The organism is Listeria farberi (genome assembly GCF_014229245.1).
Lineage (GTDB): Bacteria > Bacillota > Bacilli > Lactobacillales > Listeriaceae > Listeria > Listeria farberi.
The window spans coordinates 1-57,671 of record NZ_JAARZJ010000015.1; the positions used below are offsets into that span (position 1 = coordinate 1).

56 protein-coding genes, 1 rRNA gene and 2 other annotated features (1 of these 59 running past the window's edge) are annotated in these 57,671 nt (G+C 38.0%); of the genes, 46 read left to right on the plus strand and 11 right to left on the minus strand.

The window, feature by feature from the left end:
• The 41 genes from rrf to HCB45_RS12835 form a co-directional block, all read left to right on the plus strand.
• Positions 1-88: ribosomal RNA gene (gene rrf / locus HCB45_RS12635) — 5S ribosomal RNA — on the plus strand; the annotation flags it as partial.
• A gap of 145 nt (positions 89-233) precedes the next feature.
• Positions 234-692 carry a CtsR family transcriptional regulator gene (locus tag HCB45_RS12640; protein ID WP_185317796.1) on the plus strand — a complete coding sequence of 153 codons (459 nt, stop codon included), beginning with the start codon at positions 234-236 and terminating at the stop codon, positions 690-692.
• Positions 693-704: 12 nt separating this feature from the next.
• The gene (locus tag HCB45_RS12645; RefSeq protein ID WP_185317797.1) at positions 705-1,223 is read left to right on the plus strand and encodes a UvrB/UvrC motif-containing protein; all 519 of its coding nucleotides are present in this window, start codon (positions 705-707) and stop codon (positions 1,221-1,223) included.
• Positions 1,220-2,242 (plus strand): protein arginine kinase, encoded by a 1,023-nt coding sequence (locus tag HCB45_RS12650; RefSeq protein WP_185317798.1) that lies wholly within the window; start codon positions 1,220-1,222, stop codon positions 2,240-2,242. Before HCB45_RS12645 ends, HCB45_RS12650 begins: the two co-directional genes overlap by 4 nt.
• Positions 2,243-2,270: 28 nt before the next feature.
• Positions 2,271-4,733, plus strand: a complete 2,463-nt coding sequence (locus HCB45_RS12655) for an ATP-dependent Clp protease ATP-binding subunit (protein WP_185317799.1) — start codon at positions 2,271-2,273, stop codon at positions 4,731-4,733.
• A 153-nt stretch (positions 4,734-4,886) separates the two neighbouring features.
• Complete coding sequence (gene radA, locus HCB45_RS12660) at positions 4,887-6,260, plus strand: DNA repair protein RadA (protein WP_185620138.1); 1,374 nt, start codon at positions 4,887-4,889, stop codon at positions 6,258-6,260.
• A gap of 133 nt (positions 6,261-6,393) precedes the next feature.
• Positions 6,394-7,467, plus strand: a complete 1,074-nt coding sequence (locus tag HCB45_RS12665; RefSeq protein WP_185317801.1) for a PIN/TRAM domain-containing protein — start codon at positions 6,394-6,396, stop codon at positions 7,465-7,467.
• 19 nt (positions 7,468-7,486) lie between these two features.
• The gene (ispD, locus tag HCB45_RS12670; RefSeq protein WP_185620140.1) at positions 7,487-8,185 is read left to right on the plus strand and encodes a 2-C-methyl-D-erythritol 4-phosphate cytidylyltransferase; all 699 of its coding nucleotides are present in this window, start codon (positions 7,487-7,489) and stop codon (positions 8,183-8,185) included.
• Positions 8,178-8,651, plus strand: a complete 474-nt coding sequence (gene ispF, locus HCB45_RS12675; RefSeq protein ID WP_185317803.1) for a 2-C-methyl-D-erythritol 2,4-cyclodiphosphate synthase — start codon at positions 8,178-8,180, stop codon at positions 8,649-8,651. The genes ispD and ispF overlap by 8 nt, the downstream gene beginning before the upstream one ends.
• An 18-nt stretch (positions 8,652-8,669) precedes the next feature.
• The gene (gene gltX, locus HCB45_RS12680) at positions 8,670-10,145 is read left to right on the plus strand and encodes a glutamate--tRNA ligase (protein WP_185620142.1); all 1,476 of its coding nucleotides are present in this window, start codon (positions 8,670-8,672) and stop codon (positions 10,143-10,145) included.
• 102 nt (positions 10,146-10,247) lie between these two features.
• Positions 10,248-10,473 (plus strand) — a binding site (T-box leader).
• 71 nt (positions 10,474-10,544) lie between these two features.
• Positions 10,545-11,159, plus strand: coding sequence for a serine O-acetyltransferase EpsC (gene epsC, locus HCB45_RS12685; RefSeq protein WP_003760085.1), 615 nt, complete (start codon positions 10,545-10,547; stop codon positions 11,157-11,159).
• Positions 11,160-11,165: 6 nt separating this feature from the next.
• Positions 11,166-12,581 carry a cysteine--tRNA ligase gene (gene cysS, locus HCB45_RS12690; protein ID WP_185317805.1) on the plus strand — a complete coding sequence of 472 codons (1,416 nt, stop codon included), beginning with the start codon at positions 11,166-11,168 and terminating at the stop codon, positions 12,579-12,581.
• 3 nt (positions 12,582-12,584) lie between these two features.
• Positions 12,585-12,995, plus strand: a complete 411-nt coding sequence (locus HCB45_RS12695) for a Mini-ribonuclease 3 (RefSeq protein ID WP_185317806.1) — start codon at positions 12,585-12,587, stop codon at positions 12,993-12,995.
• Entirely contained in the window at positions 12,995-13,750 is a 756-nt protein-coding gene (gene rlmB / locus HCB45_RS12700; RefSeq protein ID WP_185608006.1) for a 23S rRNA (guanosine(2251)-2'-O)-methyltransferase RlmB, read from the plus strand. The genes HCB45_RS12695 and rlmB overlap by 1 nt, the downstream gene beginning before the upstream one ends.
• A 2-nt stretch (positions 13,751-13,752) precedes the next feature.
• Positions 13,753-14,265: an NYN domain-containing protein gene (locus HCB45_RS12705; RefSeq protein WP_185317808.1), complete on the plus strand. Its 513-nt coding sequence runs from the start codon at positions 13,753-13,755 to the stop codon at positions 14,263-14,265.
• A gap of 80 nt (positions 14,266-14,345) precedes the next feature.
• Positions 14,346-14,951 (plus strand): RNA polymerase factor sigma-70, encoded by a 606-nt coding sequence (locus tag HCB45_RS12710; protein WP_185317809.1) that lies wholly within the window; start codon positions 14,346-14,348, stop codon positions 14,949-14,951.
• 102 nt (positions 14,952-15,053) lie between these two features.
• Entirely contained in the window at positions 15,054-15,203 is a 150-nt protein-coding gene (gene rpmG, locus HCB45_RS12715) for a 50S ribosomal protein L33 (RefSeq protein WP_003728079.1), read from the plus strand.
• Positions 15,204-15,222: 19 nt separating this feature from the next.
• The gene (gene secE / locus HCB45_RS12720) at positions 15,223-15,402 is read left to right on the plus strand and encodes a preprotein translocase subunit SecE (RefSeq protein WP_003765079.1); all 180 of its coding nucleotides are present in this window, start codon (positions 15,223-15,225) and stop codon (positions 15,400-15,402) included.
• Between the two features lie 129 nt (positions 15,403-15,531).
• On the plus strand, positions 15,532-16,065 hold the full coding sequence (nusG, locus tag HCB45_RS12725) for a transcription termination/antitermination protein NusG (RefSeq protein WP_003760101.1): 534 nt from the start codon (positions 15,532-15,534) through the stop codon (positions 16,063-16,065).
• A 54-nt stretch (positions 16,066-16,119) separates the two neighbouring features.
• Entirely contained in the window at positions 16,120-16,590 is a 471-nt protein-coding gene (locus tag HCB45_RS12730; protein ID WP_185317810.1) for an Imm63 family immunity protein, read from the plus strand.
• A gap of 126 nt (positions 16,591-16,716) precedes the next feature.
• A complete protein-coding gene (rplK, locus tag HCB45_RS12735) occupies positions 16,717-17,142 on the plus strand; it encodes a 50S ribosomal protein L11 (protein WP_003718336.1) in 426 nt (141 codons plus the stop codon).
• A 39-nt stretch (positions 17,143-17,181) separates the two neighbouring features.
• Entirely contained in the window at positions 17,182-17,871 is a 690-nt protein-coding gene (gene rplA / locus HCB45_RS12740) for a 50S ribosomal protein L1 (RefSeq protein ID WP_003726838.1), read from the plus strand.
• A 48-nt stretch (positions 17,872-17,919) separates the two neighbouring features.
• Positions 17,920-18,063 (plus strand) — a sequence feature (ribosomal protein L10 leader region).
• Positions 18,064-18,118: 55 nt separating this feature from the next.
• The gene (rplJ, locus tag HCB45_RS12745; RefSeq protein ID WP_003723030.1) at positions 18,119-18,619 is read left to right on the plus strand and encodes a 50S ribosomal protein L10; all 501 of its coding nucleotides are present in this window, start codon (positions 18,119-18,121) and stop codon (positions 18,617-18,619) included.
• 79 nt (positions 18,620-18,698) lie between these two features.
• Positions 18,699-19,061: a 50S ribosomal protein L7/L12 gene (gene rplL, locus HCB45_RS12750; RefSeq protein WP_003765087.1), complete on the plus strand. Its 363-nt coding sequence runs from the start codon at positions 18,699-18,701 to the stop codon at positions 19,059-19,061.
• 165 nt (positions 19,062-19,226) lie between these two features.
• The gene (locus HCB45_RS12755; RefSeq protein ID WP_185317811.1) at positions 19,227-19,613 is read left to right on the plus strand and encodes a BlaI/MecI/CopY family transcriptional regulator; all 387 of its coding nucleotides are present in this window, start codon (positions 19,227-19,229) and stop codon (positions 19,611-19,613) included.
• Positions 19,606-20,646: a M56 family metallopeptidase gene (locus tag HCB45_RS12760; protein WP_185608007.1), complete on the plus strand. Its 1,041-nt coding sequence runs from the start codon at positions 19,606-19,608 to the stop codon at positions 20,644-20,646. The genes HCB45_RS12755 and HCB45_RS12760 overlap by 8 nt, the downstream gene beginning before the upstream one ends.
• A 116-nt stretch (positions 20,647-20,762) precedes the next feature.
• Positions 20,763-21,422, plus strand: a complete 660-nt coding sequence (locus tag HCB45_RS12765) for a DUF1266 domain-containing protein (protein ID WP_185608008.1) — start codon at positions 20,763-20,765, stop codon at positions 21,420-21,422.
• 25 nt (positions 21,423-21,447) lie between these two features.
• Positions 21,448-21,927, plus strand: coding sequence for a DUF1307 domain-containing protein (locus HCB45_RS12770; RefSeq protein ID WP_185317814.1), 480 nt, complete (start codon positions 21,448-21,450; stop codon positions 21,925-21,927).
• A 119-nt stretch (positions 21,928-22,046) separates the two neighbouring features.
• Complete coding sequence (locus tag HCB45_RS12775; protein ID WP_185317815.1) at positions 22,047-22,652, plus strand: class I SAM-dependent methyltransferase; 606 nt, start codon at positions 22,047-22,049, stop codon at positions 22,650-22,652.
• 346 nt (positions 22,653-22,998) lie between these two features.
• Entirely contained in the window at positions 22,999-24,177 is a 1,179-nt protein-coding gene (locus tag HCB45_RS12780) for an RtcB family protein (RefSeq protein WP_185317816.1), read from the plus strand.
• Between the two features lie 53 nt (positions 24,178-24,230).
• Positions 24,231-24,761, plus strand: coding sequence for a DUF2947 family protein (locus HCB45_RS12785; protein ID WP_221771111.1), 531 nt, complete (start codon positions 24,231-24,233; stop codon positions 24,759-24,761).
• Between the two features lie 538 nt (positions 24,762-25,299).
• Positions 25,300-28,854, plus strand: a complete 3,555-nt coding sequence (rpoB, locus tag HCB45_RS12790; protein WP_011701086.1) for a DNA-directed RNA polymerase subunit beta — start codon at positions 25,300-25,302, stop codon at positions 28,852-28,854.
• A gap of 169 nt (positions 28,855-29,023) precedes the next feature.
• Complete coding sequence (gene rpoC, locus HCB45_RS12795) at positions 29,024-32,629, plus strand: DNA-directed RNA polymerase subunit beta' (protein WP_185620144.1); 3,606 nt, start codon at positions 29,024-29,026, stop codon at positions 32,627-32,629.
• A 75-nt stretch (positions 32,630-32,704) separates the two neighbouring features.
• The gene (locus HCB45_RS12800; RefSeq protein ID WP_185620146.1) at positions 32,705-33,250 is read left to right on the plus strand and encodes an HAD family hydrolase; all 546 of its coding nucleotides are present in this window, start codon (positions 32,705-32,707) and stop codon (positions 33,248-33,250) included.
• A gap of 65 nt (positions 33,251-33,315) precedes the next feature.
• Positions 33,316-34,776, plus strand: a complete 1,461-nt coding sequence (locus HCB45_RS12805; protein ID WP_185620148.1) for a glycoside hydrolase family 1 protein — start codon at positions 33,316-33,318, stop codon at positions 34,774-34,776.
• A 167-nt stretch (positions 34,777-34,943) separates the two neighbouring features.
• Entirely contained in the window at positions 34,944-36,080 is a 1,137-nt protein-coding gene (locus HCB45_RS12810; protein ID WP_185317828.1) for an ArgE/DapE family deacylase, read from the plus strand.
• A 232-nt stretch (positions 36,081-36,312) separates the two neighbouring features.
• Positions 36,313-38,088, plus strand: coding sequence for a leucine-rich repeat domain-containing protein (locus HCB45_RS12815; protein ID WP_185620151.1), 1,776 nt, complete (start codon positions 36,313-36,315; stop codon positions 38,086-38,088).
• Positions 38,089-38,187: 99 nt separating this feature from the next.
• Positions 38,188-38,604 carry a MarR family winged helix-turn-helix transcriptional regulator gene (locus HCB45_RS12820; protein WP_010990313.1) on the plus strand — a complete coding sequence of 139 codons (417 nt, stop codon included), beginning with the start codon at positions 38,188-38,190 and terminating at the stop codon, positions 38,602-38,604.
• Positions 38,605-38,610: 6 nt separating this feature from the next.
• The gene (locus HCB45_RS12825) at positions 38,611-39,570 is read left to right on the plus strand and encodes a ring-cleaving dioxygenase (RefSeq protein ID WP_185620153.1); all 960 of its coding nucleotides are present in this window, start codon (positions 38,611-38,613) and stop codon (positions 39,568-39,570) included.
• 70 nt (positions 39,571-39,640) lie between these two features.
• Positions 39,641-40,276, plus strand: coding sequence for a histidine phosphatase family protein (locus tag HCB45_RS12830; protein ID WP_185620155.1), 636 nt, complete (start codon positions 39,641-39,643; stop codon positions 40,274-40,276).
• Positions 40,277-40,358: 82 nt separating this feature from the next.
• Positions 40,359-42,245: an ABC transporter permease subunit gene (locus HCB45_RS12835; protein ID WP_185620157.1), complete on the plus strand. Its 1,887-nt coding sequence runs from the start codon at positions 40,359-40,361 to the stop codon at positions 42,243-42,245.
• A gap of 13 nt (positions 42,246-42,258) precedes the next feature.
• Here the strand turns inward: HCB45_RS12835 and HCB45_RS12840 are convergent, their stop codons facing one another.
• The 3 genes from HCB45_RS12840 to yidA all read right to left on the minus strand — a co-directional run bounded on the left by HCB45_RS12840 (position 42,259) and on the right by yidA (position 45,261).
• Positions 42,259-42,891 (minus strand): SMI1/KNR4 family protein, encoded by a 633-nt coding sequence (locus HCB45_RS12840; protein ID WP_376740641.1) that lies wholly within the window; start codon positions 42,889-42,891, stop codon positions 42,259-42,261.
• The gene (locus HCB45_RS12845) at positions 42,892-44,328 is read right to left on the minus strand and encodes a glycoside hydrolase family 1 protein (protein WP_003729166.1); all 1,437 of its coding nucleotides are present in this window, start codon (positions 44,326-44,328) and stop codon (positions 42,892-42,894) included.
• A gap of 120 nt (positions 44,329-44,448) precedes the next feature.
• Positions 44,449-45,261 (minus strand): sugar-phosphatase, encoded by an 813-nt coding sequence (gene yidA, locus HCB45_RS12850; RefSeq protein ID WP_185608021.1) that lies wholly within the window; start codon positions 45,259-45,261, stop codon positions 44,449-44,451.
• Between the two features lie 136 nt (positions 45,262-45,397).
• Between yidA and HCB45_RS12855 the strand changes: the two genes are divergently transcribed.
• Entirely contained in the window at positions 45,398-45,898 is a 501-nt protein-coding gene (locus HCB45_RS12855; protein ID WP_185620159.1) for a GNAT family N-acetyltransferase, read from the plus strand.
• A gap of 39 nt (positions 45,899-45,937) precedes the next feature.
• Here the strand turns inward: HCB45_RS12855 and HCB45_RS12860 are convergent, their stop codons facing one another.
• The 3 genes from HCB45_RS12860 to HCB45_RS12870 all read right to left on the minus strand — a co-directional run bounded on the left by HCB45_RS12860 (position 45,938) and on the right by HCB45_RS12870 (position 48,529).
• A complete protein-coding gene (locus tag HCB45_RS12860) occupies positions 45,938-46,600 on the minus strand; it encodes a cyclic nucleotide-binding domain-containing protein (RefSeq protein WP_185620162.1) in 663 nt (220 codons plus the stop codon).
• A gap of 248 nt (positions 46,601-46,848) precedes the next feature.
• Positions 46,849-47,691, minus strand: a complete 843-nt coding sequence (locus HCB45_RS12865) for a ComEC/Rec2 family competence protein (RefSeq protein ID WP_185317837.1) — start codon at positions 47,689-47,691, stop codon at positions 46,849-46,851.
• Between the two features lie 16 nt (positions 47,692-47,707).
• Positions 47,708-48,529, minus strand: a complete 822-nt coding sequence (locus HCB45_RS12870) for an HAD family hydrolase (protein WP_185620164.1) — start codon at positions 48,527-48,529, stop codon at positions 47,708-47,710.
• Positions 48,530-48,645: 116 nt separating this feature from the next.
• On the opposite strand from HCB45_RS12870, the gene HCB45_RS12875 reads away from it, so the two are divergent.
• The gene (locus HCB45_RS12875; RefSeq protein WP_185620190.1) at positions 48,646-49,617 is read left to right on the plus strand and encodes a Gfo/Idh/MocA family protein; all 972 of its coding nucleotides are present in this window, start codon (positions 48,646-48,648) and stop codon (positions 49,615-49,617) included.
• A gap of 39 nt (positions 49,618-49,656) precedes the next feature.
• Here HCB45_RS12875 and msmX read toward each other — a convergent pair whose 3' ends face one another.
• On the minus strand, positions 49,657-50,757 hold the full coding sequence (gene msmX, locus HCB45_RS12880; protein WP_185317839.1) for an oligosaccharide ABC transporter ATP-binding protein MsmX: 1,101 nt from the start codon (positions 50,755-50,757) through the stop codon (positions 49,657-49,659).
• Between the two features lie 290 nt (positions 50,758-51,047).
• Here msmX and nrdD point away from each other — a divergent pair, with 290 nt between their 5' ends.
• From nrdD to HCB45_RS12895, 3 genes are all read left to right on the plus strand, one after another.
• Positions 51,048-53,198 carry an anaerobic ribonucleoside-triphosphate reductase gene (gene nrdD, locus HCB45_RS12885; protein ID WP_185620166.1) on the plus strand — a complete coding sequence of 717 codons (2,151 nt, stop codon included), beginning with the start codon at positions 51,048-51,050 and terminating at the stop codon, positions 53,196-53,198.
• Entirely contained in the window at positions 53,191-53,742 is a 552-nt protein-coding gene (gene nrdG, locus HCB45_RS12890) for an anaerobic ribonucleoside-triphosphate reductase activating protein (RefSeq protein WP_003770189.1), read from the plus strand. The genes nrdD and nrdG overlap by 8 nt, the downstream gene beginning before the upstream one ends.
• Before the next feature lie 141 nt (positions 53,743-53,883).
• Complete coding sequence (locus HCB45_RS12895) at positions 53,884-54,861, plus strand: acyltransferase family protein (protein WP_185620168.1); 978 nt, start codon at positions 53,884-53,886, stop codon at positions 54,859-54,861.
• A gap of 58 nt (positions 54,862-54,919) precedes the next feature.
• Here the strand turns inward: HCB45_RS12895 and HCB45_RS12900 are convergent, their stop codons facing one another.
• The 4 genes from HCB45_RS12900 to HCB45_RS12915 all read right to left on the minus strand — a co-directional run.
• The gene (locus tag HCB45_RS12900; protein WP_185620170.1) at positions 54,920-55,588 is read right to left on the minus strand and encodes a Crp/Fnr family transcriptional regulator; all 669 of its coding nucleotides are present in this window, start codon (positions 55,586-55,588) and stop codon (positions 54,920-54,922) included.
• 153 nt (positions 55,589-55,741) lie between these two features.
• A complete protein-coding gene (locus HCB45_RS12905) occupies positions 55,742-56,521 on the minus strand; it encodes a carbon-nitrogen family hydrolase (protein WP_185620173.1) in 780 nt (259 codons plus the stop codon).
• A 90-nt stretch (positions 56,522-56,611) separates the two neighbouring features.
• The gene (locus HCB45_RS12910) at positions 56,612-57,274 is read right to left on the minus strand and encodes a methionine ABC transporter permease (RefSeq protein WP_185317844.1); all 663 of its coding nucleotides are present in this window, start codon (positions 57,272-57,274) and stop codon (positions 56,612-56,614) included.
• On the minus strand, positions 57,271-57,671 hold the final stretch of the coding sequence (locus HCB45_RS12915; protein WP_185317845.1) for a methionine ABC transporter ATP-binding protein. The gene runs 616 nt beyond the window's last position; the window shows 401 of its 1,017 coding nt (coding positions 617-1,017); its start codon lies beyond the right edge, outside the window — the gene reads right to left on this strand; the stop codon is at positions 57,271-57,273. Before HCB45_RS12915 ends, HCB45_RS12910 begins: the two co-directional genes overlap by 4 nt.

Consider the following 57,671-nt stretch of genomic DNA (forward strand, 5'->3'; position numbering starts at 1 on the left):
CCGTTCCCATCCCGAACACGGTAGTTAAGCTTCTCTGCGCCAATGGTAGTTGGGGGCTTCCCCCTGCGAGAGTAGGTCGCTGCCGGGCAATCTAACAAAGTCCTAATTATTTAGGACTTTTTTTGTTTGTAAAAGATAAATAAATTGCTAAAAGGTAGCGATATCTAGTATAATTAAAGTCAAAAATAGTCAAAGTCAGTGATTTGAAAAGTATGGAAAGGAGATTCCTTAAAATGAAAAACATTTCTGATATTATAGAAGCTTATTTGAAACAAGTCTTGGAGTCTAGTGAAGCAGTTGAAATTAAGCGGAGTGAAATTGCGGATAAGTTTGAATGTGTGCCTTCTCAAATAAATTATGTAATCAATACTAGGTTTACAATGGAACGAGGGTATATTGTTGAAAGTAAACGCGGTGGCGGTGGATATATTCGCATTATTAAAGTTAAAATGAATGATAAACTTCAACTGTTAGAAGCGATTATTTCAATGGTTCATGATAAAAAGGTCTCCCAATCATTTTCTGAAGATGTTATTTTGAGGTTACTTGAAGAAGAGGTAATAACAAAGAAAGAAGCTAGGTTGATGGTTTCGGCCTTGGACCGGGAAGTTTTAATTTTACCTTTACCAGATAGAGATATTTTAAGAAGTAGGATTTTAGAGGCGATGTTGGTTGCTTTGAAATATGATTAAGGTGTGATAACGATGATTTGTCAAAGATGTGGAGAAAATAAAGCGGTTATTGCTTTGCAACAATTAAATGAAGCTGGGAAAGTAGAATCGTTATATCTATGCGAGAATTGTGCGGCTAACGAAGCTCTTTCTTCAGAAAAAGACTTAGTCAAAGCTATGGATACTTTTAGTGAAGTTGCTCTTGATTTCTTGACGCTTTTGCAAAAAGAAGAAAATGCGCAAAAAGAGCTTGCCTGTGGGAATTGCCAACTTAGTTTTGAGGAGTTTTTACAGACTAATCGAGTTGGATGTTCGGAGTGTTATTCAGCTTTTGAAGAGCAATTGGTACCGATTATTGGTCGAGTGCAAAATGGTTATAAAAAACATGTTGGTAAGGTTCCAGTAGAAGTTGAGCGTGCGGAAGGTTTTCAAAATGAAATCAGTCGCTTACAAGAAAAGTTAGCACAACTAGTTAAAAATGAAGCGTTTGAGGAAGCCGCAATTATTAGGGATGAAATCAAAGCTTTGAAGGCTGGGGGTGAGGAAAAATGAATGTATTTGAGCCTCGGCTTAGTTCTTGGTTAGAAAATGCTGGTGATGATGATGATGTCGTTTTAAGTTCACGTATTAGGCTTGCTAGGAATTTGAAGGATGAGCAGTTTCCGGTTTATGAGCAAAAGGAAGAGATTGTTAATAATATTGCAGCAGTTTTTGATGATAATTTTACTTTGTTTAAAATGAATCAAATTTCTTTACTGCAAAAAGCTCTTTTGGTGGAAAAACATTTAATTAGTCCCTATATGATGAATAAGAGTGAGTATGGGGCTGTTCTTTTAAATGAAGAAGAAAATGTGAGTATTATGTTAAATGAGGAAGATCATTTGCGGATACAGTGCATGACGCCTGGTTTGAGATTATTCGATGCGTTAGAGGCTGCGCTACAAATTGATGGTTATGTGGAAGAGAAGCTTAATTATGCTTTTGATAAAGAGTTTGGATATTTGACGAGTTGTGTAACGAATGTCGGGACTGGGATGCGTGCTTCTGTGATGGTTCACTTACCGGGGCTTGTGACAACTAAAAGAATTAAAAATGTGATTGAAGCGATTAGGAGCCTTGGTTTTGTGGTAAGAGGTATATACGGAGAAGGTAGCATGCCTGCAAGTAGTATTTTTCAGGTCTCCAATCAAGTGACTCTGGGTAAAACGGAAGCAGAAATTGTGGAAGATTTAACGCAAGTCATGGAACAAATTATTATGCAAGAACGTGTAGCTCGAACTACTTTGAAGCAAAAGTTCCATATTGCACTTGAAGATAGAGTTTTTCGGGCATATGGTTTACTGACAAATTGTCGTATTATTTCTATGAAAGAAGCAGCAGATGCTATTTCTGATATTAGACTTGGTGTAGAGTTAGGCTTTTTCGAGCATATTTCTCGCCAAAAAATGAATGAATTGGTACTATTTTCGCAACCAGCTTTTTTGAGAAGAGAAGCAGGGAGAGATATGGATGAATTGGAAGAGAAAGTAATACGGGCCAAAGTGATTCGCGAGATTTTAGGCGATAAATAATGCGGCTTACGATAAGGAGGAAACAACAATGATGTTTGGACGATTTACGCAAAGAGCTCAGAAAGTACTCGCGTTGTCACAAGAAGAGGCGATGCGTTTGAATCATAGTAATTTAGGAACAGAACATATACTTTTAGGTCTTGTAAGAGAAGGCGAAGGAATTGCGGCGAAAGCTCTTTATGAACTTGGAGTTAGTTCTGAAAAAGTGCAGCAAGAGGTGGAAGGTTTAATTGGACATGGAGAAAAAGCTGTGACCACGATTCAATATACTCCTCGGGCTAAAAAAGTAATTGAACTTTCAATGGATGAGGCTCGTAAATTAGGTCATACTTATGTGGGAACAGAACATATCTTACTTGGGCTTATTCGTGAAGGTGAAGGAGTTGCGGCACGAGTTTTAAGTAATCTTGGTATTAGTTTAAACAAAGCGCGTCAGCAAGTCTTACAGCTTCTAGGTGGTGGAGATGCTACGGGAGCTGGTCGTCAAACTAATACGCAAGCTACACCAACTTTAGATAGTTTGGCACGTGATTTAACGGTTATTGCTCGGGAAGATAATCTGGACCCAGTTATTGGTCGTTCTAAAGAAATCCAACGTGTGATTGAAGTACTTAGTCGCCGGACGAAAAATAACCCGGTACTCATTGGAGAACCGGGTGTTGGTAAAACAGCGATTGCAGAAGGGTTAGCGCAACAAATTGTTCGTAATGAAGTGCCTGAGACCTTACGTGGAAAACGTGTAATGACGCTTGACATGGGGACTGTTGTAGCAGGTACAAAATATCGTGGTGAATTCGAAGACCGTTTGAAAAAAGTAATGGATGAAATTCGTCAAGCTGGCAATGTTATTCTCTTTATTGACGAACTCCATACTTTAATTGGCGCTGGTGGGGCGGAAGGTGCGATTGATGCATCTAATATCTTGAAGCCACCTCTAGCTCGTGGCGAATTACAATGTATTGGTGCAACAACACTTGATGAATATCGTAAATATATTGAAAAAGATGCGGCACTTGAAAGACGCTTCCAACCAATTAAAGTTGATGAACCAACTGTCGAAGAGTCTATCCAAATTTTACATGGGTTGCGTGATCGTTATGAAGCGCATCACCGTGTTGCAATTACGGATGCGGCTCTTGAGGCTGCTGTTCGTTTATCTGATCGCTACATCTCAGATCGTTTCTTACCGGATAAAGCGATTGATGTTATTGATGAGTCTGGTTCAAAAGTTCGTTTGAAATCTTTTACAACTCCCAAAAATGTTAAAGAAATGGAAAACAATTTATCTGATTTGAAAAAAGAAAAAGATGCCGCTGTACAAGGGCAAGAATTTGAAAAAGCAGCATCATTACGAGATAAAGAACAAAAACTCAAAAAATCATTAGAAGAAACAAAAGCTAATTGGCAAGAAAAACAAGGACTTGACCATAGTGAAGTAACAGAAGATATTGTCGCTGAAGTAGTTGCTAGTTGGACTGGAATTCCGGTAGCTAAACTGGCTGAAACGGAAACAAATAAACTTCTTAATATGGAAAAACTTATACATGAACGTGTTATTGGCCAAGATGCAGCGGTAAAAGCCGTATCACTTGCTGTTCGCCGAGCTCGTGCAGGGCTTAAAGATCCGAAACGTCCGATTGGCTCCTTTATTTTCCTTGGCCCTACTGGAGTTGGGAAAACAGAACTTGCACGTGCGCTTGCTGAGTCTATGTTTGGTGATGAGGATTCGATGATTCGAATCGATATGTCTGAGTACATGGAGAAATTCTCAACTGCTCGTTTAGTTGGTGCTCCTCCAGGTTATGTAGGATATGAAGAAGGCGGGCAACTGACTGAAAAAGTTCGTCAAAAACCTTATTCAGTAGTCCTTTTAGATGAAATTGAAAAAGCGCATCCAGATGTATTTAATATGTTGCTACAAGTACTGGATGATGGTCGTTTGACTGATTCTAAAGGGCGAGTAGTTGATTTTAGAAATACAGTTATCATTATGACTTCTAATATTGGCGCCCAAGAAATGAAACAAGATAAATCAATGGGCTTTAATGTGATTGATCCACTTAAAGATCATAAAGCAATGGAGCACCGCGTTTTACAAGATCTAAAACAGGCGTTCCGACCAGAATTTATCAATCGGATTGACGAAACAATTGTATTCCATTCTCTACAAGAAAAAGAATTGAAACAAATTGTTACACTTCTTACTGCTCAATTAACTAGCCGCCTAGCTGAACGTGATATTCATGTGAAATTAACAGAAGGCGCAAAAGCTAAAATTGCCAAAGATGGTTATGATCCAGAATACGGGGCGCGCCCTTTGAAACGAGCAATTCAAAAAGAAGTAGAAGATATGCTTTCTGAAGAATTACTTCGTGGCAATATCAAAGTAGGCGATAACGTTGAAATTGGTGTGAAAGATGGAAAATTAGAAGTTAGAAAAAAAGCAGCGACTAAGAAGAAAGCTACTCCCAAAAAAGTAAAATCGAAATAAATGATGAACCTTCCTTAAACATTTAAGGAAGGTTTTTTCTAAATAAGGGCTAAAAAGATAGAATGAAGGTTGAAAATACGAATTTGGCTAAAAGGCTTAACGCGAACAGATGATCTGTGGTAAAATGAAGCATATGTATGGAGGGATGTAGAAATGGCTAAGGCAAAAAGGACGACCAAATTTGTGTGTCAGTCATGTGGGTATGAATCGGCAAAATGGATGGGTAAATGTCCGAATTGCAATGAGTGGAATCAGATGGTGGAGGCATTAGAGCCATCGAAAAAATCACGCTCAGCTTTTAATCATACAGGGGAACCATCGAAGGCGACTCCGATAACTCAAATTGCAAGTGAAGAAGAAGCTCGGGTAGAAACTAATATGCCTGAATTAAATAGAGTACTTGGGGGCGGAGTTGTTCCGGGATCTATGGTACTTGTTGGCGGCGATCCTGGGATTGGTAAATCAACCCTTTTACTACAAGTGTCAGCACAACTTACACTTACTAATAAGAAAGTATTATATATTTCCGGAGAAGAATCAATTAAGCAAACAAAACTTCGTGCAGAGCGGCTGCAAGTTTCCGGTGATAACTTGTATGTTTATGCAGAAACTAATTTAGAAGCGGTTCAAGAAACAATCGACTTTGTAAAACCAGATTTTGTCGTCATTGACTCTATTCAAACTGTTTATCATCCAGATGTCACGAGTGCTGCGGGAAGTGTATCTCAGGTTAGAGAATGTACCGCTGCTTTAATGCGAATTGCTAAAATGCAAAATATCGCCATTTTCATCGTTGGTCATGTGACGAAAGAAGGCGCAATAGCTGGACCGCGTTTACTTGAACATATGGTGGATACAGTACTTTATTTTGAAGGAGAACGTCACCATGCTTACCGAATTTTGCGCGCAGTGAAAAACCGTTTTGGTTCGACAAATGAGATGGGGATTTTTGAAATGCGTGATATTGGTCTTGTGGAAGTTGCCAATCCATCTGAGGTTTTCTTAGAGGAACGCTTAGAGGGTGCTTCAGGATCAACAGTTGTAGCTTCGATGGAAGGAACGCGTCCTGTGCTTGTAGAAATTCAAGCGCTTGTATCACCGACAATGTTTGGAAACGCAAAACGGATGGCAACAGGAATTGATTATAATAAAGTTTCTTTGATTATGGCTGTTTTAGAAAAAAGAGTAGGTTTAATGTTACAAAATCAAGATGCTTATTTGAAAGCAGCTGGTGGGGTTAAATTAGATGAGCCAGCAGTTGATTTAGCGGTAGCAGTTAGTGTGGCTTCTAGTTATCGTGATAAACCGACAAGGAGTACGGATTGTTTTATCGGAGAACTTGGACTTACAGGTGAGATTCGTCGTGTAGCAAGAATTGAGCAGCGCGTACAAGAAGCCGCCAAACTAGGCTTTAAACGGATTTTTATTCCCAAAAATAATGAAGGTGCTTGGAAAATACCAAAAGACGTCCAAGTGGTTGGCGTGGAAACGATTGGCGAAGCATTGAAGAAGGCTTTACCAGACTGAAAATAAATACTTGAGTGATTCTAGGAGTACTATTTGCGGTATAGTCTTTTAATAGTGTAAAATAGTGCTATATGTATGTTTGGTAATAGCCCAATTATATGTATAAATATAAAAATGGAAAGGGGGAAACTAAATGCTTACATGGGTAATTCGAGTGTGTTTTCTTATCCTTGGTGGGACTACGGGAGTCTTTTCACTACCAGCACTATGGGTGAAACTTGGAATAGGACACATTTTGCTAATTAATAATCCTTATACTGATGCTTTGATTGGTGCACTTATATTTTATCTTATTACTTTCTGGGCGGTGAAATATGTAGAAGCCGCACTTAATTGGTTAGAGGAAAAATTAGCTAAAATTGCTATTGCAACGCTTATTTACGGGGGATTAGGTTTATTTGTTGGTTTAGTTATTGCGTTTTTCGCAAGCAATGCTTTAAGCCAAACGAATATTCCGCTTTTAAATTCAGTAGTGCCAGTTATTTTGACATTAGTGCTAGGTTATTTAGGGTTCCGTATTGGAATTAGTCGCCGTAATGAATTGGGGAATTTTGTTAATAATAGAAATGCGAAAAAGAAAACTCCTGAAGAAGAGCGGACTGAAGAAAAATCTAAGAAAACCTATAAAATTTTGGATACAAGTGTTATTATTGATGGCCGTATTGCGGATATTTTAGCTACTGGATTTTTAGATGGAACGGTTGTTATACCACTCTTTGTGCTAGCGGAGCTCCAACATATCGCGGATTCTTCTGATACGTTAAAACGGACAAGGGGTCGACGTGGATTAGATATTTTAAATCGAATTCAAAAAGAAGACTCTATCCAAGTAGAAATGTATGAAGGTGATTTTGAGGACACGCCAGAAGTGGATAGTAAACTTGTAAAACTTGCAAAAGTAATGGGCGGGATTGTCGTAACAAATGATTATAATTTGAACAAGGTATGTGAATTTCAAAATGTACCAGTCTTAAATATAAATGATTTGGCAAATGCAGTAAAACCTGTTGTATTACCAGGTGAGAAAATGACTGTTCTTATGGTGAAAGATGGTAAAGAGCATAATCAAGGCGTGGCATATTTAGATGATGGAACGATGATTGTTGTAGAAGATGGGCGTAAATTTATTAATGAAACAATTCAAGTTGAAGTTACAAGTGTGCTTCAAACATCAGCAGGAAGAATGATTTTTGCTAAACCATCCTGATTGGAAGGAGTTAATAAGCATGAATTATGAGCTGATTTTTTTAGCTGCAGGACAGGGTAAACGTATGAATGCGAAAAAAAATAAAATGTGGCTTGACTTAGTTGGCGAACCAATTTTCATTCATGCCTTACGTCCTTTTATAGCCGATAATCGTTGTTCGAAAGTGATTGTTGTGTGCCAAGAATCGGAAAGAAAACATGTGAGAAAATTGATGCGGCAACTTGACGTTTCGGAGGATAGAGTTGAGGTCGTAAAAGGTGGAAGCGAACGTCAGTATAGTGTAGCGGCTGGGCTGGAACATTGTGGCTTAGAAAGAGTAGTGCTTGTGCATGATGGGGCTAGACCTTTTGTAACTTTAGATGTTATTGATCGTCTGTTATTAGGTGTGAAACAAAATAAAGCTGCTATTTGTGCTGTGCAAGTGAAAGATACAGTAAAGCGAGTTTTCGACAAAGTTGTCATAGAGACGGTTGATCGTGAAAACCTCTGGCAAATTCAAACGCCTCAAGCTTTTGAGCTAGATATTTTACAAAAGGCACACCGTCTCGCAAAAAAAGACCAATTTCTAGGAACGGATGAAGCTAGTTTGGTCGAGCGGATTCCATACCCTGTTGCTATTGTCCAAGGAAGCTATTATAATATAAAGCTGACAACTCCAGAAGATATGCCACTTGCTAAGGCGATTTTAGGAGAACTTGGAGGGAAATTAAATGATTAGAATTGGCCAAGGATATGATGTACATAAACTTGATTATGACCGTGAACTGGTGATTGGTGGAGTTAAGATTCCTTACGAAAAAGGTTTGCTAGGTCATAGTGATGCGGACGTACTACTCCATGCTATTACAGATGCTATCATTGGTGCAATTGGCGCTTTGGATATAGGTCACTTTTTCCCGGATACGGATATGGCTTATAAAGACGCGGATTCAGCAGAGCTTCTTGCGGAAATTTGGCGACAGGTGGAAGCAGAGGGGTTCAAGCTTGGGAATTTGGACGCGACTATTATTGCTGAAAAACCGAAAATGGCACCTTATGTGAAATTGATGAAACTTCGGATTGCTGAGTTACTCCACGCAGAACCATCCCAAATAAATGTAAAAGCAACCACGACGGAGAAATTAGGCTTTACTGGTAGAGAAGAAGGTATTGCTAGTTTAGCAGTAGTCTTACTTGAAAAATAATTAAAGGAGTGAATAATTGTGAGTGAAACAAAACGAGTACGTGTACGTTATGCGCCGAGTCCAACTGGATTTTTGCATATTGGAAATGCACGTACTGCCTTATTTAACTATTTATTTGCAAGACATAACGATGGAGACTTTATCATTCGAATTGAAGATACGGATGCTAAGCGTAACGTAGCTGACGGTGAAGAAAGCCAAATGAAAAATCTGAAATGGCTAGGTATGGACTGGGATGAAGGCGTTGATGTTCCAGGGAAATATGGCCCTTACCGTCAATCTGAACGTCAATCGATTTACGAACCACTGATTCAACAACTTTTAGATAAAGGTTTGGCTTATAAATGTTATTGTACGGAAGAAGAATTAGATGCTGAACGCGAAAAACAAAAAGCAAATGGTGAAATGCCTCGTTATAGCGGAAAATGTCGTCATTTAACAAAAGAACAACAAGCGGAAAAAGAAGCACAAGGTTTCAAACCAAGCATTCGCTTCAAAGTACCAGCTAATGAAACAATTACTTTCAATGATATGGTTAAAGATGATGTTTCTTTTGAATCGAATGGGATTGGAGATTTTGTTATTGCGAAAAAAGACGGGATTCCGACTTATAATTTTGCGGTAGCAGTGGATGATCATTTAATGGAAATCTCGCATGTTCTTCGTGGTGATGACCATATTTCGAATACACCAAAACAAATTTTAATATATAATGCTTTTGGCTGGGAACCTCCAATTTTTGGACATATGACACTTATTGTGAATGAAAGCAGACGTAAATTAAGTAAACGTGATGGCTCAATTATTCAATTTATTGAGCAGTATCGTGACCTAGGGTATTTACCAGAAGCCTTATTTAACTTTATTGCTATGCTTGGTTGGTCTCCAGAAGGGGAAGAAGAAATTTTCTCCAAAGAAGAATTTATTAAAATGTTTGATCCGAAGCGTTTATCTAAATCGCCAGCATTATTCGATAACGTTAAATTAACTTGGGTGAATAACCAATATGTGAAAAAATTACCGCTTAATGATGTTGTGGAACTTTCGTTGCCTCATTTACAAAAAGCTGGGGTTGTATCTGCTGATTTAGATCAAGCAGAACTTGACTGGGTGCATAAATTAGTTTCGCTTTATCACGAGCAAATGAGTTATGGTGCTGAAATTGTGCCACTTTCAGAAATGTTTTTCGCTGATGCTGAATCGATTACTTTTGACGAAGAAGAAACAGCGGTGCTTGCAGAAGAAACAGTACCAACAGTTATTTCGACATTCAAAAAAGAATTAGAAGCGCTAGAAGTTCTTGAAGCGTCGGAAGTAAAAGCTGCTATCAAACGTGTTCAAAAAGAAACAGGCGTAAAAGGTAAAGGTTTATTTATGCCGATTCGTATTGTCACTACTGGCGAAATGCATGGTCCTGAACTACCACTTGCAATCGAAGTGCTTGGTCGTGAGAAAGTGCTTCATCGTTTGGATACATGGTTGAAAAACAATTAATTTTAAGGGAGAGCATCTCGACTATGTGCGAGGTGCTTTTTTATTTTGATATATTTCAGTTGCAAGGAATTTTATTGCTGTTATAATAGAACTAAATATACGGAAAAAGTGATGATGGGAAGAAGTACGGAATTCTAAGCTTATAGAGAGAGTCGCCATGGCTGGAAGCGACTTAGCTGAACACTCCTGAAATGCCTCCCTGAATTCTGATGGGAAATTTAGTATCGTCAGACGAAATGTGGGTCGTTACCCCCACCCCTAGAGTTGGAGTATCTGCTGAAATTAGTAGTACTCAAGTCAGAGTGGAACCGCGCGGAGCGTCTCTGTATTAGAGGGGCTTTTTTTGTTGGCGTAGGTTCCAAGGAAAAAATGTACGAACTTGAATAAGGAGGCAACAAAATGCCAACTCGCTTAAAAGAAGATATTGCAACAATTATAAAGAATGACCCTGCGACAAAGACTTTTTTTGATGCTTTTTTAACGAATCCTGGATTACATGCACTTTGGTGGCACCGTGTGGCAAACTTTTTTTATCGCCACAAAATGGTTTTGTTTGGAAAAGTATTATCGCAGACTGCTCGTTTCTGGACTAATATAGAAATTCATCCCGGCGCAACAATTGGTAGAAGGCTTTTTATAGATCATGGTGCAGGGATTGTCATTGGAGAAACTGCGGAAATTGGTGATGATGTTACGATTTTTCATGGAGTTACGCTTGGTGGGACCGGGAAGGACTGCGGGAAACGCCATCCAACAGTCGGTGACAGAGCACTTGTTTCAGCAGGAGCAAAAGTACTTGGTCCTGTTGATATTGGAGCAGATGCCCGGATTGGCGCGGGTGCGGTTGTTTTAAAAGACGTACCTCCTGGCGCAACAGTAGTAGGTATTCCTGCTAAAGTTGTTCGGCTTAACGGTCGTACGGTTGGACACGCGGTCCCTAAGATGGATGAACTGACGTTGCGAATTGCGGAATTAGAAAATATAGTAGAAAAACTTTTGAAGGAAAAGGAGTAGATCTGATTGTCGATACAAATTTTTAACACATTAAAGCGAGAGAAAGAGCCTTTTAAACCACTCAAAGATGGTGAAGTGAAAATGTACGTTTGCGGACCGACTGTTTATAATTATATTCATATCGGAAACGCGCGGCCAATTATTGTTTTTGATACGGTTCGTCGTTATTTTACGTATCGTGGTTATGATGTGAAATTCGTGTCTAATTTTACGGATGTGGATGATAAATTGATTCGTGCGGCAAATGAACTGAAATTGACAGTTCCAGAAGTGGCGGACCGTTTTATTGGAGCTTATTTTGATGATGTGGATCAATTGAATGTGGCGAAAGCTAGCGTGAATCCACGTGTAACGGAAAATATGGATGAAATTATCCAATTGATAGGTACATTAATTGAAAAAGATTATGCTTATGAGTCAGCTGGCGATGTGTATTTCCGTACAAAAAAATTCAAAGATTACGGAAAACTATCTGGTCAAGAATTATCGGAACTGCAACACGGCGCACGAGTTGAATATAATGAGCGTAAGCAAGATGAACTTGATTTCACGCTTTGGAAAGCTGCTAAACCGGGTGAAATTTTTTGGGAAAGTCCATTTGGAAATGGGCGTCCGGGTTGGCATATTGAATGCTCAGCGCTTGCGAAAAAATATCTTGGCGATACGATTGATATTCATGCGGGGGGGCAAGATTTAGTATTCCCTCACCATGAAGATGAAATAGCTCAATCCGAAGCGGCGACCGGGAAAACTTTCGCAAATTACTGGATGCATAATGCCTTTTTAAATATTGACGGGGAGAAAATGTCTAAATCTCTCGGGAATTTTATTACACTCCATGATGTACTAAAAGACAATGACCCAAATGTGATTCGCTTCTTTATGTTGTCCGTGCATTACCGGAAACCTATTACGCTGAATGATGCCATTTTAGATGATGCAAAAAATGGGTTGGAACGATTAATGATTGCGTATCAAAATATCGATCACCGTATTCAAACTGATGACGGCGAATATGTAGAAGAAACGCATGAGGATGAATGGTTAGAACAACTGACTGAATTAAAACAAGCATTTGAAGATGATATGGATGATGATTTTAATACTGCCAATGCGATTACTACTTTCCACGAACTCGCGAAACGTGCGAATATTTATCTTTCAAAAGAAACAGTTTCTATTAATGTTTTGCGTGAATTTTTAAGTATGATGCGTTTATTTGCAGAAGTACTAGGTTTGAAATTGGAAAACGCGCAAACTGATTCGTTGGATGATAGCGAAGTAGAAGCGCTAATTGAAGAACGTCTGCAAGCAAGAAATGAACGTAATTTTGCGCGAGCTGATGAAATTCGAGATATTTTAAAAGAAAAAGATATTATTTTGGAAGATACTGCGCAAGGCACGCGGTTTAGACGGGGGTAAATCATGGTAGAAGTGAAAGACTACAAACAACTTAATGGCCTTGCGCTTGCCTATATGGGCGATGCAGTGTATGAGAAATTTATTCGCGAATACTTACTTGCTGCTGGAAAGACAAAACCGAATCAACTGCATAAAACTGCGACAAAATTCGTTTCTGCAAAAGGGCAGGCTGTGGCGCTTAAAGCTATGATTGCAGAAGGTTTTTTAACAGACGAAGAAGATCGGATTGCAAAGCGGGGGCGAAATGCTAAGTCATATACAGTCCCTAAAAACACAGATCCTGGGACATATAGTATGTCTACTTCCTTTGAAGCAGTACTTGGCTATCTTTATTTAGCAGGTGACATGGAACGACTACAGGAATGGATGGAAAAAGCGCTTGAAATAGTCGGAAAAGGAGTGGAAAACAACTAATGGAACAAGAAAATGAGCAAGAGTGGATTGGTGGGAGAAATCCTGTCCTTGAAGTATTACGATCAGATAGAGATATCCATAAAATATACGTACAAGAAGGCTCGCAAAAAGGTGTTTTAAAACAAGTATTAACTTTAGCAAAGGAACGTAAAATTCAAGTTCAATTTGTACCAAAACAAAAGATTGAAAAAGTAGTAAGTGGTGCGCATCAAGGTGTTGCTGCTCAAGTTGCAGCTTATCAATATGCGGAGTTAGATGACTTATTTGTGGCAGCTGAAGCAAAAGATGAAATGCCATTTTTCATTATTTTAGACGAGTTAGAAGACCCCCATAATTTAGGCTCAATTATGCGTACAGCAGATTCTGTTGGAGCACATGGGATTATCATTCCAAAACGCCGATCAGTAGGCTTAACCCAAACTGTAGCCAAAGCAAGTACTGGAGCAATGGAATATGTGCCAGTAGTTCGCGTGACAAATATGGTACGGACAATGGAAGAACTGCAAAAACGTGGACTGTGGATTTTTGGAACAGATGCGAAAGGAAGTAGTGATTACCGGACGATGGATACCGACATGCCACTTGCCATTGTAATTGGAAGTGAAGGTTTTGGAATGAGTCGTTTAGTTCGTGAAAAATGTGATTTCCTTGTTCATTTACCAATGCGTGGAAAAGTGACATCACTTAATGCCTCTGTTGCTGCAAGTTTGTTACTTTATGAAGTTTATCGGAAACGTTTCCCACTGGAGAAATAATGATGGAACAAATTCTGCTTGTTGACGGGTATAATGTGATTGGAGCTTGGCCAGAATTGAGTTTCTTAAAAGATCGTGATTTGGAAGCGGCGAGAGATAAGCTAATTGAGTGGATGGCGGAGTACCAAAGCTATACGGGATACCGTGTTGTAGTTGTATTTGATGCGCAATTCGTTCGTGGTGTGAAGCGAAAAAGCAAGAAGCATCAAGTCGAAGTAGTTTTCACACATGAAGATGAAACAGCAGATGAATATATTGAACAAAAAGCGATTGAATGGAAAAATGCACGGACCCAAATTATTGTAGCAACCTCTGATTACACAGAGCAGTGGGCTATTTTTGGACAAGGAGCGCTTCGAATTTCTTCGCGTGAATTACTTTTTGAAATTCAAGAAATGAGTAAACAGATTGGACAGAAAATCAAACGAATTCAGGAAAAAATGCCAAAGTCAAACCTCAATTTAGATTCTGACGTTATTTCCCAACTTGAAAAGTGGAGAAGAGGCGAAGAGTAAGGGATTGACGGGCTGTTTCTGACTATGTATAATGAAGCAACCAAAGAAGAAATCCTGTCGAAAAGGAGCCGATTAGCCTAGTGAAGAATTCAGTAAATCAAGAAGAAATGGCGATGCTTGAACTAGCTAGAAGCGGTGATACGGAAGCGTTAGAGTATTTTTTCAGTAAGTATCAGTCAGTTATTTACTGGAAATCGACGCAATATTTTTTGCAAGGTGCAGAGCGAGATGATTTAATTCAAGAAGCAATGATTGGACTTTTTAAGGCAATTCGTGATTATGATGAGTCAAAAGAAGCCTCTTTTCGTTCTTTTGCGGAAATGTGTATTAATAGGCAACTTCTTTCGGCGGTGAAGCGGGCATCTAGACAGAAGAATATCCCTTTAAATAATTCCGTCTCATTAGATACACCAATGGCTGAAGATGATGTGGATTGGACTTTGCTAGATGTTATTTCCGAAAAAGCTGCTGAAACCCCAGAAGATTTTTTAATTAAAAATGAAGGTTTAACGCATGTGGCGCGTCAATTAGAACAAGTCACAAGTGAATTTGAAAAAGAAGTGTTAAAACAATATTTAGAAGGTAAAAGCTATCAAGAAATGGCTCTTTTTTTCAATAAAAAAGAGAAGGCTATCGATAATGCCTTACAGCGAGTAAAAAAGAAAATGATGAAGCAGTTTGAGTGAAAAAATAATTGACTAGCTAGGAGCCAAGTGTTATATTTATATGGATGAAATGTGCCTACTTTTTGGCATGGCATATTTAATGATTGCGGAGTTGAGGTATTTATGAAGAAGAAAACATCGCTCGCTTGTTCTGAGTGTGGTTCAAGAAACTATACAGTCAATGTTAGCGGGACGCAGAAAGAAACTCGCTTAGAAGTGAAGAAATTCTGTCGACACTGTAATAAACATACATTACATCGAGAAACAAAATAGACGATATGGAGGTTTTGGTATGTCTGCAATAGCAAGATTCTTTCGGAACGTTTCATCCGAAATGCATAAAGTTACATGGCCAACTAGAAAAGAACTTTTAACATACACAGTAACAGTAGTTATTACAGTAATTTTATTTGCATTATTCTTTATGTTGATTGATTTTGGTATCGAACAAATTATTAAACTTATCGTGTAGTGCTAGGAATTTTACAAAGATAATGATATACTATTACTTGAGACAAAACCCGTACAACTTTCGGGTTTTTTATTTTGGATTATACTAAAAGGAGGATGGCGGCAAAATAGGATTGCTGCCAACTAAACAATGGAAAAAAATTGGTATGTAGTTCATACTTACTCCGGTTATGAAAATAAAGTCAAAGCAAACTTAGAAAAACGTGTAGAATCAATGGGCATGTCAGATAAAATCTTCCGCGTTATCGTACCGGAAGAAGAAGAAACAGAAGTGAAAAATGGTAAAACAAAAACAATTAAACGTAAAGTTTTCCCGGGTTATGTATTAGTAGAAATCGTTATGACAGATGATTCTTGGTATGTTGTGCGTAATACTCCAGGAGTTACTGGATTTGTTGGTTCTTCAGGTTCTGGATCGAAACCAACACCATTACTTCCAGAAGAAGCAGATCGTATTCTGAAAAGTATGGGTATGGTCGAAAAACGTGCTGAAGCAGACTTTGAAATTGGTGAAACAGTTATGGTCAAAGAAGGACCATTCGCTGACTTCTCTGGTAAAGTGGACGAAATGGATAATGACAAAGGTAAAGCGAAAGTCATGGTTAACATGTTCGGACGTGAAACTCCAGTCGAAGTGGATTTCAATCAAATCGAAAAACTTTAAAACTTACAACCTCTACATTATTTGTGGAGGTTGTTTTGTTAAGGAGGCAAGCAAATGGACAAGGCTAAGCAGATATATTTGGATTTTAAACGAGAAGCTCTATTTTTAGATCTCGATTTTCCTTTATTCTTAGGTAACGGTCCAGGGTGCGGTGAACTTTGTATGGACTATAGCGAACAAGATGGCTATATGCTTTACGGTTATGAACGCGGCGAACGAAACAGTGAATTCAAAACAACTGATTTTGACGAATTTAAATATGAAGTATTCCTGCATATTTGTTGGTATATGGGGATGGAATTTGAACTTCGCCATCGTAAAGAAGACATCGAACGTGACGATAACATCCTTGAAACGGATACCCGTAAAATCGCTTTTGAAAAAACATTGCAGTTATTAAAAACAGTAAACCCAGCTTGGATTGATAAGGCTGCGCAAGGTTACACAGCGTATTTGAACTTATGGCGGAAAAATCAAAACGTCTATTTCGATAAAACGACCATGGAATTCAAAGTGAATCTCTAAAAAAATCTTGCAACGAAACGTTTAAGATGGTATCATATACAAGTACGTTTTTGACGTATGTTTTAACGTGGGAGGGGAAATATCAGCCCCAGTCAACCACATCACGGACTTAAGGAGGTATGTCTCGTGGCAAAAAAAGTGATTAAAGAAGTTAAACTTCAAATTCCAGCAGGTAAAGCAAATCCTGCACCTCCAGTTGGACCTGCATTAGGTCAAGCTGGCGTAAACATCATGGGATTCTGTAAAGAGTTTAATGCTCGCACAGCCGATCAAGCTGGTCTTATTATTCCTGTTGTGATCACTGTATTTGAAGACCGTTCGTTTACGTTCATCACTAAAACTCCACCAGCAGCTGTATTACTTAAAAAAGCAGCTAAAGTGGAAAAAGGATCCGGTGAACCAAACAAAACAAAAGTTGCATCTGTAACTCGCGCTCAAGTACAGGAAATTGCTGAAACAAAAATGCCAGACCTTAACGCTGCAAATGTTGAATCTGCAATGCTAATGGTTGAAGGTACTGCACGTTCTATGGGTATCACTATCCAAGACTAATCGTGTGTTTCACAATTTGACAATTAAGGAGGAAAAGAAATGGCTAAGAAAGGCAAAAAGTATCAAGATGCTTTAAAACAAATTGATGCAAATAAAGTTTACACTGCAGAAGAAGCAGTTGAACTTGCTAAAAAAATTGACTTCGCTAAATTCGATGCAACTGTTGAAGTAGCATTCCGTCTTGGCGTTGACCCTAAAAAAGCGGACCAACAAATCCGTGGTGCTGTTGTATTACCAAACGGTACTGGTAAAACTCAACGTGTATTAGTATTCGCAAAAGGTGAAAAAGCAAAAGAAGCAGAGGCTGCTGGAGCTGATTACGTTGGTGAATCTGAATTCGTTGAAAAAATCAACCAAGGTTGGTTTGAATTTGACGTTATCGTTGCTACACCTGACATGATGGGTGAAGTTGGTAAATTAGGCCGTGTCCTTGGACCAAAAGGTTTAATGCCAAACCCTAAAACTGGTACAGTAACTATGGACGTAACTAAAGCAGTTAACGAAATTAAAGCTGGTAAAGTAGAATACCGTGTTGATAAAGCTGGGAATGTCCACGCTGCAATCGGTAAAGTATCTTTTGATGCTGCTAAACTAGTAGAAAACTTCCGTACTGTGAATGACGTTCTACAAAAAGCAAAACCTGCTGCTGCGAAAGGTACTTACGTGAAAAATCTTTCCGTAACAACTACTTTCGGACCTGGAATCAAAGTTGACCCAGCAAGCTTATAAAATTTAACTTGACCAGCCCCTTTTCTTTTGATAAGATAGGCTAGTTGAAACAATCAAATATCCTTACCGTAGACAGTTGGTGCGTTTATCGCTTAATTTTGCCACCCGAGGGATTTCTTTTGAAGTGTGCGTCCGCGTGCATTTTACAAAAACCTCTGGCGTCTACGGTGTCAGAGGTTTTTTGTTGCTGATCAAACAGAATTTGTGTCTGTTTAATTAGATTTAATTGTTGGACGGAGGTGGAAAAATGAGTAAAGTTCTTGAAGCTAAACAAAGTGCAGTTGAAGAAATTAAAACTAAATTATCAGCTAGTGCGTCTACAGTAATTGTTGATTACCGCGGCTTAAACGTTGGCGAAATCACTGAATTACGTAAACAATTGCGTGATGCTGGTATTGAATTTAAAGTCTACAAAAACTCACTAACTCGCCGTGCTGTTGAAGCTAACGGTTACGAAGGTTTAGAAGGAGCTCTAACTGGTCCTAACGCAATCGCATTCAGTAATGAAGACGTAGTTGCGCCTGCGAAAATCCTTAACGATTTCGCTAAAGATCATGAAGCACTAGAAATCAAAGCCGGTGTTATTGAAGGTAAAGTTGCTTCTCTTGAAGAAATTAAAGCACTTGCAACACTTCCATCACGCGAAGGATTGCTATCTATGCTTTGCAACGTACTTCAAGCTCCAGTTCGCGGTCTTGCTATCGCTACTAAAGCTGTTGCTGACCAAAAAGAAGGACAAGAAGCATAATCTGTTCTACCAAGGGGAAACCCTACAAACAAATCTCGGTTAAATCCGAAAAAATTATATTAATTGGAGGAATTTCAAAATGGCTTTAAACATTGAAGAAATCATTGCTTCCGTAAAAGAAGCATCTGTATTAGAACTTAACGATTTAGTAAAAGCAATCGAAGAAGAATTTGGCGTAACTGCTGCTGCTCCTGTAGCTGTAGCTGCTGCTGGTGGCGGTGCTGCTGAGCAAACTGAATTCACTGTAGAACTGGCTTCTGCTGGAGATTCTAAAATCAAAGTTATCAAAGTGGTACGTGAAATCACTGGTCTTGGCTTAAAAGAAGCTAAAGAATTAGTTGACAACGCTCCTAAAGCTCTTAAAGAAGGCGTTGCTAAAGAAGAAGCTGAAGAAATCAAAGCTAAACTTGAAGAAGTTGGCGCTAACGTAGAAGTTAAATAATTAACTTAAAGACCTTAGATACTAGCTATCTAAGGTTTTTTTTATTGCTAACTATCTAAGCTTTTGTGGAGGAGTAGAATGACGATTTTTTTCTTTAGAAGGCTTTTTTTTATTACTATTACATGCTAGTATAGGAAAGTAAGTTAGTTTCTTGGGAGGTTGTATATGTCAATTAAATCTATATCAAAATCTGAACTAGAAGTTATGAAAATCATTTGGGAATACGGCAGAGCTGTTCAGTACTCTGATGTTGCTGAGAAACTAAGTGAAAAAGGCGTTTTGTGGAAGAAAAACACCATTCTTACTTTTTTAGCTAGATTAGTTGAGAAAAAGTTACTTCGTGTGAAGAAAATTGGTCGAAAAAATGAATATTATGCACTTGTTAGTGAAAATGAATACTTAGAACTGCAAACCGAAACCTTTTTAGAAGATATTTATGAAGGTGATGTAAAAGGATTAATTACTAATTTAGTGCAAAATGAGTTAATTTCTACAGATGAATTAGATGATTTACAACAATTTTGGAAAAGAGTGAAATCACCTAATGAATGAATTGCTTAAGATGGCTTTATCAATGGCTTTAACATCAGTGATATTAATACTTTTTATCTGGATATTTGATAAAATTTTCAATCGTTATTTAAGTAAGGCGAAAATTTATTATTTATGGCTTGTTGTTTTTTTCTTTTTGACGATACCTTTTTCGTTTTTTTTCTTTATGTCGGCGAAAAATAGTGATTTCATGTGGAGAAATAAAACAGGTTTTGAAGGAGTTTCTTCTATTGAGATCAATCAAAATGGAGTATTTTTAGAACGAGATGTTAAAGTTACTTTTTGGATGACGGTGCTTGATTATTTATGGTTAGTTTGGTTAATAATATTTTTACTTATTTTTATTTATCGGATAGCCTCTTATAGGAATTTTAAAAAATATGTTTTTTCAGGTGCGCGAAAAGTAGATGATTTGGAGCAATTAGAAATATTAGCAGGAATAATAGATGAATTAAATATTAAAAAATCTGTTGAATTAATGATTAATCCGCTTATTTCATCGCCAATTTTCTTAGGATTAAAAAGAAATGTAATAGTTATACCGGATAAAAAATTTTTAGCGGAAGAACTACAATATATTTTTAGGCATGAATTAATCCACTGTAAACGTAAAGATATGTATTATGTATGGGCAACCCAATTTTTCACTTGTCTATATTGGTTTAATCCGTTGATGTATTTTATGAATAGGCAGATACAAAAAGATCGTGAATTAGCTTGTGATGAAGCGGTTTTAGCAGATTTACCCGAAAATAAATATGTGGGCTATGGAGATACGCTTCTTTCTTCGCTTACTAAATCAGGTAGTTACAAAGAATCTTATGTATCAGTTTCACTTCATGAAAATACAAATGCTTTGAAAGAAAGACTCACATTTATCGCCAATTACCAAAAGAAAACAAAGAAGACCAAAATATTTTTTTCATTTTTTCTTATATTGTTGTGTGTTAGTGGTCTTTTCTTTAGTTTATTACAAACAGCATGGTTTACTGTAGAAAAGCAAAATAGTATTACAATTGAACGGAAAAAATAAACTAGTAAAACTTTCTTCATTGATTGAGGGGAGTTTTTTTATTGCAGATTTGACTTTTAAGACTACATATTGTAGAATTAAAAAGCTTAAACAATTACTAAAAAGGCGGGGATTAAATGTTTGGTCGGAAAGAAGTTTCAATACCAGCAGATTATCAACAGTTTAATACTTTTCCAACTGAAAGAGAACGATTGCTTTGTATCGGCGCTTCTACTACGGAGTGTAAGCATAAAATCGAAACCAAGTTAGATGGCTCCAATAAGATGTTAAAGCTTTATTATCCAAAAAACCGTGGCGCTAAGGTTATGAAGTATTGGCTACCAATGTTTGGGATAAATGATTCTAGATCTGCTGTTGAGATTATTTCTACTTGGATTGAAGGAAATGATTATTATGGAGAGGTCCCGCAGAATGTTACAAGCACAGTCATCAATGACATCGCTAAAGCATCTCGAAAAAAAGATTTCAATAAGGACTCTTTAGTAAGCTCTGCTGAAAAAATCAAAACGTTTGGGGCATTTGATCTTGAGAGATTAGGGTATTTAGTACGGGTTTGTTTTTCTTTAGACTTGCTCACTGAAGAACAATCATGGGAGTTTTTGAATAAATTTTGGGAAGATGCAGTCCTGCATTTTGAAAACTGGGATGATTATATAGTTAGTTATCTAAATGGACAAGAAGGTATGGGAACTAATTGGTATAGTGACACACTTGTTTCTTATATCCAATTAAAAAAAGATCCAAATAGTTTATTGAATCAATATCAACTAAGATAATACGAAGAGGAGTTAAAAAGAGAATATGAAGAGAATTTTGAGTGGAGTGGGAATTTTATTAATAGCATTACTTGTAACAGCATGTGGAAATGATAAGGCAAGTAATGAAAAAGTGGAAAAAGATACGTATGTGGCTGATTTACAAGGGGCGCAATTAGAAGCGACTTTTTATCATGTAGATGATAACTTAAGGAAAGTAGATCAAAAGATGGTATATCCATTAGCTTATCTAGGCTTGGAAGAAGGAACTAAAGTAGATGACGCTACGCAAAAGAAACTGGAAGAACAAGTAACATCTCAGTATGCCGGTTATAAGGATAGTAAAGGTGCATCGCTTGAAACCAAATTTACAGATAAGGGAATGGAATTAACAATGTCTGTTGATCTGTATAAAGCAGATAAAAAGTCCGTGAACTCATTACTAGCAGGAACAACGGACCCGAAAAATGTAAGTTATAAAGATACAGTATCTCAATTTGAAGCACAAGGATATACTAAAAAATAATATTTTGAAAATAGGTTCCTTTTATTAGAGGAACCTATTTCCAAAAATTCCTTTTGTAGCTATTATAGAGCAAAGTTTTATGCTAAAATAGCTAGAGATATGAAAGGAAGGTGCAGTTGATGACTAATAATCACTACTACACAAACGACGAAACAATGAAACACAACCGAAAAACATGGCAAATGATGTTAAAAGGTTTTAATATGAACTTTACAAGCGATAATGGCGTATTTTCCAAAAATACGGTTGATTTTGGTTCGAAATTGTTAATTGAATCATTTGACTTGGAAGTGAAATCGGGGAAAATTTTGGATGTTGGTTGTGGTTATGGTCCGATGGGGTTAACTGTAGCGAAAGAATTTCCTGAAAGCCAAATTGAAATGGTAGATGTAAATTTGCGCGCACTGGAACTTGCGAAAGAAAATGCGGAATTAAATAAAATTACGAATACGCATATCTATGAAAGTTCGGTTTATGATAACGTAACTGCAAAGGACTACCAAGCGATTATTAGTAACCCGCCAATCCGTGCAGGAAAAAAGGTTGTTCATGCAATTTTGGAAGGTGCTTATAATCATTTGAAAGAAACCGGAGAACTCTGGATTGTCATTCAAAAGAAACAAGGCGGTCCATCTGCTGAGAAGAAAATGGAAGAAGTTTTCGGTAATGTTGAAACAGTGGCGAAAAATAAAGGTTATTTTATTTTCAAAAGTGTTAAAAATTAAGTTGTATCGAGTGTGGAAACGTGCTAATATAGAAATACATTTTACTAAGAAAGGACTGAGGGACATGCTTAGAATGAGAAATATGCTAGAAAAAAACAACCAATCAAGACAGAAGATAATAGGTATTTCTTTAACGTTCCTTCATGACCCAGTAGTGTCTTTTCAAGGTAGCGTCCGTTAAGAGTTAAGTCCTTCAATCTTTCTTGATTGAGGGACTTTTTTAATACCTAAAAATAAACTTGAAAGAAGTGAGTCAAATGACAGTGGGAGATCTGAGTAATTTAAACAGCTAGGAAGAGAAGTGGAGACATTCATTTCTCTATTAAACAGAAAATGAGGAATAGAAATGCTAACATTAAAAGGAAAGTATAACGAAGCAAAAGTTTTTACAGATAACGTTGATGACAATACAATTGGGCAAATTATTACACTATGCAATCAATCGTTTGCGAAAGATAGTAAGATTCGGATTATGCCTGATACGCATGGCGGTAAAGGCTGTGTGATTGGAACGACAATGACAATTCAAGATAAAATTGTACCGAATTTGGTTGGAGTGGACATCGGTTGTGGGCTATATGTAGTGAAACTAAAACCTGGCAAGTTAAAAATGGATTTTGATAAGCTGGATAAAGTTATTCGCGAACGAGTGCCATCTGGAAGCAAAACACACGATAAACCTGTGGATGAATTTGATTTGGAAGACGTAGTTGCGCCAATTCATCGCGGCTGGGTAGCTAGGAGTGTAGGGACGCTTGGTGGCGGGAACCATTTCATTGAAGTGAATCAAGGTTCTGACGGTATTTACCTTGTAATTCATAGTGGAAGTCGGGTGCTTGGTAAAGAAATCGCGGAATATCACCAAGAAGTAGCTTATAAAGGATTAGACATATTGCGTAAAGAATTGAAATTGGACGCCACTGCTGCGAAAAAACGCGGCAATTTAGAAATGGCCAACAACTTGAATAACGAGCGCGAGCAAGTGAAATTGGATTATGACTTATCCTATGTGACGGGCTCTGATTTGAAAAATTATTTAAATGACATGGAAATTGCACAAAAATTTGCTGCTCGTAATCGTTACGTCATGGCAGAAACTATTTTAAAAGCGATGAAGTGGGATAAAGCAGTTGTTTCAGCGTTTGATTGTGTGCATAATTACATTGATATTGATAACCACATGCTCAGAAAAGGTGCGACATCTGCTCAGCTTGGGGAACAAATTATCGTTCCGCTTAATATGCGCGATGGCAGCATCCTTGCAACTGGAAAAGGAAATGCAGATTGGAATTACTCGGCGCCGCACGGGGCGGGAAGGATGCTAAGTCGCTCCAAAGCAAAAGCACAAATCAGTTTAGAAAGCTATCAGGCAGCAATGAAAAACGTTTGGACTACTTCTGTTTCTAAAAAAACAATTGATGAAGCTCCAAAAGCATATAAATCAGCTAAACAATTACTTGTTGATGTAGAAGATACAATGGAAATTCAAGAAATAATTAAACCGTTATACAATTTCAAAGCATGAAGGGAAAGAAGCGGCAAATATATACTTCAATTAAGTAAGAATTGGAGAGTTATATGAAACTGCAAAATTTAAGGGATGTGTTTTATGTGGAAGATACTTCGGATAGAGATATTAAATATGTAAATATAGAGGAATTCGATTTGTCTTGGTATTTTAATAGTGAAGGGATTAAAATGTCGGATGAGGAAATGAAGTATATAAACCCCCTTGCTAAAGCATATAGTAGCAATATGTGGGAAAAGTATATTAGTCATCGGCATCACCATTTTGAGCAACTTGATTTTGAGGACAAATTACCTTCGTTAGCAAAAATGGATTACAATTGGCTAGATGATTTGGATAATGGTATATATGAGGATTTTAGTAATTATCTGTTAAGAAGTATAAACTACAATCAACAAGACACCGTTTTAGCGTTTTGGCTAAAGGACTATGCTGTAGAAACGGAGTGGCATTTTTTTATAAAACATTGGTCTGAATTCCTTTTTGATCAAGGCGTTATATTAATAAATATTTCAAGGGAACAAATCTTGATGTTTTGTTCAAATGGCACTTTGTTAAGAGGAATAAGTTCTTTTAATTAGGAATTTTCAAGAAACCCTTATATAACTTCAAAACATAATGAAAAAGAAGCGGCAAATATTATAACATGTCGCTTCTTATTTTTCTAGAAAAATATTTGACATAGGTGGAGAGATGTTGTATTATAGTATAATGCCAAAAGAATCTATACCGTTTTTTTGCGTTGCATTTTATTTCAAAATATGACAAAAAATGAAGCGTTTGCGCGGTTTTTGGTGCTATAAATAAACATGGATGTGGTTTTCAGAAATAGTTGATGAAATCCGCTTTCTTTTTGTCTAAAGCAGCAATTTTTTCTTTTTGAAGTTCCACTTGATTTCGACCTAGGTTTTGTCTGATTGCGACTATGCGAATCAGATGTACACAAGGTAGCAGGAAACTTTTGATGAACGATGTTTAAGGCTGATGAAGGAGTATGGAAGTACTTACTTTTGAACGATTTAACTTAAACATCGGGTGCGGGGGGTTCCACTGTTTTTGTGCCTAAAAGAGAAGTCAGTGTGCTTATAAATTTTTTAATTAATTTGAGGGGTGAATAGTTTGTCAGGACATTCAGGACATGATGTAAAATATGGACGGCATCGTACGCGTAGAAGTTTTGCGCGAATCAGTGAAGTACTTGAATTACCAAACTTAATTGAGATTCAAACAGCTTCTTACCAATGGTTCTTAGATGAAGGGCTACGTGAGATGTTCCGCGATATTTCACCAATTGAGGATTTTGCGGGTAATTTATCTTTAGAATTCATTGATTACGATCTTGGAGAACCGAAATACTCGGTAGAAGAATCTAAGAACCGTGATGCAAACTATGCGGCTCCACTACGCGTGAAGTTACGCCTAATCAACAAAGAAACCGGCGAAGTAAAAGACCAAGAAGTATTTATGGGTGATTTCCCACTAATGACTGAAATGGGTACGTTCATTATTAATGGGGCAGAACGTGTTATCGTTTCCCAATTAGTTCGTTCTCCAGGTGTTTATTTCAATGGAAAACTAGACAAAAATGGTAAAAAAGGCTTTGGTTCTACTGTCATCCCTAACCGTGGGGCTTGGCTTGAGTATGAAACAGATGCTAAAGACGTTGTACACGTTCGTATTGACCGTACACGTAAATTACCAGTAACTGTTTTACTTCGTGCACTAGGCTTTGGTTCCGATCAAGAAATTATTGATTTAATTGGGGACAACGACTACTTGCGCAATACACTTGAAAAAGACAACACTGACAATGCTGAAAAAGCACTTCTAGAAATTTACGAAAGATTACGTCCGGGTGAACCCCCAACAGTTGATAACGCTAGAAGCTTACTAGTTTCTCGTTTCTTTGATCCAAAACGCTATGATCTTGCAAGTGTTGGACGTTATAAAATCAACAAAAAATTACATCTGAAAAACCGTCTATTCAACCAAACATTAGCAGAAACTTTAGTGGATCCAGAAACTGGTGAAATTATCGCTTCTAAAGGTGATATTTTGGATCGTCGTAATTTAGATCAAATTATTCCTAATTTAGAAAACGGTGTAGGTTTCCGTACACTTCGCCCAACTGATGGAGTGATGGAAGATAGCGTACTCGTTCAATCTATTAAAATCTACGCACCAAATGATGAAGAAAAAGAAATCAACATCATTGGTAACGCGTATATTGAAGAAAATGTAAAACACATCACGCCTTCTGATATTATTTCATCCATTAGCTACTTCTTTAACTTGCTACATGGTGTTGGCGATACAGATGACATCGATCACCTAGGTAATCGTCGTCTTCGTTCTGTTGGCGAACTTTTACAAAACCAATTCCGTATCGGTTTATCCCGTATGGAACGTGTGGTTCGTGAGCGTATGTCTATTCAAGATATGACTACAATTACGCCACAACAATTGATTAATATTCGCCCAGTAGTTGCATCTATCAAAGAATTCTTTGGTAGCTCACAGTTGTCTCAGTTTATGGATCAAACAAATCCACTTGGCGAACTTACGCATAAACGTCGTCTTTCGGCGCTTGGACCTGGTGGTTTGACGCGTGAACGTGCTGGTTATGAAGTACGTGACGTGCATTACTCTCACTATGGCCGTATGTGTCCGATTGAAACGCCAGAGGGACCAAACATTGGTTTGATCAACTCCCTTTCTTCCTTTGCGAAGGTAAATAAATTCGGCTTTATCGAAACGCCTTACCGCCGCGTAGATCCTGAAACAAACCGTGTTACAGATAAGATTGATTATCTAACTGCGGATGAAGAGGATAACTATGTAGTAGCACAAGCAAACTCGAAATTAGACGAGCAAGGTACTTTCACAGAAGAAGAAGTTATGGCTCGTTTCCGTTCAGAAAACTTAGCGGTAGAAAAAGAACGTATTGACTACATGGATGTATCTCCTAAACAGGTTGTATCTGTTGCGACAGCATGTATTCCGTTCCTTGAAAACGATGATAGTAACCGTGCGCTAATGGGAGCGAACATGCAACGTCAAGCAGTTCCTCTTATGCACCCTGAAGCTCCATTTGTTGGAACAGGTATGGAACACGTATCTGCAAAAGACTCTGGTGCTGCTGTAACTGCTAAACATGACGGTATTGTAGAACACGTTGAAGCTCGCGAAATCTGGGTTCGTCGTGTATCTCTAGTGGATGGCAAAGAAGTAACTGGCGGAATCGATAAATATACTTTACGTAAATTTGTCCGTTCTAACCAAGGTACTTGTTATAACCAACGTCCAAACGTAGCAGAAGGTGACCGGGTTGTTAAAGGAGAAATCCTTGGTAACGGTCCATCAATGGATTCCGGTGAACTTGCTCTTGGTCGTAACGTACTAGTTGCGTTCATGACTTGGGATGGTTATAACTACGAGGATGCGATCATCATGAGTGAACGTCTTGTAAAAGATGACGTTTATACTTCGATTCATATTGAAGAATTCGAATCAGAAGCTCGTGATACAAAACTCGGGCCTGAAGAAATGACTCGTGATATTCCAAATGTTGGGGAAGACGCTTTACGCGACCTTGACGAACGTGGAATTATCCGTGTTGGTGCTGAAGTAAAAGACAACGATCTTCTAGTTGGTAAAGTAACACCAAAAGGAGTTACCGAATTAACTGCAGAAGAACGTTTATTACACGCTATCTTTGGTGAAAAAGCACGGGAAGTTCGTGATACTTCATTACGTGTACCTCATGGCGGCGGCGGAATCGTGCTTGACGTGAAAATCTTTACTCGTGAAGCTGGCGACGAACTACCACCTGGTGTAAACCAATTAGTACGTGTTTATATTGTACAAAAACGTAAAATCCACGAAGGCGATAAAATGGCCGGACGTCACGGTAACAAAGGGGTTATCTCCCGTATTTTACCTGAAGAAGATATGCCATTTATGCCAGACGGAACACCTGTTGACATCATGCTTAACCCACTAGGTGTACCATCTCGTATGAATATCGGACAAGTACTTGAGCTACACTTAGGTATGGCTGCTCGTGCTTTAGGAATTCACGTTGCAACTCCAGTATTTGATGGAGCGAATGAAGAAGATGTATGGAGCACTGTGGAAGAAGCCGGTATGGCCCGCGATGCGAAAACAGTTCTTTACGACGGACGTTCTGGTGAAGCATTTGATAACCGTATCTCTGTTGGTGTAATGTACATGATCAAACTTGCCCACATGGTTGATGATAAACTACATGCTCGTTCAACTGGACCTTACTCTCTAGTAACGCAACAACCGCTTGGTGGTAAAGCACAATTTGGTGGACAACGTTTTGGTGAAATGGAAGTATGGGCACTGGAAGCATATGGTGCCGCTTATACTCTTCAAGAAATCCTAACGATTAAATCAGATGATGTGGTTGGTCGTGTGAAAACTTACGAAGCGATTGTTAAAGGCGAAAGCGTTCCAGAACCTGGTGTGCCAGAATCCTTCAAAGTACTCATCAAAGAGCTTCAAAGTCTTGGAATGGACGTTAAAATGCTTTCTGCAGACGAAGAAGAAATCGAGATGCGTGATATGGATGATGACGACTTTACTAATCAAAATGATGCCTTCAATATCGTACAACCGGAAAATGCAGCCGCTGAAAAGACTGAGTAATTCGGTTCGATAATTGAGACTCCAAAACAATAAGAAACAATGATTTGTTTTTTGCAAAATATAAAATTAAGCGATCGCTGAGACTTTCTCTAAAAGTCAAGGAAGTGTGCGGGAATCCCCAAACACTTCCTAAAGCGAATGCTCCAAACTAATTTAGGAGGTTGGGCACTTGTTAGATGTTAATAATTTTGAGTATATGAAAATCGGTCTGGCATCTCCAGATAAAATTCGTTCATGGTCTCATGGTGAAGTAAAAAAACCTGAAACCATCAACTACAGAACGCTGAAACCAGAACGTGACGGCTTATTCTGTGAAAGAATTTTTGGACCAATGAAAGACTGGGAATGTTCTTGTGGTAAATACAAACGTGTTCGCTATAAAGGCGTAGTTTGTGACCGTTGTGGAGTAGAAGTAACGAAATCAAAAGTGCGCCGTGAACGTATGGGCCATATTGAACTCGCAGCTCCTGTTTCTCACATCTGGTACTTCAAAGGAATTCCAAGCCGTATGGGTCTTGTTATGGATATGTCTCCGCGTGCATTAGAAGAAATTATCTACTTTGCATCTTACGTGGTTACAGAACCAGGCGATACTCCACTTGAAAAGAAACAACTTTTATCTGAACGTGAATACCGCGTTTATCGCGAAAAATATGGTAAAGGTTTCTCAGCTGGTATGGGCGCAGAAGCTATCAAAAAAATCTTAGCCGATATCGACTTAGAAAAAGAAACAAATGATTTAAAAGAAGAACTAAAATCCGCACAAGGCCAACGCCGTACTCGTGCAATTCGTCGTTTGGAAGTTATGGAAGCTTTCCGTAATTCTGGCAACAACCCAAGCTGGATGGTACTTGACGTGCTACCAGTTATCCCACCGGAAATTCGTCCAATGGTACAACTTGAAGGTGGCCGTTTTGCAACAAGTGATTTGAATGACTTATATCGTCGGGTAATCAACCGGAACAACCGTTTGAAACGCCTTCTTGATTTAGGTGCACCAAACATTATCGTGCAAAATGAAAAACGGATGCTACAAGAAGCTGTCGATGCTTTAATTGACAACGGTCGTCGTGGTCGTCCAGTAACAGGTCCAGGTAACCGTCCGCTTAAATCCCTTTCTCATATGCTTAAAGGGAAACAAGGTCGTTTCCGTCAAAACTTACTAGGTAAACGTGTCGATTATTCTGGTCGTTCCGTTATCGTCGTTGGACCTAACTTAAAAATGTACCAATGTGGTCTTCCAAAAGAAATGGCACTTGAATTATTCAAACCATTTGTTATGAAAGAATTAGTTGGACGCGGTTTAGCACACAACATTAAGAGTGCTAAACGTAAAATCGAACGTATGGCTCCAGAAATCTGGGACGTATTAGAAGAAGTTATCCGTGAACATCCGGTATTACTTAACCGGGCGCCTACGCTTCACAGACTTGGTATTCAAGCATTTGAACCAACGCTAGTTGAAGGTCGCGCAATCCGTCTTCACCCTCTTGTATGTACAGCTTACAACGCTGACTTTGATGGTGACCAAATGGCGGTTCACGTTCCTTTATCCGCAGAAGCACAAGCAGAAGCACGTATTTTAATGCTTGCAGCTCAAAACATTTTGAACCCTAAAGATGGTAAACCAGTTGTAACACCTTCCCAAGATATGGTGCTTGGTAACTACTACCTTACTTTAGAACGTGAAAATGCTGTCGGCGAAGGTACTATCTTCAAAGATATTAATGAAGCACAACTTGCGTATCAAAACGGCTATGTACACTTACACTCTCGTATTGCTGTATATGCTGGTTCGATTCCAAATGAACGTTTCACTGATGAACAACGCAAACAATTATTAATTACGACTGTCGGTAAACTGATTTTCAACACAATCTTACCAAAATCGTTCCCTTATATTAATGAACCAACGAAATTCAACTTAGAAATCGAAACACCAGCAAAATATTTCGTTGATACAACAACTGATGTTCGTGCCCACATTGCGGCTCAAGAATTAATTGATCCATTCAAGAAGAAAATTCTTGGTAACATTATCGCGGAAGTCTTCAAGAAATTCCATATTACCGAAACTTCTAAAATGCTTGACCGTATGAAAGATCTTGGTTTCAAAATCTCGACTAAGGCCGGCATGACAGTGGGTATTGCGGATATCTTAACACTTGAAGAAAAACATGAAATTCTTGAAAAAGCACATGACACTGTTGAAAAAATCACTAAATCATTCCGTCGTGGTCTGATTACAGATGATGAAAGATACGAACGCGTTATTGCTGTATGGAATGCTGCCAAAGACGAAATCCAAGGAAAACTAATCTTGAGTTTGGACCGCTTAAACCCAATCTTCATGATGCAAGATTCCGGAGCTCGTGGTAACATTTCCAACTTTACACAGCTAGCTGGTATGCGTGGACTAATGGCTGACCCATCCGGACGTATCGTAGAATTGCCGATTACATCTAACTTCCGTGAAGGTTTAACGGTCTTAGAGTACTTCATTTCTACCCATGGTGCGCGTAAAGGTCTTACCGATACAGCCCTTAAAACAGCCGATTCCGGTTACCTTACTCGTCGTCTTGTTGACGTGGCTCAAGATGTTATCATTCGTGAAGACGATTGTGGCACTGACCGCGGTCTTACAATTAAGGCTATTCGTGAAGGTACTGAAATCATCGAACCACTGGAAGAACGTCTGGAAGGTCGTTATTCTCGTAAAACAATTCGTCATCCAGAAACAAAAGAAGTTATTGCACGTGAAAATGACTTAATTACAGAAGCAATTGCCAGTCAAATCGTTGAAGCTGGAATTGAAGAAGTAACTATCCGTTCTGCATTCACATGTAATACGAAACACGGCGTATGTAAAAAATGTTATGGTAAAAACTTGGCAACTGGTACAGAAGTCGAAGTTGGAGAAGCAGTTGGTATCATCGCTGCCCAATCTATCGGGGAACCAGGAACTCAGCTTACTATGCGTACATTCCATACAGGTGGGGTTGCCGGAGACGATATCACGCAAGGTCTTCCACGTATTCAAGAAATCTTTGAAGCACGTAATCCGAAAGGGCAAGCTATCATCACTGAAGTTGGCGGTGAAGTTGTTTCTATCGAAGAAGGTCGTGATCGTCAACAAGAAATCACTATCCAAGGTACAGATGACCGCCGTTCTTATAACATTCCTTACACTGCTCGCTTACGTGTAGAAGAAGGAAGTATTGTTGAACGTGGGGAAGCTCTAACTGAAGGTTCTGTGGATCCTAAAGCCTTGATTCGTGTTCGTGACGTATTATCCGTTCAAGAATATCTACTTGCTGAAGTACAAAAAGTTTACCGCATGCAAGGGGTAGAAATTGGCGATAAACACGTTGAAGTAATGGTTCGTCAAATGTTACGTAAAATCCGCGTAATGGATACTGGTGATACAAATATCTTACCAGGTACATTAATGGATATTCATACGTTTACAGAAGCCAACCGCGATGCTATCTTAAGTGGTAGCCAACCAGCAACAGGTCGTCCAGTTCTTCTAGGGATCACAAAAGCTTCCCTTGAAACGGATTCCTTCTTGTCAGCTGCGTCATTCCAAGAAACAACTCGTGTCTTGACAGATGCTGCTATCAAAGGAAAACGTGACGAACTTCTAGGACTTAAAGAAAATGTTATCCTAGGTAAACTTGTTCCAGCTGGTACAGGTATTGGTCGTTACCGCAAACTGAAATCCGAAGTTATCAAGGAAACAGCTGAAGTAACTGACGAAATCACAAATATTTAATTTTACAAAGCCAAGTGTGCCGTTCGCGTACACTTGGCTTTTTTTGTTATACTCTAGAAAAAGGAGTGAAGTGATTTGATTACACATGTTATTTGGGATATGGGCGAAACGTTAAATACCGTACCAAACACAAGATACGACCATCACCCTCTCGATACTTATCCAGAAGTAATGTTAAGGAAAAATGCCAAAGAAACGCTTGAAAAAGTAAAGCAACTTGGATTCAAACAAGCCATTCTTAGCAACACCGCAACGAGTGACACAGAAGTGATTAAGCGCGTATTAACTAATTTTGGCATCATCGATTATTTTGACTTCATTTATGCATCCAATTCCGAGTTACAACCAGGAAAAATGGAAAAGCCAGACAAAACTATTTTTGATTTCACACTAAATGCCCTTCAAATTGATAAAACAGAGGCAGTTATGGTCGGAAATACATTTGAAAGTGATATTATTGGCGCGAATCGTGCGGGAATCCATGCGATTTGGCTGCAAAATCCAGAAGTCTGTTTGCAAGATGAGCGCCTCCCCCTTGTAGCACCGCCATTTGTTATCCCAGTGTGGGACTTAGTCGATGTTCCCGAAGCCCTTTTATTATTAAACAAAATTTCTTCTTGACCTGTAATGCATTACACAGAGTAGACTAAAAAAGTAGAAGAAATTAGCCGGAAGGGGCGAACGAAATGACTGAAGTGAAAAAACAATTTCCAAAAGGATTTTTATGGGGTGGAGCAACTGCTGCGAACCAAGTTGAAGGCGCTTACGATTTAGATGGGAAAGGCCTTTCCACAGCAGATATGGTAAAATTCATTCCAAAAGAAGAACGCACGAAAGATCACGCATTAGATGTATCTAAAGCAGAAATTGAAGCAATTATTGCAGGGAAGGTAGAAGGAAGGTTCCCTAAACGTGAGGGTGTTGATTTTTATCACCACTATAAAGAAGACATCGCTTTATTTGCCGAAATGGGCTTTAAAACTTTCCGCCTATCACTAAACTGGGCGCGTATTTTCCCGAATGGTGATGACAAAGAGCCAAATGAAAAAGGGCTTGAGTTCTATGATAAAGTGTTTGATGAATTACTAAAATATGACATTGAGCCACTTGTGACGCTTTCTCACTATGAAACGCCACTCAATCTAACTTTAAAATATAATGGTTGGGCTGATCGTCGCGTTATCGGATTTTTCACAAATTACGCAGAAACAGTTTTCAAACGTTATAAAAACAAAGTAAAATATTGGCTAACTTTTAACGAAATTAATGTTATTTCACTTAGCGCGTATACTGGTGGCGGTGTGCTTTTAGAAGACGCGAAAAACCCACTGGAACTTTCTTACCAAGCAGGACATCATCAATTTGTAGCCAGTGCACTTGCAACAAAATTGGCGCATGAAATTATTCCAGGATCACAAGTTGGTTGTATGCTAGCGCGTATGGCGACATATCCTGCGACTAACAACCCAGATGACATCCTAAAAGCACAATACGAAAACCAACAAAATCTATTTTTCACTGACGTACATGCTCGCGGTGAATATCCAAGCTACATGAACCGTTTCTTCCAAGAAAACGACATCCACATTGTAAAAGAAGTTGGCGACGACGAAATCTTAAAAGCACACACTGTTGATTTCATCTCATTCAGCTACTACATGTCTCTATCCGCAACAGCTAGCCCAGAAGGCGACCGCTCTGCTGGGAACTTAATGGGCGGCGTGAAAAACGAATACTTGGAGTCGTCCGATTGGGGCTGGCAAATTGATCCGAAAGGCTTACGCTGGACACTAAATGATCTTTATAGCCGCTACGAATTACCACTTTTCATCGTGGAAAATGGCTTAGGTGCTTATGATACAGTGGAAGAAGACGGCAAAATCCATGATGATTACCGTATTGACTACTTGCGCAAACACATCGAACAAATGAAAGAAGCGATTGCAGACGGCGTAGATTTAATGGGTTACACAAGCTGGGGCCCAATCGACCTAGTAAGTGCCTCCACAAGCGAAATGTCCAAACGCTACGGCTTCATCTACGTAGACCAAGATGACTGGGGCAAAGGAACACTAGAACGCTCCCGCAAAGATTCATTCTTCTGGTATAAAAAAGTAATTGAAACAAATGGTGAAGATTTAGATTAATAAGTAGAGTGCAGTCCCGCTTTTTGGCGGGGCTGTTTTTTTATCTTTTTATGTCAATTAAAAGGACGGGAATCGCGATAAACCACGAGATATATTATGATGTATACGTTTGTCTTTTTATGGAACGGGAAAACATAGAGTGGAATTCAAAGAAAGAGGGCGTAAATATGGAACGACAAAGAAAAATTCAAATCTTAAAAGACATTGTGAATATTAATTCGACTAATGGGAACGAGGAAGAGGTTGCGAACTACTTACAGAAGTTGTTTGCTGCGTATGGTATTGAATCTGAAAAGGTACAATATGATGTAAACCGGGCGAGCCTTGTTAGTGAAATTGGTTCTAATGATGGAAAAGTTTTGGCGTTTTCAGGGCATATGGATGTGGTTGATGCTGGCGATGTATCTAAATGGAAGTTCCCGCCTTTTGAAGCAACGGAGCATGAAGGCAAACTATACGGACGTGGCGCGACAGATATGAAGTCTGGTCTAGCGGCAATGGTCATTGCTATGATTGAGCTTCACGAAGAAAAACAGAAACTAAATGGTAAGATTAGATTATTAGCAACAGTTGGTGAAGAGGTCGGTGAACTTGGAGCCGAACAACTAACACAAAAAGGTTACGCAGATGATTTAGATGGGTTGATTATTGGGGAACCAAGCGGACATCGAATCGTTTACGCACACAAAGGTTCAATCAACTATACTGTTAAATCCACTGGTAAAAATGCCCATAGTTCGATGCCGGAGTTCGGTGTTAATGCGATTGACAATTTGCTGCTATTTTATAATGAAGTAGAAAAATTTGTGAAATCGATTGATGATACTAATGAAATATTAGGCGATTTTATTCATAACGTTACTGTAATTAATGGCGGTAACCAAGTCAATAGTATTCCGGAAAAAGCGCAGCTGCAAGGAAATATTCGCTCAATTCCAGAAATGGATAATGAAACAGTGAAACAAGTGCTAGTGAAAATTATTAATGAGTTAAATAAACAGGAAGGCGTGGAGTTGGAGTTAATATTTGATTATGATAAGCAACCCGTATTTAGTGATAAAAATTCAGATTTAGTAAATATTGCTAAGCGTGTGGCAAGTGACATAGTCAAAGAAGAAATTCCTTTACTTGGTATTTCCGGAACAACCGATGCAGCAGAATTCACCAAAGCTAAAAAAGCATTCCCAGTAATTATTTTTGGTCCAGGGAATGAAACCCCTCACCAAGTAAATGAAAATGTTTCTATAGAGAATTATTTAGAGATGGTGGATGTGTACAAACGAATTGCAGTAGAGTTCTTTTAAGAGCTGTCAAACCTAGAATTGACGGTACTTTTGCGATAAAATAAAACTCGAGTTCATTACTTGAAAATAAATTTTAATGTTACTAGAGAGATAAAGTGACAAAAAAACGTCATTTTCACAGAGGATTAAGCGTTGGGAGGTCTTTTTTTAGTAAATAATATAGTGTTTACTGTGTTAATATTAATTCTAAATGTAATAATTTAGTACATTAATTAATAGATAGGAGGCTATAATGAACATAAAAGCTTTACTAGCTCGAATCGGAGTAACGTTAACTATCGCTTTGGGAATTAGCTTGTGGCTATGTGTGAGTCCAGGAATTGAGGCTCAAGCCGCGAGCCTTGCACAACCGACACCAATTAAAGAAGTATTTCCTGATTCTAATTTTGCTGAGCGAATAAGGGAAGGTTTGGGAAAAGCTAGTGTGGATGATGTTGTCACACAAGCGGAACTTAATCAAATATATTCTTTAGATAGCCCGCAGCGGAATATACAGTCAATTGAAGGAATACAATACATGAATAATTTAGAGATGATTCGTATGCAAGGCAATAATATAAACGATATAAGCCAGCTTAGCGGAATTACGAGTTTAACTAATATAGGTCTTACTAACAACAATTTAACTGACATAAGCCCTTTAGGTAATTTAACTAATTTAAAGACTTTGACATTGGGTGACAATAACATAAGTGATCTAAGTAGCTTAACGACTTTATCTAATCTATTATATTTGGCAATCAATAATAATAATGTATCTAGTTTTAATGATTTGAGTGGCTTAACTAGTTTAATAAGACTAGATGCAAATGGTGTTTCTGTAAGTGATTTGAACCCCTTATCTAATTTAACTAATTTGGACCGATTGGAACTATCAGAGAATGGTATTAGTGATATAAGTCCGTTAGCAAATCTAACCAAATTAAATTATCTAAGCTTAACTGATAACAACATCAGTGATATAAGTGTTATAGCTAATCTTACTGATATGTGGGGTCTGTATTTAGGAAATAACAACATAACTGATATAACAGCTTTGACTAATTTAACAGGTTTACATGAATTGCATTTGTCGGATAATGATATTGAGAATGCGAGTATTGTAGCTAACTTAACAAATTTAAATGAATTACAGTTAGATAATACTAATATAAGTAATATAGATTATTTAGCAAGCCTAACCAATGTGGAATATTTGTATTTGGGAAATAACCAAATAAGTGATATTACTAGTTTGCATACATTAAGTAATTTACATTTTTTAGATTTGGATAACAACCAAATAAGTGATATTAGTAGTCTACCCTCCAATTCATGGTATATGAAAGTGCAAGTGCGCAACCAAGAGATAACTAATAACCCAATTAATTTTCAAACTGATTTAGTTATTCCAAATAATATTATAGATGATTCAGGTGCGACAATATCTCCAGCAACAATCAGTGATAATGGAGTCTACGCGAGTCCGAATCTTACTTGGAATCTAACTGGCTATCAAAGCGAAGTGAGTTATACCTTTAATAAAGAAGCAGATAATGCTCTTTTCAGTGGAATGGTGAAACAACCGCTTATTGGCGAATACAATGTCATTTTTAATGTGGATGGTGTAGAAACTCAGGAAAAAGCGATTGTTGATACCTTACTAACCGAACCAACACCGCCAACAAAAGAAGGTTACACATTCACAGGCTGGTATGATGCAAAAACAAACGGTACGAAATGGGACTTTGAAACGGATAAAATGCCGGCAAAAGATATTACCTTATATGCCCAGTTTAGTGTGAATAAAAGCCCAGAAGATGATGACACTGACAAAGAAACGCCAGGTGACGATGTTAACAAGCCTGAAAGACAAGGAACTGATGTAAAAAATCCAGAAACTACTACTGAGAATAGGGTAAATATTTTATTACCAAAAACAGGCGATAGTCAAAATCCATTAGTTATTTTCATGGGACTGTTTCTGCTAGGGACAGGGATTATTTCGCTTCACAAAATACGCAATTGAATAAAAGTCTAGTATTTGTTTGCAAACAGGTGCTAGGCTTTTTGCTTGCTTTTAATAAAGTTTAGTACTAAACTAATAATATCAAGAGGAGGGACGAGCATGGTTAAGAAAGAAGAACGGCTAGGGGTTTTGCTTTGGTTTCGATTTAGCCGATTTTATAATCGGAATATGAAGCTGACCAATCAGAATTTGCGAGCAGCAGGAATTTCGACGGCGCAGTTTGATTGCATTGCCCAGATTGGTTTGGACAACGAGATTACGCAACAACAGCTTGCCGAAAAATTAGTTGTAACGAAGGGAAATGTCACCCAACTCCTCGCAAAATTAGAGCAATTAGGCTACATTACGCGAACAAAGACAGGACGCGAGAAACATATTGCCCTCACAGAAAAAGGCCAAGCGTGTTACCGCGAAAACGTGCCAAAACAAGAAGCTTTTCAGCAATCTCAATTTGATAAATTAACAAGAGACGAACAAAAAGAACTACTCAAGTTATTAAAAAAATTAGGAGAGTGATTATCAATGATGTTAACGGGGATTCATCACGTATCTATTTTTACAGCGAATGCACGAGCTAACTTTGACTTTTATACAAAAACAATGGGACTACGACTAGTAAAAAAATCGGTCAATCAAGACGATCCATATACGTACCACTTATATTACGGGGATGAAATTGGTTCTCCAGGGACAGCGCTAACTTTCTTTGAAGTTCCCAATATGGCCAAAAATCATCCATCACGCAATGCAATTTCTAGTCTCAGCTTACGTGTTCCAAGCGATGAAGCTTTGCACTACTGGGATAAAAGACTCGATGAGCATCGCATTTTTCACAGCAAACCAATTGACCAATTCGGACGCAAAATTATTCGTTTAAAAGACACCGATGGCTTACCGGTCAATTTGATTTCTGATGAAACAAGCACACAAGTAACAGAGGTTTCTTCGTGGGAAGACAGCCCAGTTCCAGCCGAATATGCTATTCGTGGACTCGGACCAGTGCGCTTCTCTGTTTTCAAAAAAGAAAAAACAGACCGCCTTTTGACAAAAATATTAGGCTTCGAGCGGATTGGTGCTTATGAAGATGATGATAAATTAGTCACGGTATTCAAAACTGGCGACGTTGGGCTTGGCGGCGAAGTGCACGTAGAGTCGCGACCTGATTTAGAACAAGGAAATCTAGGCGCTGGCGGGATTCATCACGTGGCGTTTCGTGTACCGACAGATGGCGACTTGATTGGTTGGACAGAAATGATCCAAGACCTTGGCTATAAAAATTCAGGCTATGTGGACCGTTTTTATTTCCACTCTCTTTATTTCCGCGAAAGCAATGGCATCTTAATCGAACTTGCAACCGATGAACCAGGTTTCCAAACCGATTTCACGAAAGAGCATGGAACCTATGTAGATTTACCGCCACATTTAGAAGAACGCCGCGAAGATATTTTGGCGCATTTAAAACCACTTGATACGGATAAATAATAAGAAAACCTTGAAAATATGCCCATTCATGATACAATTTTAGAAGAATGTGTAATTAGGAGGCAGAATTTTGGCAGAGGGTTTACGAACGATTTATTTTGTAAGACATGGTAAAACAGAGTGGAATATGACTGGACAAATGCAAGGCTGGGGAGATTCTCCGCTAGTTACAGAAGGTATTGACGGGGCAAAAGCAGTCGGTGAAGTGATGAAAGATACACGAATTGATGCCGTTTATACAAGCACAAGTAAACGAACGCAAGATACAGCAGCCTACATTCTAGGCGACCGCGAAATCGAAATTCAACCTCTTGAAGAACTTAAAGAAATGAGCTTTGGAACGTGGGAAGGCATTAGAGTAACTGAAATTGACGAACAACACCCTGAAGAACGCGCGAAAATTCTTCATAGTCCAGAAACCTATAAAGCAGAAGTGAACGGCGGCGAGACTTACTACGAACTTGCGGAACGTTTACTGCAAGGTGTCGAAAAAATCATTGCAGAAAATCCAAGCGGCAACATCTTGGTCGTTTCTCACGGCATGTCACTTACGTTATTATTATACTTGCTACAAGGCGGAACCATTGAAAATCACCGCAAAGAAGCACCAAGAATTTTGAATACAAGTATTAGCATCGTAGAATACCAAAACGGCGAATTTTCTCTAAAAAAATTAAATGAAGTTGGTCATTTAGACTTGAAATAAGTGAATCTTGGGCATATCTCATTGGAGGTGTGTCCTAGATTTATACATAAGAGAAAGCTAGAAAAAGGGAGAAAACATACATATGAAAAGAATTGTCAAAATTTTTCTACATTATTTTTTAGGAATTTTAGGAATTATTTTAATCAGCTGTGTTCCCGCGATATTTAGCAAAGTGACTTCGTGGTCATCAAGCACGTACTGGGAGTCTCTTAAGTCGATTTTTACAGCGATTTTTCACCCGACTAAATGGGAAATTAGTTACCAAGGAAGCGCAGAAGTTTTTCATGTGTCGTTGGCGGATTTTATCACCGGACCGTATTTATACTCCATGAAAATTATCGTAGCGAGCTTGGTAATTTCCGCACTCCTTGCATATCTAATAGTTATAGCAACATTTCGCGGACCAAAATGGTTGCGCCGAGGCTTAAGCGGATTCCTATCGATACTTCAAGCGTTTCCAGATTTTTCCTTTATATTCCTTATTCAAATGGCCGTCGTCTACATATATCAACAAACCGGCGTGTTCACCTTGAACTTTTACAGCTTAAACGGAGAACAGATTTATGCAGCGCCAATCGTCTGCTTGTCCATCATACCAACCGTGCTCTTTTATAAAATGATGATGCTCCTCATGGAAAATGAATGGCAGGCTGATTACATCGAGTTAGCTCGCGGGAAAGGCTTAACAGATAGAGCGATTTTACTGCGCCATGCCACACCAAATATGATGCAAAGTTTGTTTTACCAATCAAAAACCATCGTTTGGTTTATTTTAAGTGCCTACCTCGTTGTAGAATTTTTATTCGGGATCGAAGGTGTGCTCTACTATTTACTAGCAGGATTCAGCCCATTAAATATTTTCCTAGTATTAGCACTCGTGTTCACTCCATTTTACTTCTTTTACGCACTAATAGATCTATGGATTAGCCGCGGGAAAAATACCGAGAGCGCAAATGTGACCCGAATTCCGCTGCACTGGAATAGTTTCCAGAAGACCTTTGTGGAAAAAGTAAACCTTAAAAGCAAATGGCACAACTTTGTAGTAACGACCGGGCAGCTCCTAAAACGCCCATCTTTCAGCATTCCGCTGGCAACACTTAGTATCTTACTAATCGCAAGCCTTATTTACGGGCTTATGGGAGACAAAATCAATTCGCTTAAATTTATCAGTGATGCGACCGGACGAGTAACCGATATGGCGCCCTTCAAACCAAACGCACAAGTATGGCTAGGCACCGACCAAGCCGGCAATTCCATTCTCGACCAATTACTCGTCGGCATCAAGTATACACTACTTATAGCGGTCATCATCGCAACGCTACGTGTCGTGATTGGCTATATTTTGGCAGTACCGCTCGCGTTTTTTAGCAAACTGCGAACACGCAATTTCGTCCAAGCGATAGCGGATGGGATGCATTATCTACCACTGTCACTGCTCGTCTTTATTATCATGGTCAACGAATTCATCAGCTATTCTGGCGTTTTCGAAACCAGCCTATTTACACGCATAACCTTCCAAATTTTAATCATGGTTGTCATCGTTTTACCAATTACAGCCAACCGAATCAGCAACGAAATTTCCCAAGTGTTGAAAAAAGAGTTCGTCCTGAGTGCACTCGTTTTTGGCGGAAATGCCCGCTGGATTTTAACCAAGCATATCAATCCACAAATCTGGTCGAAATTAATTCTAATTTGGATTGAGCAACTCATTCAAACGTTGCAGATGTTTGTCCATTTAGCTATCTTTGGAATTTTCATCGGTGGGGCAATCATGGGAGCGGATGACGGCATACTGAATCCAGTTATCCCTGAATTATCAGGCCTAATCGCTAATGCGAAATCCGTTTTCGCCAACCACCAATTCTGGATAATTTTACCGCCATTACTTGTATTTATGATTTTAATTCTCTGCTTCCAAATGATGGCCAATTCGCTTTTGAAACGAGAAGAAGAAAGTAAAAAAGCCTAGTTCGTTTTTAGAACTAGGCTTTTTCAAATTCCTCTATAGATTTATCTAACCATAACTCATACCATGCAAGAAATCCTAAACGTTCTTCATTTCCAAAGTAAAAATCAGGATAGACGCCATTGTCATTATTTCTGGCATCCACCCAAATTTCTCCATAAGAAGGGCCATTTACAACAAGGTTAATCGAAACGCCACAACCAAAGTTAGCGATACGCAGAAGTCCAAATACTTCCTTATCTTGAAAGCACTGTTCTTGCCAAGCATCATAATCTTCATCGGACATTCCTTCTTTATAACCAGGCGCAATCCAGTCATCTGTATGTGGAAAAGGCTCACTTAACGTTTGCACCCCGTACTTTTTATCCTTGTAATCAAGTGATGAAAAAAGCCCGTCCGTAAGTGTTTCTAAACCATAATAAGGACCCATTCCGCCGTTACCAATTTGCTCTAGAAAAGCATGATAATCTTGAGGTAATGTAATTTGATGCTCATTTTCAAACGTGGTAAGAGTTTGATTAGATAAAGGTTCGTTGAGTTTATAGGCGTGGCTTTCTGAACCAAATAAATTCAAATCGGGATCTTTTTCTTTTAAAGCAGTGATTTTTGCTTGGATTCTGGCTAGCCGATCTTGAAGGTCAGTCATCATTTATAAATCTGCTCCATTCGTTTCAATCACTTGTTTATACCAGTAATAACTTTTCTTCGGAATACGTGTCATTGGCGCATCATCTTCCACATCACGGTCAACATAAACAAAACCGTAACGTTTTTGATAGCCATTTAACCAGCTTAGAAGGTCTGTGAAGCTCCAAGTACAATATCCTAGCATATCAACACCATCACTGATTGCATCGCGAATAGCAGTTGCGTGCGCACTCAGATAATCAATCCGGTAGTCGTCGTTTACTTCTCCGTCCACTAATTTATCAAATTCACCTAAACCATTTTCAGTAATTAAAATTGGTAAAGCGTAGCGGCTGTTAATACGACGAAGCGCAATTTGTAAGCCTTTTGGATCGATTGTCCAGTCCCAGTTGGTTGTTTTTACGAAAGGATTAACAACTTTTTTGTAAACGCCAGGGACACCAGTTTCTTTCGTGCTCCCTTTTTTACCAGTGAAGTTCATTTCGTTATTTTGGCCAACACCATCAAGCGGGTTGTAAGCTACAGTGGCGGATTGATAGTAGTTAACGCCCATAAAATCAGGTTTTGCAGAAGCAAGAAGTTCCATATCGCCATCTTCAATAACTGGCGCAATATCGTTTTCTTCTAAATATTTCCAAACCGCTTTCGGATAGCGCCCAAAAGCGTACATATCCATCCAGAAATAGCTGTTTAATTCTTCGGCATCATCAGCAGCTTGAACATTTTTAGGATCTGTGTCGATTGGATAATGTGGTGTGTAAGCAAAACTTGGTCCGATTTTTCCATCAGGAACGATTTCGTGGAAAGCTTTGATAACACTCGCATTAGCTAAGTTCGCAATGTGGTTTACTGCGTACATTCTTTTAGGATCGCTAACTTTTGGTGGGTGAAGTGCTTGACCATAACCCATACCAACAAAGATATTTTGCTCGTTTAAGGAAACCCAATATTTTACGCGGTCGCCGTAACGTTTGAAAAGTGTAGTGGAATAATTTGTGAAATCTTCAATAACTTGGCGAGATTCCCAGCCACCATATTCATCAAATAATGCTTGCGGAATATCCCAGTGATAAAGCGTTACAAGTGGTTCAATGTCATATTTAAGTAATTCATCAATTAAGTTATCATAAAATTTCAACCCAGCTTCATTCACTTCGCCTTTGCCATTTGGAAAAATACGAGTCCAAGCAATGGAGAAACGGTAAGCTTTTAGACCAGCTTCGGCCATTAATTTTACGTCTTCTTTATAACGGTGATAATGATCAACTGCTACATCGCCATTTGTACCTTTGAAAGTAGTTCCAGGAATACGAACATACTCGTCCCAAACTGATTTACCTTTGCCGTCTGCGTCCCATGCTCCTTCGATTTGATAAGCTGCAGATGCAGAACCCCATAAGAAATCTTTCGGAAATGGTGAACGTTTTTGATGTTCCATTTTATATAACCTCCATTAAAGCGATTTTTATTAAAAAACTCTACTAATATATTTTAAAGTATATTCTTTTAAAAAGATAGTTAAAAAACGCAGATTCGGATATGAATCTGCGTTTTTATTTTATTTATCGAGGACGAATTTTTGGATTGCTTTTGCAACACCGCTATCATTGTTAGAGGCGGTCGTATAGTCAGCAAGTTGTTTAATTCTTTCCGGAGCATTGCCCATTGCAATACCAAGGCCAGCGAATTCAAGCATCGTTACATCATTTTCTTGGTCGCCAATACAAATGACTTCGCTTTGCTTAATGCCAAGTTTTTCGGAAAGCTCTTTGACCGCGTTGCCTTTACTAGCGTCACGATTTAGAATTTCTAAGTAGAAGGGGGTGCTGCGAACTAAATGGTATTTTTCACGGAAGGATTCAGGTATTTTCGCAATACCAGCTTCCAGTTCGGGTGCTTCTTCAATAAACATTGCTTTCGACATAATAAAATCTTCTGGCACGTTTTCGATTTCTTTATAAATCAGTTGGCTACCAGTAAGATATGCTTCGACAATCGTATATTTTCCGATTTCTCGGTTCGGTGTATATAGCGCTTTGTCATCAAAGAAATGCATATGCAAATTGCTATCCAAACTCACTTGATAAATTTCTTTTAAGTCGCCTGCTCCAAGTGTTAAGTGAGAAATAACTTCTTTTGTAAACGTATCTTGAACAAACGCGCCGTTAAAACTAATAACATAATCGCCTTCTTCACGTAATTCAAGGTCTGTTAAATAATTTTCTACACCAACGAGCGGGCGTCCAGTACAAAGAACCACTTTTACGCCTTTTAACTTTGCTTGGCGAATGGCTTCTTTTACTTCATCCGTAACCTTATGATCATCTGTCAGTAGTGTTCCATCAATATCAATCGCAATTAATTTATACAATATACTAGCTCCTTTTCCATCATAAACTCATTCTAGTATAGCATAAATTAGAATGGATTTCTGGCTATCTATTGAAACGACAAGGAATTTATGGCATGATTGACATGGAAACTTGATAAAAGAAAAGAGTGAAATAATGAAACGTAATTATCATGTGAAATTTTTAAGTGAAAAAGATGTGGCACTTGCAGAAGCAGTTTGCACGGCATCCGAAGATTATTATTTAATTGAACAAAATAAACCCGCATCAAAAAGCGATGCATTAAAAATTATTACAGAAATTCCAAACGGGAAAACAAGATTCGATAAATTTGTTCTAGCAGTATTAGATGAAAATGAAAAACCAATCGGCTTAGTAGATATTGTTTCTGATTATCCGAGAAAAGGTCGTTGGTTTATTGGTTTATTTTTATTAACACCAGATGCTCGGGGTAATGGTCTGGGAAAAGTACTGCACCAAACTATTAAAGAATGGGCAAATGATGGTGGCGCGGATTCTTTAGCGCTCGGAATACTAGCTGAAAATGAAAAAGGACGCGGATTTTTCGAGTATCTTGGTTATTCAAAACAGGAAACAAAACAAGCGACATATGGTGGAAAAGAACACCAAGTCCATATTTATACTATTGATATTTAATAAGTAAAAGGATGCAGCTAACACGCTACATCCTTTTACTTATTTTATAGAATTATTTCTTTCTAGAAGGGCTTCCATATCAATATGCCACTGTAGATTTACTTTGGAAATAATCCCAGCTTCTTTTAATTCTTTTAATTGAGAATAGAAGAATGCTTTTGAAAGTGTACAATAATTTTTTATAACTGTTGTGCTGATTGCTTTAGGAAGTATCGCTATACCATCCACTAGTTGAATATCAAGAATTTTAATAATTGTTTCAAAAACAAAAGTTAATTGGTCTTTTTTATCACGATATTGTAGAAGTGATTTGTAGTACCCATGTTTAGCAATGGTTCGCATAATTGTATACTGGAAGCCAAAGTTTTCAGGAAATAAAGAAAGAGAATATTCAATATCGTTTTTCTTATAGATGATAATTTCGCATTCTGTTAATGTTTGATATGTTAAAACAAGAGGTCTATTCTCGAAAATGGTGTAATATCCCATAAAAAAATTAGAGCTAAATATAGAATAAATTTTATCATTATCAAAGTCAATATATCCTGCTAATATGCCAGACCTTAATAAATAAACACAGTCTGGATTTTCAAGTACTAGATCATTTAGCACCGTATGCTCGGGAACAGTAATGATATGAGATTTTAAATTGTACTGTTCCATCATTGTAACAAATTCTTTATGATTAAATGGATAGGCCATCTTTTCTTTCGTCTCCTTCAAGTTCAATTATATGCATACAATATATTTTATCATCGTAAAAATGAATAAAGATTATAAAAACAGACTCTTCAAATAGCTTGTCTTATGCCATTACCCGTTTATAAGAAAATTAACCGTAACATTTCCGCCACATTTATGTGGGAATTAGCTTGGAAAGACAAATAAAATAACTGATTGTTAAAAGAGCTAAAAATTACAGTATTCGTGTATTTTTAGCTCTTTAATGTTTATTTTCCTATTGTATAAGTAGTACCATTTCCGGTAATGACGATGGTTTTGTTGCGGTCTGTCCGGTATATTTTTGCTTTTGCTTTAGTTAGTGTGTTCACTGTTTGCGAAGTAGGATGCCCATAACCATTTTTTCCAACACTTATAATGGCGTATTTTGGTTTTACTATATTAACAAAAGCTTTACTAGTTGCTGTTTTTGAACCTTGAGTACTTACTTTTAACACATCCGCTCGTAACGTTTTTTTCGCTTTAATCATATCTGTTTCTGCTTTTGTTTGAGCATCTCCAGTGAAAAGAAAGGTGTTTTTTTTATAAGCTAGGTGAAGGACAGCGCTCCAATTATTACGATCTGTTTTCCCGTATGTTTTTACAGGACCTACAAACTGGGCGTTTACTCCTTTAATTGGTAATTTCACACCAGCTTTTGCCGTTTTAATTGGTAGTTTTTTCTTTTTCGCTGTATTGACAAAATCTTTGTAAGCAGCTGTTGTATTTGTGGAGTTTGGTGCATAGAGACTCTTGACTTTGATGCTATTCATCACTTCGGGGAGGCCGCCAATATTATCTGCATCTGCGTGAGAAGCAACCATGACTTCAATATCTTTTACTTTTAATTTCTTCAAATAGTTAACTACAATTTTCCCTTTTCCTTTGTTGCCGGCATCGATTAAAATGTCTTCGCCACTTGGAGCTTTGATGTAAATAGCATCCCCTTGTCCCACATCAATGAAATGTACTTTTATTGTTGGTGTCGCAGCTTCAGCTTGAATGGAGCTTGGTAGCGAAATTCCAGCGACTAAAGCTAAAACTAGAAACAACTTTAAAATCCCTTTTTTCATCCCTTTTCCTCTTTTCCTATGAAATGAATTCTTTTAGAAATTTGTAAACTCCGTCTGCTTCATTCGTGTCAGTAAGTTGATTGGCTGCTGCTTTGACATTATCAGTTGCGTTAGCCATTGCAACACCTGTTCCTGCATATTGTAGCATGCCAATATCATTTTCACCATCACCAAATGTGATAATTCTTTCTCTAGGGATGCCGTAATATTTTCCAAGCGCCTCAACAGCAGTTTTTTTGTCAGAATTAGCAGGGAGAATCTCTAAATTATTATGGTGAGAAGAAAGTACGCGAATTCCGTTTGCTTTATTTAGCGCTTGACGCACATCGGCTAGTCGAGATATATTATCCTCTGAGACAACGATAGCATTCAAAAATTGATTTATATTGTCATCAAAAACATGCGAATCATTAATAGAAACGAGTGAAAAACTATTATGCCCCGTATCAAGTCGGCTTTTATCAGCAAGCTCTCGGAAAAATGCAGGTGGTTCTTTTGTGTAGAATAATGTATTCGTTGAGAAGAAAAATAATGGTAAGTCAAAGTCGCGCATGATATCATACGTCTCACGGATAGCTTTTTCTTCTAAAGTAGTTTTAAGAAGCTCTTCATCACGAATGGCTGCATAAGAACCATTGGAAGCGATAACATGACCAGAATTGCTAACTTGAAAACCTACTTCCCGAGCAGAACGATACATCCGTCCAGTAGAAATTGAAAAAATATGACCGTCATTTTCTAAAGTTTGGATTAAATCACGTGTTTTTTCAGAAACAGTCTGATCTTGGCGCAGCAACGTACCATCAATATCCGAACAAATTAAATATTTATTAGTCAAATAAAATCATCCTTTTTAGTTAATAACATAAGTATACCATGTGCGAATCGGAAAAGTTATATATGATACAATAGTTTTTGACAAGTTCGAAAATAAATATTTGGGGGAATTCCATGATGAAAAAGCTTAACTGGGCAATTCTTGGACCAGGTTCGATTGCACACCAATTTGCAGAAGGGATGCAGGGGTTAAATCGCGAAATCTATGCTGTAGGAGCAAGAAGTTTAGAGAAGGGCCAAGTTTTTGCAGATCAATACGGGATTAAAAATGTATACGATGATTTTGACGTGATGCTTGCTGATTCAATAATTGATGTAGTGTATATTGCTACACCTCATTCTAACCACTACGAGTTTATTATGAAAAGTTTACATAATGGGAAACATGTTTTAGCAGAAAAAGCGATTACTGTAAGCAGTGCAGAACTGGATGATATCAATGCATTAGCTAAGGAAAAAGGGCTGATTGTTAAAGAAGCCATGACGATTTTCCATATGCCGCTTTATAAGAAATTACGAGAAATAGTCGATTCAGGAGCAATTGGTAAACTTAAAATTATCCAAGTAGCTTTTGGAAGTGCTAAGGAAAAGAATCTGAAAAACCGTTTCTATAATATGGATTTAGCTGGCGGGGCATTACTTGATATTGGTACATATGCATTAAGTTTCGCACGTTACTTTTTAAGTGGAACGCCAGATGAGGTACTAACGACGATGAAGAAATTCGAGACGGGTGTAGACGAACAATCAGGTATTTTACTGAAAAATAAAGAAGAAGAGTTGGCAGTAGTATCGCTTTCTTTCCGAGCTAAAGTACCAAAACGGGGTGTTATAGCCTGTGAAGAAGGATTTATCACTGTAGATGAGTACCCGCGGGCAGACCGAGCAACTGTTACTTACACCGCGACAGGAAAAGTAGAAGAAATCGAAGCGGGTGAAACAGATAAAGCATTAGAATATGAAATTACAGCAATGGAAGAAAGTATTGCAGCTGGAGAAAATACAACCTATCAATTAACAAACGATGTTATCGCAATTATGAGTGATGTTAGGTCGCAGTGGGGAATTAAATTTCCTTTTGAAAAATAAGAACACCCCCGCCACGTGTGGCGGGGGTGTTTAAGTACATTAGTCAGTTAAGTTATCTTCTGTTTCTGGGTCAAAGAAGTGAGATTTAGCCATTTCAAATGCTAAAGTTAAGACTTCATTTGGTTGGTGTTCAGAGCGAGCATCAACACGAGCTACGAATTCATGTGTACCAACACGGCTATGAAGCATAAATTCAGCACCAGTAAGCTCGGCAACAATAGTAGTCGCTTTGAAAGTGTAGCCTGGGTTTGCTTCAATAACGATTGGTTCATCATGAATATCTTCTGGACGAATACCGAAAACGATGTCTTTACCATCAAATCCTCTGTCTTTAAGAAGTTTAAGTTTACCCTCTGGAACTTCAATAGTGAAATCATCACCGATAAAGTTAGAACCTTCTAAACGACCTTTGAAGAAGTTCATTGCTGGGCTTCCAATAAAGCCGGCTACGAACATATTCACTGGGTGATCGTAAACTTGTTTTGGTGAACCAACTTGTTGGATAACACCGTCTTTCATGATAACGATACGAGTAGCCATTGTCATTGCTTCTGTTTGGTCATGGGTAACGTAAATCATAGTAGTATCTAATTGTTGGTGAAGTTTTGTGATTTCTGCACGCATTTGTACACGTAATTTCGCATCCAAGTTAGAAAGTGGTTCATCCATTAGGAAGACTTTAGCGTCACGAACGATTGCACGTCCTAGAGCAACACGTTGACGTTGACCACCGGAAAGTGCACTTGGTTTACGTTTTAAGTATTCTGTTAAGCCAAGAATATTTGCTGCGTGCTCAACACGTTTTTTAATTTCGTCTTTTGGCATTTTACGGAGTTTTAAACCAAATGCCATGTTATCATATACAGTCATATGTGGGTATAATGCGTAGTTTTGGAACACCATTGCGATATCACGGTCTTTTGGCGCAACATTATTCATTACTTTACCATCAATAGATAGTTCGCCTTTTGAAATTTCTTCTAATCCCGCAATCATACGTAAAGTTGTAGATTTACCACACCCAGATGGTCCTACAAAAACGATGAATTCTTTGTCATCGATTTCTAAATTAAAGTCGGAAACTGCAGTTACTTTGTTATCGTATATTTTATAAATATGTTCTAATGATAATTGTGCCAACTTACTTCGCCTCTTTCTATTTTTTAACTTGTATTCATTGTATATGAAAACGCTTTACAAAAACTATGGCACTTTGCACAAAGAAAAAAATCATCTATTGGGCAAAGTGCATAAGTAGCAAAAAAATAAAAAGAAGTAAAGGGACAAAAGACCTTTTATGTGAAGGATTTTTCAAAGCATTTAATTCTTTAGTCCCAATTCCAAAAAATCCTCAGATATCATTACAAAAAAGCTTTATCTTGTGGTATATTATTAAAGCAGACACAATATATAGTTAGTGAGGGATTATCATGTACGTGGAACAACTTAATGAACAAATGGTAATAAAAAGGGATGGCCGGAAAGCAAACTTTGATTTAATTAAAATTCGTAATGCCATTGAAGCATCTATGAAAGCAATTAATTTAGAGAATGAAACTTTTTTAGAAGAGATTTTGCTTGAGGTTGTAAGTGAATTACCTAACAAGACAGATATGACCATCGATGAAATCCAGCAATGCGTCGAAAATACTTTAATGAAATCGACGTATCCTGATGTAGCAAGGGCTTACATAGAGTATCGTCACGACCGGGATCACGAGCGCGAAAACATCACAGATATGCACAAAAGCGTCGAAAAATTACTACAAAAAGACAAAACAGTAGTGAACGAAAATGCAAATAAAGATGCGACTGTTTTCAATACACAACGCGATTTGACAGCAGGAGCCGTAGCAAAAAGTTACGCATTAAAATACATGCTACCAAAACACGTATCCAACGCTCATTTAAAAGGGGAAATCCACTTTCACGATTTAGACTACAGCCCATACCATGCGATGACTAACTGTTGTCTAATTGATATTGAAGGAATGCTTTCAAAAGGATTTACGATTGGTAATGCCAACGTAGAAAGCCCGAAATCTATCCAAACAGCTACAGCACAAATTGCTCAAATAATCGCAAACGTAGCAAGTTCACAGTATGGTGGCTGTTCTGTTGACCGAATTGATGAAGTTTTATCCGTTTACGCGCGTTTGAACTTTAAAAAACACAAAAAAGATGCGGCTGAATGGGTCGTTCCAGAAAAGCAAGAAGATTATGCAGCGGAAAAAACACGTAAAGATATTTACGATGCCATGCAAAGCTTAGAATATGAAATCAATACATTATATACAAGTAACGGCCAAACACCATTCGTCACACTAGGCTTCGGTCTTGGTGAAGATTGGTTTGCTCGTGAAATTCAAAAAGCAATCTTAAAAGTTCGGATTGGCGGGGTTGGTAAAGATAAACATACTGCCATTTTTCCGAAATTAGTATTTTCGATTCGTCGTGGAACTAATTTAAATGCAGAAGATCCGAACTATGACATCAAACAATTGGCACTGGAATGTTCTTCAAAACGGATGTATCCAGATGTACTTAACTACGATTCACTCGTTCGTTTAACAGGAGATTTCAAAGTACCAATGGGTTGCCGTTCATTTTTACCAGCTTGGAAGAACGAAAACGGAGAACATGTTAACGCGGGAAGAAACAACCTGGGTGTTGTAACACTTAATATTCCGCGTATCGCTATCCAAAGTGGTGGGGACAAAGAACGTTTCTGGGAAATTTTCCACGAACGTATGAAAACAGTCAAAGATGCACTGCTTTTCCGTTTAAACCGTGTTCGTCAAGCTCGACCAGAAAACGCACCGATTCTTTATAAATATGGAGCTTTCGGCAAACGACTACAAGACGGCGAAAATGTAGATCAACTTTTCAATAAAGAACGCTCTACTATTTCTATCGGCTATATTGGTCTTTACGAAGCTGCGACTGTATTTTACGGCGGCGAATGGGAAGGCGACAAAGAAGCAAAAAACTTCACGCTCGACATCGTGAAAGAACTAAAAGCCTATGCTGACAATTGGAAGGACAAATATGGCTACTGGTTCAGCGTATATTCGACTCCAAGTGAAAGCTTAACTGACCGTTTCAACCGTTTAGACAAAGAAAAGTATGGTGTAATTAAAGACATTACTGATAAAGACTACTACCAAAATTCTTTCCATTACGATGTTCGTAAAAAAATCACACCTTTTGAAAAAATTGATTTTGAAAAAGATTATCCAGAATTTTGCTCTGGCGGATTCATTCATTATTGTGAATATCCAAAAATGGTTCACAACACAAAAGCACTTGAGGCAGTATGGGATTACTCCTATGATCGTGTGGCTTACCTTGGTACAAATACGCCAATCGATAAATGTTACGAATGTGATTTCGAAGGTGAATTTGTTCCTACAGAAGAAGGCTTTAAATGCCCAAGCTGTGGCAACACCGACCCTGAAAAAGCAGATGTTGTAAAACGTACTTGTGGCTATCTAGGTAATCCAATGAAACGTCCAATGGTTCATGGACGTCACGTAGAAATTAGCAATCGTGTGAAACATATGGAGAACTTAGGTGAATAATCCGAAACCGTGCGAATGGAAGTCGAATGAATTATCCAGAGGGTATATCGCCGACTATAAAGCATTTAACTTTGTCGACGGGGAGGGCGTCCGGTGCAGTCTATATGTATCTGGATGTCCTTTCCACTGCGAAGGCTGCTACAACAAGGCTGCGCAATCATTTAAATACGGCAAACCGTACACCAAAGAATTAGAAGACGATATTCTAAAAGACATCGGGCATGAGAGCGTCCAAGGTCTGACATTACTTGGCGGGGAACCATTTTTGAATACTGCCACGTGCCTATCTGTCGTGAAACGAATTCGCGCGACATATGGGAAAACGAAAGACATTTGGTCATGGACAGGTTACACTTGGGATGAAATGATGCAAGAAACAACCGACAAACTCGAACTTCTATCCTTAATAGATGTTCTTGTAGATGGCCGCTTTGAACAAAAGCTATTCGATCCAAACTTAGCATTCCGCGGTTCCAGCAACCAACGAATTATCGATGTACAAAAATCGCTTGCTGCTGATGAAGTGGTGTTATATGAATTGTGAAAAAAAGAAGTTCTTTGGATAATAAAGAACTTCTTTTTAGGCTTTAGATAAGTAAGCAGAGGTAATGTTAATTTTAATTTTAAGTTGACAAGAATACTAATTTCATACATAGTTTTATTATAAATTCATCGAGGTGATCTATTGAAAGAAAGAGAGTATGATTATCAACTATCAAACATAAAAGGTATTTTGATATTTCTAGTGATATTCGGCCATTTTTTGTTAGTAATGGGACCTAAAGAAGTAGCAGTAATTGACGTTATTTATTCATTTCATATGCCAGCTTTTATTTTTATTAATGGGATTTTTAGTCAAAACGTTACCTGGAAGAAAATAGGTAAGTTGTTAGGGTTATTTATTATGTTCCAGCCACTTTTTTTACTATTAGGACTCTTGACGGGGTACTACAAAAATATAGACTTAAAAATGTTAATTACCCCAGCTTTTCATTTATGGTATTTGTTAGCGCTGGCAGTATGGATGCTGTTCGCCATGTATGCAAATAAACGAGGCAAATATGCGGTAGATGTATTACTGATTGTTTTAGTTTTACTCGTTGTTGCAATTACAAATAGATACTTTTATGGGACACAATTTTTAACAATTACAAGAATTCTTAGCTTTTTCCCATATTTTATTGCTGGTTTCTATCTGGACAGAAGTGGTTTTAACAAATTACGTATATTTTTGAAAAAGTATAAGTACATATGTGGCATAATTACTTTGGTATTAGTTATAGCCTTATATAATCTGTTTTCTACACAACCAGATGAGTTTCTTAATTTATTTTACGGATTTCTAAATAAAACGACATTTAGCGTCACTGCAGTAGGTTATATAGTGAATGTTATGGCGTCATTTTTCTTAGCCTTTTTATGGATTTTCTTATTAATTGCTATTATCCCAACTAAAAGAACGATAATGGACATCGTTGGCAGTGATACCTTATTACCCTACATTTTACATCCAATCATCTTTTATTTAATGATGACGCAAAGACCCTTTTTTATGGAGCAAACAATGACATTTCAGTTAATATTCACTATATTAATTACGATAGCAATATATGGAATTTTCACGATAATGTTAAAGAAAAAAACGTTGAAACGATTAAAATAATTAAGGGATAATATCTATAGCGAAACAAAAATCCGCCTATTTCCAGGGCGGATTTTTGTTATATATCTTGTCTTAATTTTGAATAGTCATGCAGCTCTTTATTCTTAATGACCCACTCTTTATTATTTTTCCATATTTTCCCGTGGTCTTTTAAAAGCGCTAATTGTTTGTAAAAGCTGCTTTTTGAAAGATTACTGTAAGCGGCTATAATACTTGTTCGCATTTCTTTTGGTAAGATTACACTGTCTTTTTCATAAGGAATTCCATGAAGTTTCCCGATATTGACAAAAGAAAGTTCTAGCTTATTAGAAGAACTTGTTTCAGCGAAAAGACTTTTGAAGAAAGCATGTCGAGCCAAATCGCGCATTATGAAAAATTGGAACCCAAAGTTCTCAGGAAACATAGAGAGAAAATATTCTAAATCCTTAAATGTGTATTTATAAATAGTACAAGTTGATATAGTTTTAAATAAAAAGTCATCTACGTTTCCCTGGAATAAACTATAATAATTAATAAAAGAGCCTTTTCCAAGAACAGTATAAATGCTAGTTGATTCTGGGTTCATAGAAATCGAAACAAATCCGTCGATAATTAAATAGACATGACTATTTCTTTGAGATGCAGTATCGACTAATTCAGTATGTTTTGGAACTTTTAACTTTTCGTAGTTAATGTTGCCTTCATGAGATAATCGAACAAATTCTTTGTAGTTAAATAGTGTATCCATTATTAGTATCCCCTTTACTCTTTTGTTAACTATAATATATAATATCAAAATTAACAAAAATTAATCCATAAATTACCTCGTTAGTGAAGGGGATTTGAAGATTTAATGAGAAATTGTAAAAAATAGCTAATTTGACTCGTAAATTATATTATTTTAGTATAATTCAGGACGACGGTCGGTAAAAACAGGAATGATCCCTCTCGTTTCGGCAACTAAATTCAAGTCGATTTCAGCATAAATATTGCCTTCTTCTTCGCCACCATGAACAATAACATTTCCAAGTGGATCAATAACAAGCGAGTGCCCGTTAAAATGATTATTTGGATCATCACCTACTCGGTTGACAGCAACAACAAAAGCTTGGTTTTCAATTGCACGAGCGATAAGTAGTTGTTCCCATTGGTTAATGCGCTCAGCTGGCCACTGGGCGGAAATAAAAATAACTTCTGAGCCTTCTGAAGTATGTTTACGAATCCATTCAGGAAATCTAATATCATAACAAATGAACCCTGCGCAAGAAATACCATCTAGTCGAAAAAGATTTTTATCATTTCCAGCTTCTAAGTATAAGTGTTCATTCATAAGTTGGAATAAGTGTACCTTTTTATATGAAGAAAGTAGTCCGCCATATTTATCAAAAGCGTACATCGTGTTCGAAAACTTGCTTCCTTCTGAAATAGAAACCGAGCCACCAATAATAGCAATTTGGTATTTTTCAGAAAGCGTTGCTAAAAATTCTTTTGTTCTCTCCCCATTTAAATCAGCAACCCCAGCTAATTCATTTAAAGCATAACCCGTATTCCACATTTCTGGTAAAACGGCTATATCGGCCCCATTTTCAGCAGCTTCGACAATCGCTTTTTCAATCCTTGCATAGTTTGCATCCGGATATTTAAAAACTACATCGGTCTGACATAATGCCAACTTCCACATGTTCTTCTCTCCCTTTTTCTTTTAAAAATAACATAAGCTTGGTGGCGAGTCCATACCGGAACACTACGCACCAAGCTCTTAGTAGTAAAATTAATCTTTTTTAAGACGTCTAGATAAGAAATTTCCGAATGATTGTAGTGCCTGTACCATGATAATTAAAATAATAATCGTTGTGTACATGACAGTCGGTTCAAAACGCTGGAAACCATATTGGTATGCAATTGTTCCAAGGCCACCAGCACCAACAAGTCCAGCCATTGCTGTCGCGCCGATTAGTCCAATCGTAGCAATAGTCAAACCGAGAACGATACCAGACCGAGCTTCGCGAATAACCACACTCCAAATAATTCTCGGAGTAGAAATCCCCATAGCTTGGTAAGCTTCCACAACCCCGCGGTCCACTTCCAAAAGGGCGGACTCCATCAAACGAGCAATATAAGGTGCCGTAAATACAACAAGTGGCATAATAACTCCTTGAATCCCAATAGTAGTCCCAACAACAAACCTTGTTACAGGAATCATTAAGAATAACAAGATAATAAACGGTAACGAGCGTAAAATATTAATAACCCAGTTTAAAATGCTATAGGTAACCAGATTTTCTGATTGACCACCTTTACGTGTTAATGTTAAAAATACGCCAAGTGGTAAACCAATCGCAAGCGAGATCACGAGTGTAATCCCGGTCATCGTCAGCGTTTCTAGAAATCCTTGCCAAAGTATCGGGCCCCATTCTTCAAAAAACAAACTCATAGTAACTCGACCTCCTCAACAACGACTCCAGATTCTTTCAAATAAGAAATAGCTTTACTATACTCGGCTTCGTCCCCTTTTAAATGAACGAGCAGTTTTCCAAGTGTTCCATTTTTCAAATGATCAATTCCGCCAGCTAAAATGCTTGGAAGAACGTCGAATTTGCGCGATACAAGAGCGAGAGCAGGTTCATCCGCTTCATCTCCAATAAAATGAAGGGAAACCAATTTCCCAGTCGCAATATATTTTTCAAGCAAATCTTGCGGGATATCAAAACTAGCTTCCGACCCAACAAAGCGCTTGGTTGTCGCGTGTTTTGCTTTCGTGAAAATATCAAGAACGGTACCTTGCTCCACTAAATGACCATTTTCCATCACAGCAACCCGGTCACAAATAC

Bases quoted from the DNA above. Each gene is read 5' to 3' on its own strand.
- HCB45_RS12640 (WP_185317796.1), top strand. From the start codon at position 234: ATGAAAAACATTTCTGATATTATAGAAGCTTATTTGAAACAAGTCTTG.
- HCB45_RS12645 (WP_185317797.1), top strand. From the start codon at position 705: ATGATTTGTCAAAGATGTGGAGAAAATAAAGCGGTTATTGCTTTGCAA.
- HCB45_RS12650 (WP_185317798.1), top strand. From the start codon at position 1,220: ATGAATGTATTTGAGCCTCGGCTTAGTTCTTGGTTAGAAAATGCTGGT.
- HCB45_RS12655 (WP_185317799.1), top strand. From the start codon at position 2,271: ATGATGTTTGGACGATTTACGCAAAGAGCTCAGAAAGTACTCGCGTTG.
- radA (WP_185620138.1), top strand. From the start codon at position 4,887: ATGGCTAAGGCAAAAAGGACGACCAAATTTGTGTGTCAGTCATGTGGG.
- HCB45_RS12665 (WP_185317801.1), top strand. From the start codon at position 6,394: ATGCTTACATGGGTAATTCGAGTGTGTTTTCTTATCCTTGGTGGGACT.
- ispD (WP_185620140.1), top strand. From the start codon at position 7,487: ATGAATTATGAGCTGATTTTTTTAGCTGCAGGACAGGGTAAACGTATG.
- ispF (WP_185317803.1), top strand. From the start codon at position 8,178: ATGATTAGAATTGGCCAAGGATATGATGTACATAAACTTGATTATGAC.
- epsC (WP_003760085.1), top strand. From the start codon at position 10,545: ATGCCAACTCGCTTAAAAGAAGATATTGCAACAATTATAAAGAATGAC.
- HCB45_RS12695 (WP_185317806.1), top strand. From the start codon at position 12,585: ATGGTAGAAGTGAAAGACTACAAACAACTTAATGGCCTTGCGCTTGCC.
- rlmB (WP_185608006.1), top strand. From the start codon at position 12,995: ATGGAACAAGAAAATGAGCAAGAGTGGATTGGTGGGAGAAATCCTGTC.
- HCB45_RS12705 (WP_185317808.1), top strand. From the start codon at position 13,753: ATGGAACAAATTCTGCTTGTTGACGGGTATAATGTGATTGGAGCTTGG.
- rpmG (WP_003728079.1), top strand. From the start codon at position 15,054: ATGAAGAAGAAAACATCGCTCGCTTGTTCTGAGTGTGGTTCAAGAAAC.
- secE (WP_003765079.1), top strand. From the start codon at position 15,223: ATGTCTGCAATAGCAAGATTCTTTCGGAACGTTTCATCCGAAATGCAT.
- nusG (WP_003760101.1), top strand. From the start codon at position 15,532: ATGGAAAAAAATTGGTATGTAGTTCATACTTACTCCGGTTATGAAAAT.
- HCB45_RS12730 (WP_185317810.1), top strand. From the start codon at position 16,120: ATGGACAAGGCTAAGCAGATATATTTGGATTTTAAACGAGAAGCTCTA.
- rplA (WP_003726838.1), top strand. From the start codon at position 17,182: ATGGCTAAGAAAGGCAAAAAGTATCAAGATGCTTTAAAACAAATTGAT.
- rplJ (WP_003723030.1), top strand. From the start codon at position 18,119: ATGAGTAAAGTTCTTGAAGCTAAACAAAGTGCAGTTGAAGAAATTAAA.
- rplL (WP_003765087.1), top strand. From the start codon at position 18,699: ATGGCTTTAAACATTGAAGAAATCATTGCTTCCGTAAAAGAAGCATCT.
- HCB45_RS12755 (WP_185317811.1), top strand. From the start codon at position 19,227: ATGTCAATTAAATCTATATCAAAATCTGAACTAGAAGTTATGAAAATC.
- HCB45_RS12760 (WP_185608007.1), top strand. From the start codon at position 19,606: ATGAATGAATTGCTTAAGATGGCTTTATCAATGGCTTTAACATCAGTG.
- HCB45_RS12765 (WP_185608008.1), top strand. From the start codon at position 20,763: ATGTTTGGTCGGAAAGAAGTTTCAATACCAGCAGATTATCAACAGTTT.
- HCB45_RS12770 (WP_185317814.1), top strand. From the start codon at position 21,448: ATGAAGAGAATTTTGAGTGGAGTGGGAATTTTATTAATAGCATTACTT.
- HCB45_RS12775 (WP_185317815.1), top strand. From the start codon at position 22,047: ATGACTAATAATCACTACTACACAAACGACGAAACAATGAAACACAAC.
- HCB45_RS12780 (WP_185317816.1), top strand. From the start codon at position 22,999: ATGCTAACATTAAAAGGAAAGTATAACGAAGCAAAAGTTTTTACAGAT.
- HCB45_RS12785 (WP_221771111.1), top strand. From the start codon at position 24,231: ATGAAACTGCAAAATTTAAGGGATGTGTTTTATGTGGAAGATACTTCG.
- HCB45_RS12805 (WP_185620148.1), top strand. From the start codon at position 33,316: ATGACTGAAGTGAAAAAACAATTTCCAAAAGGATTTTTATGGGGTGGA.
- HCB45_RS12810 (WP_185317828.1), top strand. From the start codon at position 34,944: ATGGAACGACAAAGAAAAATTCAAATCTTAAAAGACATTGTGAATATT.
- HCB45_RS12815 (WP_185620151.1), top strand. From the start codon at position 36,313: ATGAACATAAAAGCTTTACTAGCTCGAATCGGAGTAACGTTAACTATC.
- HCB45_RS12820 (WP_010990313.1), top strand. From the start codon at position 38,188: ATGGTTAAGAAAGAAGAACGGCTAGGGGTTTTGCTTTGGTTTCGATTT.
- HCB45_RS12825 (WP_185620153.1), top strand. From the start codon at position 38,611: ATGATGTTAACGGGGATTCATCACGTATCTATTTTTACAGCGAATGCA.
- HCB45_RS12835 (WP_185620157.1), top strand. From the start codon at position 40,359: ATGAAAAGAATTGTCAAAATTTTTCTACATTATTTTTTAGGAATTTTA.
- HCB45_RS12840 (WP_376740641.1), bottom strand. From the start codon at position 42,891: ATGATGACTGACCTTCAAGATCGGCTAGCCAGAATCCAAGCAAAAATC.
- HCB45_RS12845 (WP_003729166.1), bottom strand. From the start codon at position 44,328: ATGGAACATCAAAAACGTTCACCATTTCCGAAAGATTTCTTATGGGGT.
- HCB45_RS12855 (WP_185620159.1), top strand. From the start codon at position 45,398: ATGAAACGTAATTATCATGTGAAATTTTTAAGTGAAAAAGATGTGGCA.
- HCB45_RS12860 (WP_185620162.1), bottom strand. From the start codon at position 46,600: ATGGCCTATCCATTTAATCATAAAGAATTTGTTACAATGATGGAACAG.
- HCB45_RS12865 (WP_185317837.1), bottom strand. From the start codon at position 47,691: ATGAAAAAAGGGATTTTAAAGTTGTTTCTAGTTTTAGCTTTAGTCGCT.
- HCB45_RS12875 (WP_185620190.1), top strand. From the start codon at position 48,646: ATGAAAAAGCTTAACTGGGCAATTCTTGGACCAGGTTCGATTGCACAC.
- nrdD (WP_185620166.1), top strand. From the start codon at position 51,048: ATGTACGTGGAACAACTTAATGAACAAATGGTAATAAAAAGGGATGGC.
- HCB45_RS12900 (WP_185620170.1), bottom strand. From the start codon at position 55,588: ATGGATACACTATTTAACTACAAAGAATTTGTTCGATTATCTCATGAA.
- HCB45_RS12905 (WP_185620173.1), bottom strand. From the start codon at position 56,521: ATGTGGAAGTTGGCATTATGTCAGACCGATGTAGTTTTTAAATATCCG.
- HCB45_RS12910 (WP_185317844.1), bottom strand. From the start codon at position 57,274: ATGAGTTTGTTTTTTGAAGAATGGGGCCCGATACTTTGGCAAGGATTT.